Genomic DNA, 55,967 nt, shown 5'->3' with positions numbered 1-55,967 from the left:
CTCATCACCTGGGGCATTACGCGGCATGAGCCGGCCACGCTGCTCAAGCTCGTCGGCGCCATTCTGGGACTAGCCGGCACGGCCGCGATCATCGGCCTCGATGCGCTCTCGACGCTCGACAGCAACATCCTGGCCGAGATCGTCATCCTGCTCGCCACCATCTCGTTTGCTTTTGCCACGATCTACGGGCTGCGGCTGACCGAATACGATCCGATGGTGGTCGCTGCCGGCTCGCTCTTGTTCGGCGGGCTGGTCCTGCTGCCGCTGGCGATGGTCGTCGACCATCCCTGGACCTTGCGGCCGACGGCCGAGGCGCTGGTCGCCACAGTCGCGATGGGCATCTTCTCCAGCGCCTTCGGCTTGATGTTGTTCTACATGTGCCTGACCCGGCTCGGCACGCTCACCACCAACGCGCAAGGCTATCTGCGCATCCCGATCGGCGTCGGCCTCTCGGTGCTGTTGCTCGGCGAGTCCGTACCCGCAAACCTCGCGCTTGGCCTCGTGCTCGTGATGGCCGGCGTCGCTGCGATGACGATACCGGGCGATAGGTTTCGAAGCTGGCTTCGCCGGTTGCGCGGAAAGCCAAAGGATGGATGAGCGCCGCGGCGACGGTTCACGCCGTCAATTGCTTTTCAGCGATCGCCAGCCACTCGGCCTGCGCATCGCGCAGATATTTCGGCGCCCGTCGCATCTGCAGCAGCAATTCGTTCAAGACCACCCGCGCCTCGGCGGTGCGTCCCACCATGTGCAGCAGCATGCCGTAGCGAACCTTCGCCTCGGCGCCAGGAAAATAGGCTGATAGCGCGTGGTATTCCTCGAGCGCCTCGTCGACGCGTCCGACCTCCGCCAGGCACCGGGCATAGAGTAGATGGCCTTCGGCTGATTCAAAATCCGGCCAGTGCTTCTTCAGATCATCCAGTGTCGCGAGCGCATCCGCCGGACGCGTGAGACCGAATTGGGCCTGCGCTTTGCCCAGCGCGTAGGCCGGCTCCTTACCCATCGGTAGCTGCAGGACGTGATCGTAGTGCCGCTCGGCTTCGTCGAACCGCCCGATCTTCAGGCATTCGGCCGCCAGCGTCGCGCGGTTGGCGATAGAATCGCTGCCGGCGAGCCGATCGCACAGCGCACGACAGTGCTTCTCCGGGTCGAGCCTCTTGGCCATCCGCTTGCGCGCCTGCTGCGCGCTCGGACTACCAAACCATTCCGGGATCAATTCCACGACGATGTAGGCGAGCGCGCCAACCAGCGGGATCATCAGGATGATGAAGGCCCAGGGCTGCAGGCGTCCGGTCCTCGACGCATGCCAGATCAGGGTTATGTCGAGCAGCAAAACGACGAGAGCAACGGGCATGGTGCATTCCAAGGTAAACCGGGTGGACGGTTCTTAGTGGCGTTGATAGCGCGGCAAGTTCAATCGGACAATCTTCAGTTGCGTCATAAATGTGAAACGTATCGGATGGCGATGGCCGTTTTCCGCCCTTTCCACGGCTTGCAGCGCCTGGTTTCGAGCGTGGAATTCTTCCAGGGAACAGCAACGATCTGTGATTGATCGACAGGAACGCATGCAAGCCGCTCGTGTTGCGCCGTTACGCGAACCATAACAGGAGCAATCATGAAACTCGCAACATTCGGACTGGCGACGGCGCTGGTGTTCACCAGCACTTTCGCCCTGGCGCAGGCCGGTGGCAGCGGCGCGGGCGGAAGTTCGGGTACGGGCGGCGCAGGTGGTACGGCTGCAGGTGGGGCAACCGGACCCTCCACCAGCGGAACGACCGCCGGAAGTGGAGCGGGCACCACCGGCATGAGCAACGATGCCGGAAGCGCCGCAGCCGGCCGAAACAGTGCAGCAAATCCATCGGGGAACACTCACATCAACCCCTCGCCCAGCGGTTCAACGCTCGGGCCGACGGGTCCCGGCTCTTCCCCGACCGGCAGATGACAAAAAGCCCCGCAGTGCGGGGCTTTTTCGTTCATATGGCTGCGCAGCGTTACTTCTTCTCTTCCAGGAGCTTCCTGTATTTCTCGACGTCGCGCGTCACGAGTTGCCCGAGCACCTCGCTGGCGTGCTCGCTGGCATCAGGCCCAACCGTGGAGAGATCGTGAAAACGCTTCTTCACCGCCTCGCTCTCGACGGCCGCCTTGGCGGCCGCGTTCAATTTCGCGATGACCGCGGGCGGCGTGCCCTTTGGTGCGAACAGGCCGTTCCAGCCCTGCGCCTCGAAATCGGGAAGACCGGCCTCTGCCGAGGTCGGCAGATTGGGCAAGGTTGAAAGCCGCACGGTCGAGCCGACGACTAGGCCTTTCACCAATTTGTCGTCGATCGCCTGTGAGACCGAGGCGGCGGAGTCGCAGACCCCGTCGATCTGGCCGCCGATCGCATCCGTCAGCGCCGGAGCCGCGCCGCGATAGCCGACGAGCTGAACGTCGATGCCGGCAGCCTGCACGAAGCTTTTACAGATCAGGTAGTTCGAGGAGCCGACGCCGGCATGGCCGAGATTGACCTTGCCGGGATTCTTCTTCGCATAGGCGATGAAGTCCTGCAGGTCCTTGGCCGGAAAATCCTTGCGCAACGCGATGATGCCGAAAGTTTTTGCGACGATCGCGATCGGCACGAAGGATTGCGGCGTGAACGGCAGTTTTGGATAGATCGTGTAGGTCGCGGCGTTGGTACCGGCATTGCCGATCGCGATGGTGTAGCCGTCAGCGTCGGCGCGCGCAGCGCGTGTCAGCGCGGTCGAGCCGCCGGCACCCGCGACATTCTCGATCACGATCGGCTGCCCGAGCGACTTGCTCATCTCCTCGGCAACCACGCGCGCGATCACGTCAGAGGTGCCGCCGGCCGCGAACGGCACGATCATGGTGACGGGGCGCTTGGGATAGTCCTGCGCATGGGCGGCGCCGGCGAACAATGCCGCAATAGCGACCGCCAGCCACGCCTTAAGAAATTTCACGCCGCTTTGTCCAGATGCGCGGCAAGGCCTGCAAACAGGCCGCGACCATCGGTGCAGCCCATGATGTCTTCGACGTGGTTCTCGGGGTGCGGCATCATGCCGAGCACATTGCCGCGCTCGTTGACGATGCCGGCGATCGACTGCGCCGCGCCGTTGATGTTGGATTCCTCGTCGACGATACCCTCGGCCGAACAGTAGCGGTAGAGCACGCGCCCCTCTCCTTCCAGCCGCTTCACCGTCTCTTCATCGGCCTCGTAATTGCCCTCGCCATGCGCGACCGGCACGCGGATGACCTGGCCGGCATTATAGCCGCGCGTGAACGGGCTATCGGAGCGCTCCACCCGCAGATGGACATCCTTGCAGATGAACTTCAGCTTCGAATTACGCATCAAGACGCCGGGCAACAGGCCGGCTTCGCACAGGATCTGAAACCCGTTGCAGACGCCGAGCACGAGCCCGCCACCGTCGGCATATTTGCGCACCGCGTCCATGATAGGCGCCCGCGCCGCAATGGCGCCGCAGCGCAGGTAATCGCCGTACGAAAACCCGCCCGGCACGACGACGAGATCGGTCCCCTTGGGCAGCTCGGTCTCGGCATGCCAGACCATCGCCGCCTCCTGGCCGGAGACGAGTTTGAGCGCCCGCGCCATGTCATGTTCGCGGTTGATTCCGGGAAAGACGAGAACGGCTGATTTCATTCCGATACGGCCTTCAATTGTCGCGCCATCTCGCAAAACCGTTCGGTCTCCGAAGCTACGCGATTAGTTGCGCGCATTTCGAGCAGGAGTTCATCGACGGAATTTGCAAGTCGATCAACAGAATGCAAGACATCCAAAGCAAGCGCGCGAACCTGCTGAATGGATATCTCGCTCATCCCCTAGCCCAGCAGTTCGACCCTGTAATTCTCAATCACCGTATTAGCCAACAGCTTGTCGGCGGCATCCTTCAGTACCGCTTCTGCTTTGGCCTTATCCGAGCCTGCCAGTTCGATGTCGAACACCTTGCCCTGGCGCACGCTGGCGACGCCATCGACGCCGAGCGATTTCAGCGCGCCTTCGATGGCCTTGCCCTGCGGGTCGAGAATGCCCGATTTCAACGTAACGGTTACGCGTGCCTTCACGAGACTTGCCCCAGTTCTTCTTTAGCTCTTCACCAGCACCGGACCGGAACCGGCCGGACGCTCGTTCTCCATCAGAATGCCCAGACGCTTCGCCACCTCGGTATAGGCTTCAAGCAAGCCGCCGAGGTCACGGCGGAAACGGTCCTTGTCGAGCTTCTCGTTCGACTTGATGTCCCACAGCCGGCACGAGTCGGGCGAGATCTCGTCGGCGACGATGATCCGCATCATCTCGTTCTCGAACAGCCGTCCGCATTCCATCTTGAAATCGACCAGGCGGATGCCGATGCCCAGGAACAGCCCGGTGAGGAAGTCGTTGACGCGGATGGCAAGCGCCATGATGTCGTCGATTTCCTGCGGCGTCGCCCAGCCGAACGCGGTGATGTGCTCTTCCGACACCATGGGGTCGTTGAGCTGGTCGTTCTTGTAATAAAACTCGATGATCGAGCGCGGCAGCTGCGTGCCCTCCTCGATGCCGAGGCGCTGCGACAGCGAGCCGGCCGCGACGTTTCGCACCACGACTTCCAGCGGAACGATCTCGACCTCGCGAATCAACTGTTCGCGCATGTTGAGGCGACGGATAAAATGGGTCGGCACCCCGATGTCGTTGAGGTGCTGGAACAGGTATTCCGAAATCCGGTTGTTGAGGACGCCCTTGCCCTCGATCACCTGGTGTTTCTTGGCATTAAACGCGGTCGCATCATCCTTGAAGTGCTGAATCAGGGTTCCCGGCTCTGGGCCTTCATACAGGACCTTGGCCTTGCCTTCATAGATACGGCGTCGACGGCTCATTGGGATGTACCGTGTTTTGTTGAAATCCATGAAATTGGTGTGCTCCGGATGACAAGGGGTTTGAGACCACGACGGAGCTGCCGTGAAGGCAAGATCCCGAACTTAAGCGACCGGAAACAGAACAAGAACCTAGCCTCCAGGCAACCTATCCGATTGGCCCATCCAGCACAATCGACCCGGCCCGATTGAGGCCAACTTATCCCGGTTACCTGCGGCTTAACGGACCGTTGTTTTACCGATTCGCCCCCTCTATCTAGGTAGTCCATCGGGCCGCGACAACGCGGCCTTATTTACCGTTTACGGGGATTGGAACCGAAGAATGACCACTTTCGACAAGCGCGAGGAAGGTTTTGAGAAGAAATTCGCCCTCGACGAAGAGCAGAAGTTCAAGGCTGAGGTTCGCCGCAACAAGCTGCTCGGTCTTTGGGCAGCGGAGAAGCTCGGGCTGTCGGGCGATGCCGCCACCGCCTATTCCAAGGAAGTGGTCGCGGCCGATTTCGAGCAAGCCGGCGACAAGGACGTCCAGGACAAAGTGGTGAAGGATCTTACCGCCAAGGGCGTCGCCATCACCGCGCAAGAAGTTCGCGTCAAGATGGACGAACTGATGATTCAGGCCGCCGCCCAGGTGAAGGCGGGCTCGTAGGGCCATACTCTATCCTCCGTCATTGCGAGGAGCGAAGCGACGAAGCAATCCATTCCTCCGCTTGCGGCGGCATGGATTGCTTCGCTCCGCTCGCAATGACGGCGGGAATGCCCATCCGTATCTCTACGACTGCGTCTCCCGATATTCCTTTCGAACGATCTCCAATAGCCGCCTGGCCGCCGCGCTCAAAAATCCGCCGTGGCGCGTGACCGCGACGACGTCATGGCTCGCCTTGAGATCGCTGACGCTGATGGTCGCGATCGTCTTGTGTCGCAGCTCTTCGGCCGCATTGCTTTCCGAGAGCAGCGCGACGCCGAGGCCGGCTTCAACGAGGCGCTTCTGCGCGGTCAGGCTATCGACCGGCGTCCAGTCGATTTCGCCGAGGCCGTGGGTCTGGAACAGCGCAAACACGTGTGACGCCGTGATCTCACGCCTGCCCGGCACCACGGGAAATGCGATCCAGCGCTCGCTGCGCAACTCGGCGAGCTTGGCGACGCGGCGGCCGGCGCGCGGATGGTCCAGCGCACACACCACCTGCAGCCGTTCGGCAAACAGCAATTCGCAGTCGAGATCGCGCGAGCGATCGCGCTCGTAGCGCAACCCGATGGTCGCTTCCCCGCGGCGGATCATGTCACTGACCTCAGCGCTGGTCGCGGTGCGCAGGCTCAATTCGACCTCGGGATGCTCGGCCGCAAAGCGCTTCAGGATCGCCGACAGCCGCCCGCCGGCAAGCGTGCCGACCACGGCGAGCGCAATCGGACCCGAATTCGGCCGCGCCAGCGCGCGTACCGCATTCTCCGCATCCTGCGTCGCCGCCACCGCACGCTCGGCATAAGGCACCAGCACCCGCCCTGCATCACTCAGCATGGTGCGGCCGGTGATCCGTTCGAATAGCGGCACGCCGAGCTCCTGCTCAAGCAGAGCAATGCGCCGAGAAATCGCTGGCTGCGAACGGTGCAGCGTCTTCGCCGCATTCGAAATGCCGCCGCGGCGATGAATGGTCAGGAAGGTGAGAAGCGCATCGCTGTCCATGTTCAGGCTCATGCAAAAAGCTGATGATATGCAGAGAAATAACAAATTTGGCTGATGGGTGATAGCTCCGCTAGTTTCGCCGCCAGCAAATCAAACCAGCGGAGCACAAGATGCGAAGTCAGACGGAAAAAGCCGAAGCATTCCGCGCGCTGCATGCGCGGCATGGTGCGTTCATCATCCCCAACCCCTGGGACGCCGGCACCGCCAAGCTTCTCGCCGCGATGGGCTTTGAGGCGCTCGCGACCACAAGTCTTGGCCTTGCCAACACGCTCGGCAGCGTCACCGTCAGCCTGGACGCCATCATCGAGAACTGCCGGGCGATTTCGGAAGCCACTGATCTCCCCGTCAGCGCCGATCTGGAGAATTGCGGTGCCGACGATCCGAAGACTGCGGCCAAAGCGATCACGCGCGCGGCCGAAGCGGGCGCCGTAGGCGGCTCGATCGAGGATTTCACCGGCGATCGGGACAAGCCGATCTACGACTTCTATCTCGCCGTCGAGCGCGTGCAGGCAGCGGTCGAGGCGGCACGCGCATTGCCATTCCCGTTCACGCTGACTGCGCGCGCGGAGAACTTTCTGCATGGCCGCAAGGATCTCGACGACACCATCAAGCGGCTGCAGGCGTTCGAGGCCGCCGGTGCCGACGTCCTGTATTCGCCCGGTCTCTATGACATCGACACGATCCGCACCGTGGTGTCCTCGGTCGGCAAACCGTTCAACCACGTGATGGGCTTTGCCGATCCAACGCTGACCGTCGATCAACTCTCGGAAGCCGGCGTCAAACGCATCAGCGTCGGCGGCGCAATGGAACGCTACGCGCTGGCGGCGTTCCTGAAATGCGCTCGGGAGATGAAGGAGCGTGGTGCGTTCACTTATGTCCGCGACATGGCGCCGATCGCGGAAGTTCGGAAGGCGTTCGGGTGACAGGTCCCTCCCCGTCATTGCGAGCGCAGCGAAGCAATCCATTCCTCAGCACGGGGAAAGATGGATTGCTTCGTCGCTTCCGCCTTCGCTCTTCGAGCTACGGCGGACAAGTCGCTCCTCGCAATGACGGCGGATGGACAGTCACTCTTCCTTGAACCCATACTCCGGCACGTTGCCGCTGGCGCCGTAATATTTGTACGGAAGGAATTTGCCGGACATCGTGATCTTCACCCGGTCGCCCTTCGGATTGGCGACGCGGTCGATCGCCATGTCGAAATCGATCGCCGACATGATGCCGTCGCCGAATTCCTCTTCTATCAGCGCCTTCCACGCCGGACCATTGACCATCACCATTTCGTAGAAGCGGTAGATCAGGGGATCGGTCGGCGGCATCGGCGTGCCGGTGCCGCGCATCGGCACCTCGTTCAGCATCGCGATTTCCGCTTTCGACAGCCCGAATAATTCGCCCGCATTGGCAGCTTGCGGTTTTGTCAATTTCATCTGGCCGAGAATGGCGCCGACGATCAGCACTTCCGAATAGCCGCCGATCTTTTCGCAGATGTATTTCCAGCTCCAGCCCTTCTCGCGCTTGATGTCGAGCAGCTTTTCGGTGAGGTCGGATCGCTTCATGATGGTGTCTCCTTGAGAATAGAATCTAACAGGCGATCGTCTGGGCCGGACCAGTATCGACGGCCTTGGGAGGTGGAACGACGGTCGGCTCACCTAAACCCGGCCGCACGACCGGCACGTTGCGCGGATCGTGGTCAGTGACGGTGGCGGCGAACGTCTTGCTGCGGCTGACCAGGAAATCGACGATGTGATTGCGCAGCGCGTAGTAGAGCGGATGACGGTGCAGATCGATGCGGCCGCGATCCTTCGGCAGCGGGTTTTCGACGATCTCGGCGAGCACGGCGCCGGGGCCATTGGTCATCAGAAAGATCTTGTCGGCGAGATAGATCGCTTCATCGACGTCATGCGTGATCATGAACGCGGTCTGCCCGGTCTCCAGGCAAATGCGGCGCACCTCGTCCTGCAGCGTGCCGCGGGTCAACGCATCCAGCGCCGAGAACGGCTCGTCCATCAGCATGATCTTCGGCGTGATCGAAAGCGCGCGTGCAATGCCGACGCGCTGCTTCATGCCGCCGGACAATTCCGACGGGCGCTTGTGCTCGGAGCCGGTCAGCCCGACGAGATCGATGAATTTCTGCGCATGGGCTTTCACCCTGGCGCGATCCCAGTCGCGCCATTTCGATGTCACGGCATAGGCGACGTTGCCGAGCACCGTGCGCCACGGCAGCAGCGCATGGCTCTGGAAGATCACGGCGCGGTCGAGGCTCGTGCCCTCAATCGCCTGCCCGTCGACGATCACGGCGCCTTCGCTCGGCTCGTCGAGACCAGCCAGAATGTTCAGCACCGTCGTCTTGCCGCAGCCGGAATGGCCGATCACGCAGCCGAACTCGCCGCGATTCATCGCGAGCCACAGGCCCTCGAACACCGTGGTCTCTTTGCCATCAGCGCCGGGATAACGGCGGGCGATGCCTTCGATGGAAATGAACTTGTCGGTCATCGCCTTACTCCGGGAAGGTGACCATGCGCGTGAACCGCGCCAGGATCTGGTCGAGCAGCATGCCGACGATGCCGATCATCAGGATGGCGATGATGACGTTGGTGATCGAAAGGTTGTTCCACTCGTTCCAGACGAAGTAGCCGATGCCGGTGCCACCGACGAGCATCTCGGCCGCGACGATCACGAGCCAGGCAATGCCGATCGAAATCCGCATGCCCGTCAGGATCGTCGGTGCCGCGGCCGGCAGGATCACGGTGAAGGCGCGCCTGACCGTGCCGACCTCCAGCGTACGCGCGACATTGATCCATTCCTTGCGCACCGATGCGACGCCGAACGCGGTGTTGAGCAGCATCGGCCACACCGAGCAGATGAAGATGACGAAGATCGCCGAGATTGAGGAATCCTTGATCGTGTAGAGCGCAAGCGGCATCCAGGCGAGCGGCGAGATCGGCTTCAGCACCTGGATGAACGGATCAAGCGCCTTGCTGATCAGAGGCGACATCCCGATCAGAAAGCCGAGCGGGATCGCGACGAGGACAGCGAGCAGATAGCCGAGGCCGACGCGCGCGATGGAATAGCCAAGCTGGATGCCGAGGCCCTTGTCGTTCGGACCGTTGTCATAGAACGGCTGCTTGAGGTGCTCCCACAATTTGGCGCCGACATCTGCTGGCCCCGGCATCGCCGATTTGCCTTGCGTTGCCGTCAGCCCCATCAGCTTGGCGTATTCCGGCGACATGTTGGTGGCCGCCGCCGTCGGCCGCGTGGCGAGATGCCAGATGCCGAGAAAGGCTGCAAACAGCGCGATCGAGACGACCGCCGCGCGAAAGCGAAGGGAGGCGTTCATAGTTGCGATATCCGTGTCCCGGGCGCGGCGCAGCACGAAGCGAAGCGAAGCGATGCTCCGCAGAACCGGGACCCACCGCGCGTGAGGCGGTCCCGGCTCTGCAATGCACCGCTACGCACGTTGTGCTGCGCGCTGCATTGCGTCCGGGACACGAGAGCATCGTTCATCACGACGCCTTCCTGATCTTGAAGCTGGTGAGATATTCCTCCGGCCTAGCCGGATCGAACGTCTTCCCCATCACCGAAAAGCTCTTCGTCGTCGCCGTCGGCGGCGTCAGCCCGGCTTCCTTCATCAGCCGCGTCGCGTCGGTCGCGAGATAGACCTGCGCGGCAATGCCGGCATAGTCGATGTCGCCCTTGATCTGCCCCCAGCGCTTCATCTGGGTCATGATCCACACCGCGAAGGACTGCCAGGGGAATGGATCGAAATCGACTCGGTTCGGCTGGTTGACTATGTTGCCGAGACCGTCGGCGAAGGTGCCGGTCAAGATCTGCTCCAGCACGATCGGTGGCTGGTTCAGATAGTTGGCCGGCGCGATCGCGTTCGCGATTTCCTTGCGGTTCTCCGCCTTGTGCGCGTAGGCGGTCGCCTGAATGATCGACTTAAGCAACGCGCCATAGGTATTCGGCATCGTGGTGACGAATTCCTTCGACGCGGCGAAGGCGCAGCACGGATGGCCTTCCCAGATATCTTTGGTCAGGATGTGGATGAAGCCGGCGCCGTCGAACACCGCGCGCTGGTTCATCGGATCGGGCCCGAGGAAACCGTCGATATTGTCGGCACGCAGATTGGCGACCATTTCCGGCGGCGGCACCGCGCGGATCTGCACGTCGGTATCGGGATCGAGGCCGTGCTCGGCGAGATAGTAGCGGAGCAGATAATTGTGCATCGAATAGTCGAAGGGCACGGCGAACTTAAAACCCTTCCAGCTCTTCGGATCGCGCTTATCCTTGTGCTTGATCGACAGCGTGATCGCCTGCCCGTTGATGTTCTCGACCGCCGGCATGGTGTAGGGGATCGGGTTGGAGCCGGCGCCCATGGTGATGGCGAGCGGCATCGGCGACAGCATATGCGCCGCGTCGTATTCCTTGTTGAGGGTCTTGTCGCGAATGACCGCCCAGCCCGCGGTCTTGATGACTTCGACGTTTAGCCCGTTCTTGGCATAGAATCCCATCGGCGCCGCCATGATGATCGGCGTGGCGCAGGTGATCGGGATGAAGCCGACCTTGAGGTCTTTCTTCTCGAGCGGTCCGCCTTGCGCGAAGGCTTCGGTCGCGGTCTTGAGCGGGAAGAATTGCGATAGCACCGCCGTGGCCGTCGCCGCGCCGACCGATTTCAGGAATGCGCGCCGCGCTACATCCTGCGGAAACATCGCCCGCATCACGGCGGAGGCGACCACGCCTTCGTAGCGTTTCTGCTCGCTCTCGATGGCGGCCTGAATCTGCAACTGGGCGGCCTGATGCTCGGCCTCGCTGACATGCTGGCCGCAAGAACAGCCACCGGAATGAAGGCGGCGGTTAGGATCAAATGGGTTGTCGAAGGTAGACATCAGCCCTCCTGCACAGCGTTGCACCCTAATTAAGCAAGGCACATGCCAGCGCTGTTCGACGGCGAGAGCGTTGAGATCGCAGGGATTCTGCTGACGTTGGCGATTACGAAAATTCGTGATACACGAAAACTCGTAGCACAATTACGAAATTTCGGAGTAGCGTTCGGATGGATCTCGCCCTCGGTTCAACGGCGCCTGCGCAAGACGCCGAACTGCGCGCTGCCGCCTTCGAGTTCGCGATCGAGCCCACACTGTTGCTCGATCCGCATGCCGATCAGATCCTCGATGCCAATCCGGCCGCCTGCGCCCTGCTCGGCTACGACCGCGCGCTGCTGCGGCAGACCAAGGTCTCTACGCTGCACTCAGGACAATTGCCGGCGCTGATCGTGTTCACGCAGGCGGTGCTCGACAAGGGCGCGTACTGGACCAACGCGCTGACCCCGCGCCACGCGACGGGACAAAGCCTTCGGCTCGAATATGCCGGCTCGCTACTGCCGAGCGACGGCCGCTCGCTGGTGCTGCTCACCATGAGCGACCTCGACGCGCGTCGCCGGCGCTATGTCGATGCCGCGGCCGAAGACCATATGCGCGGCGGGATCGCGACCTGGCAGCGCGTCGAACGCGTGTTTCAGGATATCGAGCGCGAAAACCAATTGATTCTGCGCGCCGCCGGCGAAGGCATTTACGGCGTCAACGCCGAAGGCAAAACCACTTTCGTCAATCCCGCTGCCGAGCGGATGCTGGGCTGGGCTGCGGAAGAACTGGTGGGCAAGGAAATCCATCCGATCGTCCATCACACCCATCATGACGGTCGGCACTATCCAGATCATGACTGCCCGATCTACGCGGCGTTTCGCGACGGCGCCGTGCACCAGGTCGATGGTGAAGTGTTTTGGCGCAAGGACGGCACGCCGGTCTGGGTCGAATATACCTCGACGCCGATCCGCGACCGCGGCGTCGTGGTCGGCGCTGTCATCGTGTTCCGTGACGTCAGCCAGCGCCGCGAGGCCGACGAGAAGCTGCACGCCGCGCTGGCCGAGGTCGATCGCCTGCGCGAACGGCTGGAGCTCGAAAACGCTTACCTGCAGGAGGAAATCCGCATCGAGACCAACCCGCGCGGCATCATCGGCCAGAGCGAGGCGATCCAGAAGACGCTGCGGCAGGTCAAGCTGGTGGCGCCGACCACTGCCGCGGTGATGATCACCGGCGAATCCGGCACCGGCAAGGAGCTGATCGCGCGCGCGATTCATGAAGCCAGCAGCCGGCGCGACCGGCCGCTGATCCGCGTCAACTGCGCGGCGATCCCGCGCGAATTGTTCGAGAGCGAATTCTTCGGCCATATCAGAGGCGCCTTCACCGGCGCGATGCGCGATCGCATCGGGCGGTTCGAGCTCGCCGACGGCGGCACGCTGTTTCTCGACGAGGTCGGAGAAATCCCGCTTGAGCTGCAGGGCAAGCTCTTGCGCGTGCTGCAGGAGGGCAATTTCGAACGCGTCGGCGAGGAGCGCACCCGCGCGGTCGACGTGCGCGTGATCGCCGCCACCAACCGCGACCTCAAGCAGGAAGTGCAGCGCGGCCGGTTTCGCGAGGACCTCTATTTCCGCCTCAACGTGTTTCCGGTCGAGTCAGTCCCGCTGCGCGAGCGTCGCGAGGACATTCCGCTCTTGGCGCAGCATTTCTTGACGCGCGAAAGCAAGGCGCTGAAATCCGAGCTGCGATTGTCGGAAGGCGACGCACGCAAGCTTTCACGCTACGACTGGCCGGGCAACGTCCGCGAACTGCAGAACGTGATCGAGCGCGCCGCGATCCTCGCCCAGAACGGCCGCCTGCGCATCGACCTGCCCGACGTATCGGGCGTGGAGCCCTCCCCCGCCGCGGCGCGTGCGAAAGCAGATAGCCGCCCCGTGGTCATGACCGCAGCAGAAATGCGCGCGCACGAGCGCGCCAACATTCTCGCCGCGCTGCAGGCCTGCTCCGGCAAGGTGTTCGGCCCCGGCGGCGCCGCCGAGCTGCTCGACATCAAGCCGACCACACTGGCCTCACGCATCAAGGCCCTGGGGATTGCGAATGCGCGCGGCTTAGTACAGCCCGCCGCCACGTAGATGACCCTCCGCGGTGCTGGACCTGTCCTCTATCGAGAATAGTGCGGCTGGGAAGCATTGCATTCCAAGGCAGAGATCGACGCAGAATACGCTGTACGACTGCGAGCACATGGTGTTCAATCCCTGGAACTGTCTGCCCGAGCACAGGCCGCTCGGCAGCGTGAGCCGAATCCGACTCGGGTCTTCTTGCTTCGCAGCTGGCACGGCGGAGAGTGAACTTGGTGGGTCATGAGCAGCGAGCCGAAGCCTGATCGTTCGGGCGGACTTCAGCGGACGCAGGCGCCGCCGAATGTCGAGAATGAAGCTCCGCATGCCGAACGCCGACAGCTCACGGTGGTGTTTATTGACATTGTCGGCTCAACACCCCTGAGCGAGCGGATCGATCCCGAAGAGTTCTTCGCAGTTATCCGAACCTTCCGTGATATCTGCGATGAGCAGATTCGCCGCTACGGTGGTCACATCGCCAGAATGATTGGCGACGGATTGCTGGCATATTTCGGCGTCCCCCAAGCCCACGAAAATGATCCCGAGCGCGCGGTCCGCGCCTCTCTGGCGATTGCCGCGGCGATCAAGGAACACAAGTTTCTGCTGTCGGACGGTAGCTTCGTTCGTCTGGGCGTGCGCATCGGGGTTAACACCGGGGTGGTCGTCGTCGGCAGCGTGCCCGGCGAGCCCCCCGATCGACGGGAAGTGTTCGGCAGCTCGGCACATGTCGCTGCCCGCCTGCAAGGACTCGCCAGTGAGAACGGTGTCGTGGTGGGCTCGAGCACTCACGCGCTGACCCGCGGAACATTCAGCTATGCGCCGCTTGGCCGGCGATCTCTCAAAGGCGTGGAGGAGCCGGTCGAGGCCTGGCGTGCAGACGCGCTTGCGTCTAGCGAAAGCAGGTTCGACCGCGCGCGCAGGTCGCCTCTTGCTCCAATGATAAACCGAACCGGCGAAAGTGCGTTGCTTGCCGAGATGTGGCAGCAGACTCTCGCCGGCTCTGGGCAGGTTGCCGTTATTTCCGGCGAGCCGGGCATCGGCAAGTCACGCTTGATCCGGCAGTTCCGCAGTTCCCTTGACGCGTCTCCCCGCGAAGTTCTGTCGCTGCAATGTTCGCCGTTCCACGTCAACACGCCGCTTGCCCCGGAAATCGAGCGGCTCACGCGGGCGACCGGCATCCAGGAGACTGACGAGCCGGATCTCGCATTGGCAAAATTGCGTTCGCTCTTGGCAAGAGCCGTCACCGACCTCGAGCCGGCGCTTCGTTACTACGGAGCGGTGCTGTCGATACCCGCATGCTCGGGATACGAGCCCACGGATTTCGGATCTCCTTCGGAGCGTGAGCGTGGCTTTCAGGTGTTAGTCGATGCTCTTCTCGCCGCCTCTCGCCAGCGGCCGGTCCTCGTAATCGTCGAGGACATCCAGTGGATGGACCCGACCACCATCGAACTGCTGGTACGCGTGGTAGCTCACTGTACTGGCGAGCGGATCATGGTCCTGATCACGCATCGCGATGATTACAGAGCCGACTGGTTGTCCGGCCCGGCAATTCGACGAATTGCTCTGCAAAAATTGGCACTGCATGAGGTCGAGCAAATGGTCGCAGCCGTCGCGGGCAGCGATTTGGTACCGCGCCGGATTACCAGCCAGATCGTGGAAAGAACTGACGGCGTGCCACTCTTTGTCGAGGAGTTTACGCGGGCCGTCGTCGATTCCGGTGCGGTTCCACAGGCCGCTGAAAGCCCCGTGCCGAACGGGAAGTTGCCAGAACCTCTGGTACCGGCAAGTATTCACGATTCACTGATGGAGCGCCTTGATCGTCTCGGTCCTGCCAAACGCGTCGCCCAGATCGCCTCTGTTTTCGGAAGGCGCTTCAACTATGAAGGTATATTCAGCGTCCTTCCGGGTAAAGGCCAAGCGCTGAAAGACTCGTTGCGGGCGCTCGAGAGAGCCGGGATTGTGTATCGTAGTGAGGAGTCTCAAGGCGCGGTCTTCACGTTCAAGCACTCGATGATACAGGAAGTCGCCTACTTCTCGTTACTCAAGGAGGAAAGGCGCGAGCTCCATGCACGTGTCGCATCGTGGCTGCTTCAGGAGGCCGCCATCGGAGAGAGCAGTCAGCCTGCCGTGCTCGGCTATCATTATGCGCGCGCAGGCAACATTCCGGAAGCGATCGAGGCCTGGCTTCAGGCGGGCAAATCCGCGCTCCGGCGGTCAGCCACCAAGGAGGCCGTGGCCCATCTTCGCGAGGGCCTCTCCCTGATACCCAAGATGCCGGCGTCACCACGGCGCTTCGAAGCTGAAATCGCGCTGCAGTCCAACTTGGCGATGGCGTACACCGCCAACGCGGGGTGGTCCGACCCGAATGTCTATGGCCCCTACAGTCGCGCCCTCAAACTTTGTGCGAACCACGGCACCATTCGCGAGAAGTCGACGGTGCTGTGGGGAAGTACCATCGCGAAGCTTGTCAACTGCGAGCTCACCAAGGGCCTCGAACACGCGCGGGATTTCGTCCGCCGGTCAGAAGAGTGGCGCGACGACGAGGCTGCCCTCATGGCCTACACCGCTGCTGTAATCGCCAATTTCTTTCTCGGTCGTTTGGAGGAGGCAAGTGAGCTCGCGGCTCTGGTCAGCGCTCGCTACAATCCACGTGAGCACGGCAAGCTGGTCCAGATTTATCAGCATGATCCATTGATCGTATCGCTCGTCTACTCCGGACACATCGAATGGTTGTTGGGCCGGCCAGGCCGGGCCAGAGAGTGCTGCGTGACGGCGCGGCAACTCGCGGACGAGATTGGACATCCGTTCATGCTGGCTTTTGCCTCCATTCTTGGCGTCTCCGATCACTGGTATGAGGGCGATCTTGCGGCTAACCTTGCCAGCGTAAAGCGCGGCCTGAAGGTCGCTGATGAGTATGGCTATCCGATGTACCGGGTCATCGGCCCATTATGGGCAACCGCTGCGCTGGCGGCACGAGGCCCCGCTCCGGAGGTGCTCGAACAATTATGCGGCTTGCTCGATAAACTACCGGCCGAGAATCGGTGCATTCAGATGCCGCTCTATCGAATTCTGCTCGCCACAGAATTCGGACGGATTGGGCAGATAGAAAGGGCTCGAAGCTTCGCTGCTTCGGCTGAGTCTCTGGTGAAGCAAACCGGCGAGCGCTGGGCTGCTCCCGAAATCTATCGGATCCACGGCACGCTGCTGTGTCGCGAACCATCGCGAGACGACCGGGAAGCGATGCGCCTGTTCAAACGCTCGCTTGCCTCGGCCAGGAAGCTCGGGGCGGTCGGTTGGGAATTGCGGACGGCGATCAGCATCGCGCGCCTGGTCAGCGCAGCCGAGAGCGCATCCGGACGCGCCGAAGCGCGAGACCTGCTGATATCGACGCGGGCGAAATTTGCGTCGGCGGAAACTTCCCGCGACCTGCGCGAGGCTGATGACCTGTTGAGAGTGTTGAACTAGTAAACCACGCCTTACAAGGGCCGCCCAATGACCCTCGGCCTATTTGGTCAACTCACATCATAGCGATCCCAAGAAGCGGATCGCTGAGAGGCTCGGCAGGAACGTATAGGCGCCGCCCCGCGTCAAGACAAAACGCGGCAGCCCCCGCAATCGGATCGTGCCGCCGGATTTAAGCGGCAGGTCGAACCAGCTCGTGACGGGATCGTTGGCGCCTGAGATCGGATCGTTGGAGCCAGTGATGCGCGGATCCTGGAGGCCAAGATTCAGCCAATCGCAGGACATGGCCTCGAACTGGGCGCCGAGGCTCGCTCCTATGAAGTTGCCGAGTAGGCCCCGCTCCGGCTCGGGCTCGTCCCGATCACGCTTCGCCGGATCGTAGGGTGGTCCATATGGTACGCCACGCCGAACAAGGCGCCGACTGTTGTTCGCTATCCGTTGCACGATCTGCCCGCCTCGCGGGTTACACCGGCGGATATGGGCTCCATGGGGGCAGCGGGAGTCGCCAACGCCAACGTAGTCAAAATCCGTCAGATCCGCTTTGGGATCAGGTGCATCCGCAGACAGTGCCAGTGGTGTGCCATCGCGCCACCGGCCACACAGGTTGGCGGCGACGATCTCGCGCAAGGCCGCACGACGTGACAGGCCTTTGCCGATCTTCTCTTCGTCGCCGGGCTGCAACAACTCGTCGACTTGCGGGTGCTTGAGCAGATCGGATGCTGCGCGATCGAGATACTCCTCGAAGCCTGCCACATCCTGCTTCAGCACGCGAAAAGCGTTGAAGGTGCCATTGTGTCCCAACTCTGCAGGCAGGGGGACCCGCCACGTCAGGCCTTCCAGGTTGGTCGGATGTCCCAGCAACACGGTGCCGAGCGGCGCCCTGGGTTGTCTGTCGGGATAGCGATCTGGGTCGTGAATCTCCTCGAACCTCGGTTGCGTGATGTTGTCGCGATATCCGAAGTGAACAAAGTCGCCCGGGAAATTATACCCCTCGCGTGTACCGAGCAGTGTCAGGGCCTCTCGGTCGTAGAGGGCGCGTTCCTGGACTTCGTTTAGCTGCTCGACCTTCTCGGCATAGATCGTCGCGATGAGATGTATCCGCTTCGGCTCGTTGAAGGGAGCTGGCCAGTTTTCCGGCGCGCTCGGCCCGACATCCCCGAGCTTCAAGGCCCGGGCGGTCATCCCTTCGACGAATTCGTTTGGGAACATTTCAAGCGAAGCGCTCGGCGTGCCGAGGGCGCGCAGTCCCTCATAGGTCAGGCCAATGTTGAAACAGGTGTCCGGCTTGTTTGGCCCCCAATCTCCGGTCGTGATCTGCGGAACACCGTCGCCGCGGCCTGATACGGAGCTGGCGAGCCAGCGCCGGGCTGCGCTGCGATCGGCGACTTCCAGGATGAGGTAGCGCACGTGCGGCTTCTTGGTGTAGCCGCGCAAGATGTTGCCCTGCAGTTCAGCGAGATCGAACATAGCACTCACCAGCCTACTCCCAGATGTTTGCGGACCTGAGCCACCGAAAACCCGGGATAGGCCCGGTAGCCGCTGCCGAGCGAAACGTTCGGGTTGGCGCGAAGCTGCAGCACCAGTTTGCGCGGAAGCAGGGTCAGATCGTCATTGACAGGTGATACGGCCCTGTCTCCATTCAAGGCTTCCTGGTCTCTCAGAAAATCGGTGGCGGTATCCGGCACCTGGTACAGGTCGCGCTCGTGCACCCACTGGATGAAGGCCTCGACATTGTCCTCGCAAGGGATCACTTCTTCTCCGCCTTCGACGAGCTCGACCACGGCGTTGAACACGCTGCCGATCGTCGCGATGAAATCACGAATGTAATTGGTGAAATCCCCGTCATAGACCGAGAACATGCAAATATTGTCGCCAACGATGACGAAGCGAGCGAAGTGCACCGTGCCGACATTATTCAATCCGGCAAAGATCGCCTCCTTGTTTTGCGCGATCGCCAGCGCGGCCAGCGCTCGTCCGACGGGTGACTTGTCCTTGAGCGGCATGATCAGATTCATCATGCACTGGACATTGTCACCGTGCTGGAACGAGGGGTGGGGACCACCGGGCAGAGGCTTCACCGGCGTCAATCGCGCCCACAACGGCACCAGGATCCATGACGCCACGAGCTTGAACAGGCGAGTCTCGGGCAACCGGTCCACAAAGCGATCGATCCAACCTTCGTCACTTGGAATTGGCATTGTCCGGCCTCCACCTGAAGGGACATCCATCGCGCAATTCACGCGAGACTTCGTAGGCACACCGGCGGGCCTCGAGGATGGGATCGTTGGAGGCTTCGATGCCGGGCGCGAGACGGCAGGGATTGAAACTGATGCGCTCGCCAGCCGCTTCCTGATCCTTGGGGACCTCGGTGAGGGTGAGGGTACCCATGACGACCCGGACCCGGGTCGCTGGCCAGGGCTTCGTGGGATCGTCGAGCGCATCGCCCGCTTCGCCGATGATCATCATCAGCATGAATCGGGCCGGCCACCGCTTCAGGCGGTCCTCGAGTTCCTTAAACAGATATTTGTCGCGCGACACATCGGCGGGATCGATATTGCGAACGCCGGCGACCGGCTGCCAGGAAAAGCGAACCGGGCGGCGAACGCCATCAGGCGCCGTTACCCAGAAGGTATGGACGGCGTGATAGCTCGCGCGGGCATAGCTCTCCGGTGCGCCGATCGAACCGACCTGGAATATGCCCAATTGGGAGAACCGGTGCCGGTTGGCATAACGAAGTGCTCCCGCATCGACGTTCTCGGTTTCGTTCGGGTACGGGTTGCGGGGAGGTACCTTGAGCCGCAGAAAATCTGCAATCTTCAGTAGCCAGTGCCTTCTTTGATATGGCTCGCGCTTCGCGACCTTGGCGAACTCGAAAAAGTCCGCGACATTGCGGACGAAGAATTCGCCGAGCGTCGTGGCGATCAGATCGCTTCCCGTCCCGTCCGGCAGGTGGAAGCGTATCGCCATTCCCCGAACATCGGACCATCCATCATGCTGCTCCAGCCCACCTAATCCGTTGGAGAATCTCACCGACACGGGGACGGGCTGTCCGTTGAAGTGCTCTGCGATGCAATAGGTGCGCGCCACGTCCGACGCCACGAACTCGCCCTTCACGCCGATGCCGATGGTGTGAACCGGCCTCCTCCCGGGGACCGGCTCCGGCAGATTGTCGATGATGGCTTGGACGAGCCGCTTTGCTACCGATGCATCGACCATGCCCCCCTCCATTATGGACGGACCGCCGAGGCGCGTTGGTGCGCCCGGTGCGTTAGCGTTTGTCGATCGAATTCAGCCCGTGCCCTGCGCCAACACGTTACATTCGATCGGCGGTCGGATATGTGACGTCGTTCACAAAGTTGGCCGAATGAAGCAGTGATCGGCTGAGTTGCGGGTCTTGTTGCGGTGCAAGAGTCCGGATGCGGGCCTCAAATCAGTATTGGCTTGATACTCGCCTTCCGGGCGCAAAGCGGACCTGACTTAATTACGAGTACATACGCTAATAGCGGCGGCCGCCGACCGAGAACGACGAAGCGCCAGGCAGCGAATTGATCTCGCTGTCGAGGCGGCCCGACTGCTGGACGTAGCCGACCCCGAGCGACAGGCTGAGATTCGAGGTTGCCTGGAATTCGACGCCGGCATTCACGCTGGAGATCGGCAGCGTGCCGGACTTGGAGTCGAACGGCGCGAACGGGCCGCCGATGCCGGTATTGTACTTCAGCGTGTCGAAACCGGCATAGAAGGTGACGGGCAAGCCGCTATTCTTCAGGCTGTAGCCGAACTGCACGCCTTCGCTGTAGAGCGAGCCGAAACTGCCGAACGCACTCTGGCTGAGGCTGCTGAAGCCCAGATTGCTGCGCTGGCTGCCGACGAAAAAACCATTCGAAAAATTGTAGCGCGCATAGGAAGAGCCGTTTCCGACGTCGCGGAAATCGAAGCTCGGAAAATCGCCGTAAGCGTTCGGGCTCTCGCCCGCTTCCCCGCTGAAACCCATCGGCCAGCCCGGAATCCAGTAATTCACCGGCGAGGCCTGGGCATGGGCCGCTCGCGCGCCGAGGCAAAGCATCGCCACGACCAACGTAAGACCTAATCTGCCTGAGAACATCGAATATTCGCCCGACCACCAACTGCGCCGCGATTATACGCAGCGGATATCGGGAACGCCAGAGCGGCGCGATGGCGCGGTTCCACCCGGTGGCGATATTGCGTCGATGTTGCAGGCCGCGTGGTTGCAGCCTGATCGGTTGAATCAGACTGCAACCATCAGACGCGTCCTTACGCCGCCTTGGTGGTGAGCTTTGCCTCCATCGGCAGCCCCTCCTCGATCGGCAGCGCGGGATCGCGCGACCATTCGTTCCAGGAGCCGAAATACATCCGCACGTCCTTCACGCCGGCGTTCTTCAAGGCAAGGAAGGTGTTGGAGGCGCGCGCGCCCTTGAAGCAGTAGAGATAGACCGGTGTATTCTGCGTGATGCCGACGGTCGCGCATTCCGCCAGAATTTCATTCTTGGACTTGAAGCGCGGCCCTTCCGCGGTCGGCTTCATCATGCGGTACCACTCGAGCCAGACGGCGCCGGGGATACGTCCCTTGCGCGGGCAGAAATCCTTCCCATAAGGAGAAGAGCTTTCGCCGATCCACTCGTCGATGTCACGCACGTCGAGAATCGCAATGCCCGGCTTGCCGACCGCGGCAAGCATGGTCTTGGCATCGATCAAGATATCTCCCGCCTCGGGTACGATCGTGAACGACGCCTTCACCGGCGACGGCACTTCCGTCGTCACCGGCAGGCCCGCCGCCATCCAGGCATCGAAGCCGCCATGCAGCACCTTGACCTTGGGATAGCCGAGCATGGTGAGAAGGTAATAGCCGCGGCAGGACTGGCCGAAGCCGGAATTCATCGACTGCTCGTAGATGATAGCCGTCTCCTTGCCGGAAAGCCCGGCGGCGCCGAACGCGTCGGCGAATTTCGTCTTCAGCTCGTGAATGCCCTCCGGCGTCGAGGTCGCAAGATACGTGAAGATTTCGTGGACATTGACGGCATTGGGGAGATGCCCCGCGGCGTAGCTTTCCGGATTGCGGGTGTCGATGATGACACACGGCTCATTCTTGAGGAATTCCGCGAGTTCGCCGGCAGTAATCAGAACGTCCGTCATGGCAGGCCTCTCCTGTTTTTAGGTTGCGGTTCGGGGTCGGTCGGAAAATCAGTGCTCGTCGCCGGCCAGCATCTTGCGAAGCTGCTTGGTGGCGGGCGTGACGATGGCGACAAAATAGGCTTCGCGAAGTCTCCGCTGTGCGCGGTGACTCTTTAAATAGCCACGCGCGCCGCAATGGAGCATCGCCGCATGCGCCGCTGCGACGCTGGCATCGCCGGCGCGCAGCCGCAGCGCCACCACGCGCCGCCAATAGCTGTCGTCGGAATTGTAGGGATCGCGCGCCAGCGCCATGGTCTCCTTCTCGAACTCGGCATGGAGCTCGCGGAACTGAATAGGCTGTTGCGGCAAATAGCGATTGATATGGCTCAAAGGCGCATCGACCTCGTCCATGATATCGATGCAGTCCTTGATCAGGCCGAGCGCCATGCCGACCTGCAGCAGGATGAAGCCGGCGCGGATCTTCTTGACGAACGGCCCTGCCGGTTCGGCGAGGATCAGCTCATCCGGCACGAACACATCGCGGAACTGCACGGCATAGGTGCCGGTGCCGTCCATTGCGAGAAACGGTTTGCACGGCAGCAGCGTGACCGCGGGATTGGCGCAATCGGCGAGAAACATCACGATGCCGCCGCCCTCGTCCTCGCGTTCGAAGATCGTGCCGAAGAAATGATCGGCTCCGAGGTTCGAGACCCAGGGCAGCGCGCCGCGCACCACATAGCCGCCCTCGACCTTGCGCCCCTTCAATTTGAGTTTCTCGATGCCGAAAAAACTCTTCATCGGGTTGGAGAGCCCGGTGCCGCCGAGGATTTCGCCGCTCGCGAACTTGCCGGCGAATCTGGCGACGAGCTTGGGATTGGCTGAATTGGCGGCGTACCAGACCAGCGTGTTCTGGCACCACGCCATGAAGGCGGTCGCGCCGCAGACTTCGCCAAGCACTGCGATCGACTGAATGGCGCAGCGCAGATCGGCCGCGCCATTCAGCGGTTGGTGGCTGCCCCACGCGCCGGCCTCGCCCAGACGTCGGAGCAGCGCGTCGGGATAGACGGCGCCCTCATCGATCGCGAGGGCCAGCGGCGCGAGCTCCTTGCGCGCCATCGCCGCAACCCGATCCGGAATCGACGCCGAACCAAGATCGTCGGCCGCCTGCCGTACCGCCAGTGAACCCATGAGACCCTCCACACCCCGATGCTTGTTCGGCCGTTACGCGCTGACTTCGAGATTGACCGGGCGGGTGAACGTGTTGGCGACCGGCGACCACTTCTTGACGTGGACGACCAACGCATCGATCTCGCTCTTCGGAATGCCCTCACATTCCATGTCGACCTTGACGCGGACATCGGTGAAGCCGACCGGCTTCTCGCTGACGTCGCCGGTGCCCCACACCGCGGTGATGTTGAGGTCGCCTTCCAATTCGAGCTCCAGCTTGTTGACGATCCAGCCGCGGTGAACGGCATTGGCGTGCAGGCCGACGGCAAGGCATGAGCCGAGCGCGGCGAGCGACGCTTCCGACGGATTCGGCGCGGTGTCATCGCCCAAGAGGCCCGGCGGCTCATCGACGATGTAGGGTGCGAGGTTACGGATGTAGTTGGCGTGGCGGAACTTGCCCTCTGCCACCGTCTTGCACTTCAAGGTCTTGATGACCTTCGGATTGGCCTTGCCGTTGGCAATGAGCTGCTCGAGCCCGTTTTTATCGATCGGCGCAAGGCAGCCGGTGAGCACTGTTTTCTGGGCGACCGCGGTCATCATTTCTCTCCCTGAGGTAGGATACTGAACGTTCTGTTTCCTGCATTAAGCGTGCCAGAACTGGCCGAAATCAAAAGCCGAACGTCTCTCGTTGCTTAGCGATGGCTGCCCGCAAATTGATCAGCGCGGCACTGCTCACGCGCGGTGCAGTTGCTGCACGCCTGCGATTATTTTCGACGCAAAGATGCGGCTTGATGATTGCGCCGCGGTTCGATTAACTGGCGCGCATGGCCAAACCGGTTTCGAAGAAGAAGCACCTCCCCGCGGGCGATGAGGAATCCGCGCGGGGCCGCCTGCTTAATGCGGCGACGCATCTGTTCTGCAAGAACGGCATCAACGCCACCGGCATCGACGCCATCATCGACGAGGCCGGCACGGCCAAGACCACGCTTTACAAATTGTTCGGCTCCAAGACCAACCTCGTCAACGCCGTGCTGGAAAGCGAAGGCAAGGCCTGGCGCGAATGGTTCATTGGCGCGATGGAGGACGGCGGCGGCGACGCACAGGCAAAACTGACGCGAATCTTTCCGGCGCTGAAGCGCTGGTTCGCCGAGGAGCGCTTCTACGGCTGCCCCTTCATCAATGCGGTCGCCGAACACGACAAGCACGCGAAGCAATTCCGCGCCATCGCGATGCGCCACAAGAAGGTGGTGCTGGCGCATATCGAAAAGCTCGCCGGCGAGATGGGCGCCGCCGAGCCACAGGTCCTCGCCCATCAGCTCGCGCTATTGATCGACGGCGCCATCGTCGCCGCCATGGTCTCGCGCGATCCATCCGTGGCCGACACCGCGGGGCTCGCCGCGAGCAACCTGTTCGGGCCGGCAAGGGCAAAGAAGCCAAAGCGTAGCCCTGCAGAGCTTGTCGCCGTCTAGGCGCCCGCGTCGACCAGTTCTTCTTCGGTCAAATGACCTGCCCGCCGGAGACTTCGATCCGCTGGGCGTTGATCCAGCGGTTGTCGTCACTCAAGAGGCTCGCGATCATCGGGCCGATGTCATCAGGCACACCGACACGACCAAGGGCAGTCATGCCCGCGAAGGTGTTGTTGAGATCCGGCGTGTCGCGGACGGCGCCGCCGAGGAAGTCTGTCTCGATTGCGCCCGGCGCCACGGTATTGACGGCAATGCCGCGGCTGCCGAATTCCTTCGCCATGTAAATGCTGAGCACCTCGACTGCTCCCTTCACCGCCGAATAGGCGGAGAAGCCGGGGAAGGAGATGCGCGTGAGGCCGGAGGACAGGTTTACGATCCGGCCGCCATCCGCGATCAGCGGCAACAGCGCTTGCGTAAGGAAGAACACGCCCTTGAAATGGACATTGACCAGCTTGTCGAACTGCGCCTCTGTCGTCTCCGCGATCGGAGCCATGTCGCCATGGCCCGCGTTGTTGACGAGGTGATCGAACGTATCGCGCTGCCAGGTCTCCCGCAGCGCCATCCGCAGATGCTCGGCGAATGGCTTGAAAGTGGAGACATCGCCAACGTCGAGCTTGAGTGCGATCGCTTGGCAGCCCATCGCCACGATCTCGGCGACGACGGCTCGAGCGTCTTCCTCGCGGCTCTGATAAGTGATGACGTCGCCACCGTTGCGGGCGATGTTGAGCGCAGTGTTCCGGCCAAGCCCGCGGCTTGCTCCGGTGATGAGAGCGATCTTGGTCATGCTTAGGCTCCTTTGCTTGAGTGGCCACGCTGATATGCAGCGCCGGAGCTGGCCCTGGTTGCCGGAATCTCGACACTCTTTGCCTATTCCTACGGATCGAATTTACGCATCGGTTTGGGCGCGTTAGGATCGCCGCATGACCGACACTCTTCTCAAGGCTGTTCGCCGCTATGCGGAGGCCTTTGCCGATCCGACCGGGATCGCTCGGACTCCAATTGCTGGCCTGACGACCGTTCGTGCGACCGCACCTAGCGGCCTGGACTACGCAATTTCCCGACCCCTCGTCTGCCTCGTGCTACAGGGAACCAAGCACGTGACGATGGGCAATCGGGCTTTCACGTTCGCCGCCGGCGACTCTCTGCTGATCACGGCTGATGTGCCAACGGTGAGCCAGATCACGCGGGCCAGCATCGCCGCGCCCTATTACTCGCTTGTATTGGACCTGGACCCAGCCGTGATCGCAGACCTCGGCGTGGAGATGAAGGCAGTACCGATCGCCGACGGCGCGCCGGTGCGCCACGAGCCGACCGATGCCGAAGTCATCGACGTCGCCCTTCGGCTGATGCGCCTGATTGAGCGCCCGGCATCGGTGCCAGTTTTGCGGACGCAGTTGGTGCGTGAAATGCACTACTGGCTCCTGACCGGACGGCACGGGGCGGCGATCCGACGTCTTGGCTGGCCGGACGGCAATGTGCAGCGCGTGGCGCGCGCGGTCGCGGTGCTTCGAGCCGAGTTCGCTCAGCCATTGCGGGTCGAGCGCCTGGCGGCTGTGGCCGGGATGAGTCCATCGTCTTTCCACCAGCACTTTCGCAGCGTGACGTCGCTTTCTCCGCTCCAGTTCCAGAAACAATTGCGTCTGATCGAGGCGAGACGGCTGATGCTGTCGGATGGAGTGAGCTCGAGCAGCGCGGCATTTGCGGTTGGCTACCAAAGCGTCTCTCAGTTCACCTGGGAATACGGGCGCATGTTCGGCTCGCCGCCCGTTCGGGAGACCAAGGCGGCCAGGGGCACTGTCCAGGCTGCCTGATCCGGCGACTCTGCCAGACGGAAATATCGGATAGTCGGGAGGCTCACCGCGCCGCGCGCCGCGACGTCCGGGCTACAGTGACGCCGCAGCCGTTACGAAGAAGCGGCCCGCGAGGACAACCCCACCAGCCACAATCAAGCATGCTCCCGCCGCGCGGCTGAGCCATTGGCTGCGCGGCAGCAGCTTTTCGAAGGCGACATAGATTGCGACCGCAGCGACCCAGGCGAGATTCATGACGCCGACCACGAAGAGCAGCACCATCAGGAACCAGCAGCAGCCGACGCAGTAGCCGCCGTGCCGCAAACCCATACGCAACGCGCCCAGCGCATGCGGCTGCCAATATGTGGAGAGAAACAGCAGCGGGCTCTGGCAGTAGCGAAGGCAGGCGCGCTTGATCGGCGTGAACTGATAAATCCCGGCGGCGAGCAGGATGATCCCGGCGAGCAGGCTGCTGGTGCTCGCCATCATGCCGGAGAGCAGTCCGGCCTGATCAAGTGCCCACTGCAGCGAGACTGCGATGAGGCTGAAGCCTGCCCAGATCACGAGATAGCCGGCGAGAAACAGCCAGCTTGCGATGACGGGGTTTTCTGTCGCCGCCTGCCGGCGCTTGATGGCGGCGAACAGCAGGATCGTGGGCGCGGCGCTCGGCACCATCATCGCGATCATCATCACCCACCACATCGCAAACATGAGCAATCCTTGCGCCGGCGACCACGGCTCAGGGTCCATCGGCATATCGGCCATGCTCATGTCGATGCCGGCGCCGGCAAGCAGATAGCCCCACGAGAACGCCACCACCGTGGCTATTCCGATCGCCACGATCAGGCGATCGTGCCGCAGGGTCTGCTCGAGTGCCCAGGTACCGGTCATGAATCCGCTCCGCTGCTGGACCGGCACATAGTGTTGGATTCGGGCGCGCCGCTAGGCGGCGACACCTTCCGGCGTCTGCACGACGTTCGCCAGCGAGCTGTGCGTGCCCTGGGTTTCGAATTTGATGGCGCCGGTCGAGCGGATGTTGGCTGAGGCGACCTCGGCGGCGCGGTGTTCGAATCCCTCGGGCACCACGACCTGAATACGGTGGGGCTGTCCTGTCACCGGATTCTTGATCGGCTCGACCTCGGTTTCCAGCACACCCTTGGCTACGACGCGCGCAACGCGTCCATCCTTGTCGAACGAGAACTCGAACGGCACGAACAGCGGATCGTGAATCTTGGTCACGATCATGCTGAGGATCTGGAATAGCGTGCCTTCGGCGGAGAACTTGCCCGACATGATGTTGAACAGCGCCTCGCGCTGCTCCGCCGTCGCGCGCTCATCGATGATCGGTTGTATCTGACCGTTGCCCTCGTGCAGCGCGCCGGGAAAATCAACGGTGACGGCGAACATCAAGCCGTCGAGCTTGGTATCTTGGAAATGCCCTTTGGTGATCCGCATGCCGACCATGCCCTTGCAGTACCCTTCCGTCGGCAGGGCATTAAAATCGCACGGACAACCGAATGCGCAGTTACAGTTCTTGATCCATTCGCCTTCGAGACGCCAGTCAGATGTCGCCATCGCACACCTCCTTTTGCGTTTTCGATCGGACTGCAGCCGCTTGAAATGCTCCTTGAGGCTTCAAATGCTCGACGATGCGAGCGGGATTAGATCGCGGTGTCTTGCGACGTGCTGTCCCAGTAGGCCAAGCTTACTCCGTTTGTGCGGCGACGGACAGGGAGCGGCAAGCTAGCCGCGTTCACGTAGATGCGCCTCGAGCCGCGCCAGTTCCGTTGCCAGATCACGCTCGACATCAGCGACTCGCATCTCGATCACGCGGTAATCGCGCGCTTCCAGCCATGCCTTCCGGGTGGCGCGGTCGGCAGCGATGGCCTCCGACTCGTTCGGATTGACCAGTTCGATCGCGAGACGATGCACGAACGAGACGAAATCGGGGATGTGACGCCCGACCGGGGTCTGCCGCTTGAACTGGCCGGCGAAGCGACGATCGCGGGTTAGCGCCTGCCACAGGATCCGTTCCGCATCCGTCGGGTTGCGGCGGAGCAGCCGGGCGAGCCCGCGCACGGTGGAACTGTCGCCGGGCGCCGCCGGCCCCTGCCCGTGTTCGGCGAGCAGTGCGCGCAGCCGTGTCGCCTGCTCGCCGTCGAGCACGCCGCCCTTGGCCGGTCCCTTGCGTCCTTCCGCAATCGCCATCACCACGCCGTGCAACGTGTGCATGTCCTGCTTGCTCGGATTCATCCGGGTGAAGATATTGCGCAGGTTGACCAGCATGGTGTCCCGCTTCTCCCGCGGGCGGAGGAATTCGACCTTGTCGAGTTCCCGTACCAGATTGTCGAAGAAGGCCTGCATCTGGTGCTGCGAGGCCGGCTCGGAGCGTTCCGGCATCGCAAACGGCAGCTCGCCGCCGGTCGCATGCTTGAACCACTCATAGCCCACCAGCAGCACTGCCTGCGCCAGGTTGAGCGAGGCAAAGCCCGGATTGACCGGAAAGGTGATGATCCGGTTGGCGAGCGCGACCTCCTCGTTCTGCAGTCCCCAGCGTTCCCGACCGAACAGGATACCGGCCCCGCCACCCCCGCCAGCATGCGCGACGATCTCGCTCGCCGCCTGTTCCGGACCGACCACCGGCTTGGCCTGGTCGTGGGCGCGGGCTGTGGTGGCAAACAGCAGCGTGAGATCAGCGACCGCCTGCTCGACGGTATCGAACAGTTCAGCGCGCTCCAGAATGTGGTCGGCGCCAGCCGCCGCCCGCTGCGCCGCGATGTTTGGCCAGCCATCGCGCGGATTGACGATGCGCAGGCGCGACAGCGCGAAATTGCCCATGGCGCGCGCGGCCATGCCGATATTCTCGCCGAGCTGCGGCTCGACGAGGATCACAACAGGTCCAGCTAAGTCCAAACCAGTTTTGGATTTATCGGTGCCGGACATTTCTTAGTTTCACTTTCTGATTTAGCTTGCCGCGTTGATCTAGCGTCTGAAGATTCCGAACGCACCGCGCTCAGCCGCGCGCCATCCAAACCGGGAGCCGGCCGGAATTCTCCAGTCCGAGTGCCGGCTTAGTAGCGTTTCCGCTTGCTCGCTCAAAGCGTCAATGGAGCGCTGCGCGAACATTGCTTGCGCGCATTAGACTTTCGAATAGGCTAACAATCACAAACAAAGCGAAGCTGCAAACCAGCCCGAAAGCCGAGTTCAACGGTGAGGGAATTTTGGGGAGGCGTCCATGCGCGGCAGGTGGTCGTTGGCGATTGTGGGCGTACTCCTGATCCTGGCGGGCGGCCTGCTCGCCCACTTCACCCAGACGGCCGGCGGCATCCGGATCGAGGACGTCCGCTTCAAGGGCGCCAAGGGCAACACGATGAGCGGGCTGCTCTACGTCCCGCGGAACGCGACGCCCCAGATCCCCGCCCCCGGCATTCTCGCCGTTCATGGTTACATCAATTCGCGCGAGACCCAGGACGGCTTCGCCATTGAATTCGCCCGTCGCGGCTATGTGGTGCTGGCGCTCGACCAGACCGGCCACGGCTATAGCGACCCGCCCGCCTTCGCGAACGGTTTTGGCGGCCCCGATGGGCTCGCCTATCTGCGCACCCTCGAAATCGTCGACAAGAGCAATATTGGGCTCGAGGGCCACTCGATGGGCGGCTGGACCGTGCTGGCGGCCGCGACCGCCATGCCGAACGATTACAAATCGATCGTGCTGGAGGGCTCCTCCACCGGCAAGCCGTTCGCCGCCGAGGGCACACCGAACTGGCCCCGCAACTTGGCGCTGGTGTTCGCGCAGTACGAGGAGTTCTCGACCCTGATGTGGGACGTCGACAAGGCGCGTGACGTCACGCAGAGCCCGAAACTGTGGGCCCTGTTCGGAACGCAAGGCCCGGTGGTGCCTGGCAAGGTCTATGGCGACATCGCCCAAGGCACGGCCCGGGTGCTCCACACCCCCGCCATCACCCATCCGGCCGAGCACATTTCGCATCAGGCGATCGGCTACAGCCTCGACTGGTTCGCCAAGACCCTGCAGGGCGGCACGCCCCGCCCGGTCGACGACCAGATCTGGTTCCGCAAGGAGCTCGGCACGCTGATCGCGCTGATCGGCTTTGTGGTGCTCTTGATCGGCGCGTTCGACGCGCTGCTGGAGGCGCCGATGTATTCCCACCTGCGGCTGCCCAAGATCGCCGACGGCACCATGCCCGAGCATATCGCAGCCAGCGGCCGCCGCTGGACCGCGGCCTTCATCCTGTCGGCCTTCATCCCAGCGCTGACTTATTATCCGGCATTCGCGCTGGGCGGCACGTTCCTAAAGCCCTCGGCTGTCCTGCCGCAGGGCATCACCAACCAGATCCTGGTCTGGGCCGTCATCAACGGCCTGATCGCGCTTGTTTTGATGCGGTTCGCGCCGAAGCGAGCCAGCCGCACCGGCATCGTCCTGCCGTCGGTTGTGATCGCGATTGCTACCATCGCGATCGGCTATGCCGCGCTCTGGCTTTCCGACCTCGCCTTCAAGATCGACTTCCGGTTCTGGATCGTCGCCGTCAAGCTGATGAGCGCGAAGCAGTTTTTGATCTTCCTGATCTATCTCGTGCCATTCACGGCGTTTTTCGTGATCGCGCAGCATGTCCTGCACCGCAATTTCTCGACCATGGCCGCTCCCCGGGCCGCGCTCTATCTGACCAATATCCTGGCGCTAACGCTCGGCTTCATCGTGCTGGTGGGCGGGCAGTACCTCATCCTCTGGCTGACTGGAAAGCTGTTCAACCCGCTGCCCGATCCCGGTTTCGTGCCGCTCTCGACCATCGTCGCCATCCAGTTCATACCCCTGCTCGCCATCTGCGCAGTGATCGCGACCTTCACCTGGCGGCGGACCGGCTCCAGCCTGCCGGGCGCCCTGATCTGCGGCCTGTTCGTGACCTGGTACGTGGTGGCGGGGACGGCCACCCAGGCGGCGTTCTAACCGCGATAATGGGCTGAAAGTGCATAACGGCTTGGCTTCCGCCGGCCGGGCTGCGGTGCTATAGGCCCGCCTATAATCATCCACCCCGCCCGTATCAGCGGTTTTTCCGAAAAGGCCCCTTCCGTCATGGCAAAAATCAAGGTGACCAACCCCGTCGTCGAACTCGATGGCGACGAGATGACCCGGATCATCTGGCAGTACATCAAGGACAAGCTGATCAACCCGTTCCTGGATGTCGAACTGCTCTATTTTGACCTCGGAATGGAGTACCGCGACCAGACCAACGACCAGGTCACGATCGATGCCGCCAACGCGATCAAGAAGGTCGGCGTCGGCGTCAAATGCGCCACCATCACCCCTGATGAGGCCCGGGTGAAGGAGTTCGGCCTGAAGGAGATGTGGAAGTCGCCGAACGGCACCATCCGCAACATCCTCGGCGGCGTGATCTTCCGCGAGCCGATCATCTGCAAGAACGTGCCGCGCCTGGTTCCCGGCTGGACCAAGCCGATCATCATCGGCCGCCACGCCTATGGCGACCAGTACCGCGCCACCGACATCAAGTTCCCCGGCAAGGGCACGCTGACCCTGAAATTCGTCGGCGAGGACGGCACCGTCATCGAGAAGGAAGTGTTCAAGACCCCGGGTCCCGGCGTCGCGATGGAAATGTACAACCTCGATGACTCCATCATCGACTTCGCCCGCGCCTCCTTCAACTACGGCCTGATGCGGAACTATCCGGTCTATCTCTCGACCAAGAACACCATCCTCAAGGTCTACGACGGCCGCTTCAAGGACATCTTCCAGGATGTCTACGACCGCGAGTTCAAGAAGGAGTTCGAGGCCAAGCGGCTCACTTACGAACACCGCCTGATCGACGACATGGTGGCTTCCGCGCTGAAGTGGTCAGGCGGCTATGTCTGGGCCTGCAAGAATTACGACGGCGACGTGCAGTCGGACACGGTGGCGCAGGGATACGGCTCGCTCGGCCTGATGACCTCGGTGCTGCTGACGCCCGACGGCAAGACCGTCGAAGCCGAAGCCGCGCACGGCACGGTGACTCGCCACTACCGCGAGCACCAGAAGGGCAAGGAGACCTCGACCAACTCGATCGCGTCGATCTTCGCCTGGACGAGGGGCCTCGCCCACCGCGCCAAGCTCGACAACAACCCGCAGCTCGCAAAATTCGCCGAGACGCTGGAAAAGGTCTGCGTGCAGACCGTCGAGGAAGGCTACATGACCAAGGACCTCGCGCTCCTGGTCGGCGCTGATCAGCGCTGGCTGTCCACGACCGGCTTCCTCGACAAGGTCGCGGCCAATCTGGAGAAGGCGATGGCGGCATAAGCCGCCTTCGCGATTTCGCGAAGTTCTATCCGCGTCATTGCGGGCGCAGCGAAGCAATCCATAGGTCCCCGAGCGGAAAATGGATTGCTTCGTCGCTTCGCTTCTCGCAATGACGACAATGCCAACGACGGAGACCCACCATGTCGTTGCTTAAGAAGATCGCGCTCCCGGTTTTCTGTCTAGCCGCCTCGCCCGCCTCCGCGCAAACCCCTCTCCCCGAGGCCATTGCCGCATCAGGCGAAACCGTCGTCCTCACCCTGCACGCGGAGGGCGCGCAGATCTATGAATGCAAGGCGAGCTCCGAGGGCAAGCTCGCCTGGGCATTCCGCGAGCCGATCGCAACGCTCTTGCTCGACGGCAAGACGGTCGGCCGGCACTATGCGGGGCCGAGCTGGGAGCACATCGATTCCAGCGCCGTGGTCGGCAAGGCCGTAGGCAACGCGCCCGGCGCGAGCGCGAACGACATTCCCTTGCTGAAGCTGACCGTGACGGCAGGGCGCGGCACCGGCATTCTCTCCGGCGTCACCACGGTGCAGCGGATCAATACGGTCGGCGGCAAGCTCGAAGGCGCCTGCGACAACGCGGGCAGCTTTCGCAACGTGCCTTACTCGGCCGACTACGTGTTCCTGCGCAGGCGCTGAACCCTTTCTTCGTCATGGCCGGAACGCCTAGCGCGAAGGCCGCCAACCGAGGCGGCCTTCGGGGATGACAGCTGTCCGGGCGATGCCGGACCACTCCAACGCTGCAAAATTAGCGACCTTTAGAAGATACCTCTACAAGTCTCGCGATACCGACGGCAGTTTCCTTGGCCGCGTTCGCCCAGCTCGTCCTTGTAAAGGCAGGCTTGTCTCAATTCGGCGCACACATCCCTGCGAACCGGTCGTCCGCAGGCCTCCCGGTATCTGCGGCAATTTCCTTCGCCGCGCTCCCCTAGCGCGTCCTTGTTTTCACAAGCACGCCGCAATTGCTCGCATTGCCCTCCTCGACCGCCGTACACCCGGACGCCTCCCGGTCCAAACTCAATGGATTGGGAGAAGGCCGAGATGGGAAATACGAAAAGCGCAGCTGCCGCTGCAGCGCCGAATACATATTTGCGCATTGCTTTCGACATCGTCTGGTCCCCTTGTTGCTATGTGCCGGTGAATGGAGAGGCCGCTTCGGCGACCTCTCAGTTTTCGATGGGGGCGGACGGAGCAGGCGTCATCGCTTCTCGCCGCCGTCAGCCTTAGTTGGCGCAGACCTTCATGGTCTTCATTTCCGTTTCAGCTGCGGTGCGCGACTTGAACACCTTGCCGTCGCCAACAACCACAGTGGTGGTGGTCGTCGGTTTCTTGTCCACGATGGTGCATTTCTTCGTGGAGGTATCTTGCACGACATAAAACTCCGTCTGAGCGTAGGCGGCGCTGGTCATGATTGCTGCGGCTGCAGCCGAAATAAGAAACTTCTTCATGATGTCTCCTCCATTTTGAGTGTGTCCCCTGTGTAGATTACTCAGCCGCGCAGAAGTCGGTTGCGCGGTTGAGAACTACGTTCATGGGCTCACAACCTAGGTGGAGACATTAAACGGGTTGATATGAACGCGGCCGAAACGCGCGGTTCAGAGACTGTTTAATTCGAGCGTACCGCATTTCCGATGCGCTCGTTCGTGGTGGCGCGAGAGGGCCTGTCACCCAACAAACGATGGCGATGCACCTAGTACCGTGCACAAGGACGTTTTGATCGCGTTGGTGCGGCTGCGACAGGCGATTGCTGCGCGCTGCGGTTCCGTACCAAGTCCCTATACGCCGTTGCTCGTGCCGCTTGAGCCCACCCTGCTCCAAGCTGCTATCGCTAGCCCATCGCCACCTTGTCGCCGCCGTGCTCGCGTTGGTCGAGCCACATCGTGCCGAGCGCGAACGCCAGCCAGCCGAAATTGTAGGCAAAGCCGATCATCAGAACGATCCAGCCGGGGATCGGCCCGACCGCGGCGCGATCGACAAATTCCGCCAGGGTTGATACAGGCGTCGGGTGGATCGCTATCTTGCCGTAATAGGCAATCACCTGGACGGCGAGAATCCAGACGTAGTTACGACGCAGCCGCCGTCCCGCCGCGCGGGCAAACGAAATGTGATGGCGGGGCGCGGTGTAGTCGCGCCCGAGTATCACCTGCCAGCTATCGTCGCGGGCCTCACGGGTGAATATCGGCGCGTAGAAATTCGTCTCCATCCATCGGGCTCGGGCGCGCCACACATTGAAGTAGCGATAGCGCCGCGCCTCCATGCCGAGAAACACGGCGATGAGTAGGCCTACGAGCAGGAGTGGCAGCGGCGAGGCCTCCGGACTCGAAAAGGTCGTCGACAGCGCGATGCCCATTGTGACGATCGCCCAGTTGGTCGTGTTGTCGAGCCGCGTTCTCCAGATTGTCGAACGGTAGACTTCGCCCCGGTAGAGATGAGCGATGGCGCCCATTTCGGCAGAATTGAAGGTGTGCTGGCCGTGTGTTTCGCTGGAAGCCGTGACAGACATGGCGGGACTCCGGTTGTCCGAACCGCAGATCACCGGCGCTGACCGCGAGAATGCACGTCATCAACGCCGATGAACCTATCCGGAATTGTGACGCTGCAACTATGCTCGCCCTGACGCCGAATTGCCAGCGACAGGTCAAGAACGGTGCACCGCACTATCACAACGTAGCGTCCGCATTGGGTCGCGCGTCGTTCGCTCCAAACGACGACGATCAAAGCACGACGCAGCTTCGCACTCGGACTGATCTATCTCAGCGAAGAGAGACCTTGGTAACCCCGGCGAAGCCGAGTACACGCGCGGCCCCACTTGACAGGTCTATGCACCGTCCCTTCACGAACGGGCCACGATCATTTATCCGGACGGTGACGCTTCGCCCGTTGGAATGTGAGATGACCGTGACGTGGGAGCCGAATGGTCTAGCGCGATGCGCTGCAGTCATCTCATTTGGATTCATCCGCTCCCCCGATGCGGTTCGGCCACCATTGTAGCCATAGCGAGAAGCAATACAGGATTCGGCAAATGCCGGCGCAGATAGACAGGTGAGCGCCAGGGCGGCGCATACCGGGCGGATCATCGTCACCTTCCAGGACTGAGGTTCAATTGGCGAGCTGCCAACCTTTCCCGGCCCTCTAAGTTCCAGCGGCGCTAGAACGAAGAAGCGGCACAGCGTCGCGCGGTAACATGATCGTCTGAGCGCAGGAGAGTGGCGGTATCCGGCGCAGGACTATGGTTCGACCGTTTGGCAGATGTCCTGCCTGAGGCCCGACGTCGAGACGCCTCAATTTCTTCGGGCCGTTCTGTTGGCGCGATGCATGGCGCCGACGATCACATCTGCTCGGCGGCTGGCCAATCAGCCATTGCATTGCCACTACGGTGCTGGCGATCGCTAGGCTTGCCTACGCCTAAGCCCCAGCCATCGCCTGCTCGATCGCTGACAACGCCGCGCTCGCCTTGGCCCCGTCGGGGCCGCCGGCCTGTGCCATGTCGGGCCGGCCGCCGCCGCCCTTGCCGCCGAGCACTTCGGAGCCCTTGCGCACCAGTTCGACCGCGTTGAATCGCGCCGTGAGATCGGCGGTGACGCCGACCACGATGCCGGCCTTCCCGTCTCCTGTGACGCCGACGATCGCGACGACGCCGGAGCCGATCTGCTTCTTGCCGTCATCGACCAGGCTCTTCAGATCCTTGGTCTCGACGCCTTCGACCGCGCGGGCCAGCAGCTTCACGTTGCCGACCTCGCGAACGCCGCCTGCGCCGTTGCCGGCGGAGGCGCCGCCGCCCATTGCGAGCTTCTTGCGGACGTCAGAGAGATCACGCTCCAGCTTCTTGCGCTCTTCCATCAGCGCCGCGATGCGCGCCGGCACATCTTCAATCGAGGTGCGCAGTTCAGATGCCGCCGTCTTCGCCAGCGCAATGGTGTCGTTAGCATGCTTGCGGGCGTGACGGCCGGTCAACGCCTCGATGCGGCGCACGCCGGAGGCGACGGCGCCTTCGCTGATCACCGAGATCAGGCCGATGTCGCCGGTGCGGCGAACATGGGTGCCGCCGCACAGCTCGACCGACCAGCCGAGCGCGTTCGTGCCGTGCTCGCGCGGGCCCTTGCCCATCGAGACCACGCGGACCTCGTCGCCATATTTTTCGCCGAACAGCGCGCGGGCGCCGGCCTCGCGGGCGTCATCCACCGCCATGATACGGGTGGTGACCTCGTCATTTTCAAGCACGACGTCGTTGGCGATGTCCTCGACGCGGGCGAGCTCTTCCGGCGTGATCGGCTTCGGGTGCACGAAGTCGAAGCGCAGGCGATCCGGCGCGACCAGCGAGCCGCGCTGGGCGATGTGATCGCCGAGCACCTGCCGCAGCGCCTCGTGCAACAGATGCGTTGCCGAATGATGGGCGCGGATCGACGAACGGCGCGCGTGATCTACTTCGAGCTGCAACGCGGTGCCGGCCTTCAGGGTACCCTGCTCCACCGTGCCGGTATGGACGAAGAGATCGCCGGCCTTCTTCTGCGTCTCGGTCACACGGAATTTGATACCGCCCTCGCCGGTCAGCACGCCGGTGTCGCCGACCTGGCCACCGGACTCCGCATAGAACGGGGTCTGGTTCAGCACGATCGAGCCGGCCTCGCCGGCTTTGAGGCTGTCGATCTCCTTGCCGTCCTTGACCAGCGCCGTCACCACGCCCTCGGCGCTCTCGGTGTCGTAGCCAAGGAATTCGGTCGCGCCGAGTTTTTCGCGCAAGGGGAACCAGACCGATTCATCCGCTGATTCACCCGAGCCTGCCCATGAGGCGCGCGCCTTCTCGCGCTGCCGCTCCATCGCGTCCGTGAACGCGGCCTGGTCTACGCTGATGCCGCGCGACTTCAGCGCGTCCTGCGTCAGGTCGAGCGGGAAGCCATAGGTGTCGTACAGCGTAAACGCCGTATCGCCGTCGAACATGTCGCCCTTTTTCAGGCCGGCGCTCTTCTCGTCGAGAATGGCAAGACCGCGCGCCAGCGTTTTCCGGAAGCGGGTCTCTTCCAGCCGCAGCGTCTCCTCGATCAGCTTTTCGGCGCGGACGAGGTCGGGATAGGCCTGGCCCATCTCGCGCACCAGCGCCCAGACCAGGCGGTGCATCAAGGGCTCGCGCGCACCGAGCAGCTGTGCGTGGCGCATCGCGCGGCGCATGATCCGGCGCAGCACATAGCCGCGGCCTTCGTTCGAGGGCAGCACGCCGTCGGCGATCAGGAAGGCCGAGGAGCGTAAGTGGTCCGCGATGACCCGGAACGAGGCGGCGGTCTTCTCCTCCGGTCCGGTGCCGAGCGCCGACGCGGTCGCCTCGATCAGGTTACGGAACAGGTCGGTCTCGAACACGCTGTCGACGCCCTGCAGGATGCAGGCCATGCGCTCCAGCCCCATCCCGGTGTCGATCGAGGGGCGCGGCAGCGGCACACGCTGCTCGGGCGTCACCTGCTCGAACTGCATGAAGACGAGGTTCCAGAATTCGAGGAAGCGGTCACCATCCTCCTCGGGGCTACCGGGAGGGCCGCCCCAGATGTGCTCGCCGCGATCGATGAAGATTTCCGAACAGGGACCGCAAGGTCCCGTGTCGCCCATGGCCCAGAAATTGTCCGAGGTCGGGATGCGGATGATGCGATCGTCGGAGAAGCCGGCGACCTTCTTCCAGAAGCCGGCCGCCTCGTCGTCGGTGTGGTAGACCGTGACGAGCAGCTTGTCCTTCTTCAGCCCGAATTCCTTCGTGATCAGGTTCCAGGCGAGCTCGATCGCGCGCTCCTTGAAATAATCGCCGAACGAGAAGTTGCCGAGCATCTCGAAGAAGGTGAGATGGCGCGCGGTATAGCCGACATTGTCGAGGTCGTTGTGCTTGCCGCCGGCGCGCACGCATTTCTGCGAGGTGGTGGCGCGCTGATACGCCCGCTTCTCGACGCCGGTGAAGACGTTCTTGAACTGCACCATGCCGGCGTTGGTGAACATCAAGGTCGGATCGTTGCGCGGCACCAGCGGCGACGAGGCCACGGCCTCGTGACCGTTCTCCGCAAAGAAATCCAGGAATTTCGACCTGATCTCGTTGACGCCGCTCATGTTCGTCTTAACGCCGCTCATGTTCATTCCAATCGGAAAAAGGGCCGGGTCAGGTCGGAAATAACCTTAAGTCTTCCGGCGGAACGCTTTTAGACATTGCAGCCAGCGCTGTCCAGAAACTGTGCAGGCGGATCATAGGCTTGCCGCAGCACACAAGATGGGCACGCAAGTCCCGTTGATAATGCCGCGGCCGCGTTGACAGGCTTGGCAAGCCTGTGTTTCCCTCATATCTATTCAGACGTCACGTCGGGAGAGATCGGCTTCAGCGCCGGCGCCGAAGGAGCAACCGCCCCGGAAACTCTCAGGCAAACGGACCGAGTGACGAAATAGCATCTGGAAAGAGACGCCGGGCGGCATGCGCCCAGGGTGTCCGCCGACGGGATAATACTCTCAGGCACAGCGACAGATGGGGCTTTCTTTGGGTTCTTGGAGGCTGGTCTCCGGAACCCATGAGGGCCTTGACGATGCTGGCACGCGAATCTCCCCTAAAACGCACCCCACTGCACGGGCTCCATGTCGCGCGTGGCGGCAAGATGGTTCCCTTCGCGGGCTACGAGATGCCGGTGCAATTCCCGGCCGGCGTGCTGAAGGAGCATCTGCATACCCGCAGCGCCGCCGGGCTCTTCGACGTCTCGCACATGGGCCAACTTGCGCTGCGCCCGAAATCCGGCCGGGTCGAAGATGCCGTGCTGGCGCTGGAGCGGCTGGTGCCGCAGGACATTGTGGCGGTTGCGCCGGGGCGGCAGCGTTACGCCCAGTTCACCAATGAAGACGGCGGCATTCTCGACGATCTGATGGTGGCGAATTTCGGCGATCATCTGTTCCTGGTCGTCAACGCCGCCTGCAAGGCCGAGGACGAGGCGCACTTGCGCGCGCATCTCTCCGATGACTGCATCATCGATTCGCTTGGCGATCGCGCGCTGATCGCGCTGCAGGGGCCGAAGGCGGAAACGGCGCTGGCAAGACTTGGCGCCGACGTCACCGCAACGAAGTTCATGGATAGCGGCCCGCGCAAGGTCGCCGGTTTCGACTGCTTCGTCTCGCGCTCCGGCTATACTGGCGAGGACGGGTTTGAGATTTCGGTGCCGGCCGCACAGGCCGAGGCGCTGGTGACGATGCTTCTGCAAAACCCTGACGTGCTGCCGATCGGGCTCGGCGCGCGCGACAGCCTGCGGCTGGAGGCCGGCCTCTGCCTCTATGGCCATGACATCGACACCACGACGACGCCGGTCGAGGGCGCGCTGGAATGGTCGGTGCAGAAGAGCCGCCGCAGCGGCGGCGCCCGCGCCGGCGGATTTCCGGGCGCGGAGAAAATTCTCACACAGTTCGAGAAAGGCGCAGCGCGCCGCCGTGTCGGCCTGCTCGCCCTGGGCCGCGCGCCGGTGCGCGAGGGCGCGCTGCTATTTGCGGATGCGGCTTCCAGCGAGGCCGTCGGCCGCGTCACTTCCGGCGGCTTCGGCCCGAGCCTCAATGCGCCTGTTGCGATGGGCTATCTGCCGACATCTCTCTGCGCCATCGGCACGCAGGTTTTCGCCGAAGTGCGCGGCCAGCGCCTGCCGCTGCAGGTCGCTGCCATGCCCTTCGTTCCCAACACTTACAAACGCTAATTCTGCAAACGCTAATTCAGAGGACGTCTCATGACGACGCTATTCACATCCGACCACGAATGGATCCGCATCGAGGGCGATGTCGCCACCATCGGGGTCACGGATTATGCGCAATCGCAGCTCGGCGACGTCGTGTTCGTCGAATTGCCCAAGGTCGGCCGCACGCTGAAGAAGGCCGAAGCCGCTGCCGTGGTGGAATCGGTGAAGGCCGCGTCCGACGTCTACGCGCCGATCTCCGGCGAAGTGGTCGAAGTCAACGAGGCGCTCGCCGCCGAACCCGCGCTGGTCAATTCCGACGCCTGCGGCAAGGCCTGGTTCTTCAAGCTGAAGATCGCAGACAAGAGCGAACTCGGCGGCCTGATGGATGAAGCCGCCTACAAGGCCCATACGGCGTGAAGTGATGAAGCACTCCGCCACCACATATTCACTGTCGTCGCCCGGCTTGACCGGGCGACCCAGTACGCCGCGGCCTTTCGGCTCAATCGCTGAATTCCCGGCGTACTGGATGCCCCGCCTTCGCGGGGCATGACGAGGAGTGCGGGAATGACGAGCAATATTGAGGAAACACTTATGAACGCGCCGCTGAAAACCACCGCTGAGGCCGCCACCGATTTCGTGCGCCGCCATATCGGCCCCTCGCCCCGCGACATCAGTGCGATGCTGGATGTTGTCGGCGCGAACAGCCTTGGCGAATTGATGAGCCAGACGCTGCCGTCCTCGATCCGGCAGAAAGCGCCGCTCGATCTCGGCCCGGCGCTGAGCGAAACCGAGGCGCTTTCGCATATGCGCGAGCTTGCCGCGCAGAATGAGGTATTCACCTCGCTGATCGGCCAAGGCTATTCCGGCACCATCCTGCCTGCGGTGATCCAGCGCAACATCCTGGAGAACCCGGCCTGGTACACGGCCTATACGCCGTATCAGCCGGAGATCAGCCAGGGCCGGCTGGAAGCGCTGTTCAACTTCCAGACCATGATCTGCGACCTCACCGGTCTCGATGTCGCCAACGCCTCGCTGCTCGACGAAGGCACCGCCGCGGCGGAAGCCATGGCGCTCGCCGAGCGCGCCTCGCAGGTCAAGACAAAGTCGTTCTTCGTCGATGTCGAAGTGCATCCGCAGACCCTGGCGGTGCTGCGCACCCGCGCCGAGCCGCTCGGCTGGAAGGTGATCGTCGGCGATCCCCTCACCGATCTCGAAGGCGCCGACGTGTTCGGCGGCCTCTTGCAGTATCCGGGAACGTCAGGCGCGGTGCGCGACCTCCGGCCGGCGATCGCGGCGCTACGCGCCAAGGGCGCGCTCGCGATCATGGCGGCCGATCTGCTGGCACTCACGCTGATCGCTTCTCCCGGCGAGCTCGGCGCCGATATCGCTGTTGGATCGGCGCAGCGCTTTGGCGTGCCGATGGGCTATGGCGGCCCGCACGCGGCCTATATATCGGTGCGCGACGCCCTGAAGCGCTCGCTGCCCGGCCGCATTGTAGGCCTGTCGGTGGATTCGCGAGGCGCGCCGGCCTATCGGCTGGCGCTGCAGACTCGCGAGCAGCACATCCGCCGCGAAAAGGCCACCTCCAACATCTGCACCGCGCAGGTGCTGCTCGCGGTGATCGCCTCGATGTACGCGGTCTATCACGGCCCCGAAGGGCTGACGCATATTGCGCGCACCGTGCACCGCCGCGCAGTCGTACTGGCCGCGGGGCTTGCAAAGCTCGGTTTTGCGCCGGCCTCGCCGGCATTCTTCGATACGATCACCGTTGCCACGGCCGGCAAGCAGAGCGAAATCGTTGCCCGCGCGCTCGCGGAAAAGATCAACCTGCGGATCGGCGACGGTACGCTCGGTATCGCCGTCGACGAGACCACGACGCCTGCGACCATTGAGGCGGTGTGGCGCGCCTTCGGCGGCAAGCTGTCCTATGCGGACGTCGAGGTCACGGCGCGCGAGACGCTGCCGATCGAGCTGAAGCGCGACAGCGCCTTCCTTACCCATCCCGTATTCCACACGCACCGCTCCGAGACCGAGTTGCTCCGCTACATGCGCAAGCTCAGTGATCGCGACCTCGCGCTCGACCGCGCGATGATCCCGCTCGGCTCCTGCACCATGAAGCTGAACGCGACCACGGAGATGATCCCGCTGACGTGGCCGGAATTCGGCTCGCTGCATCCGTTCGCGCCGCGCGAACAGGCGGCCGGCTATCACGCGCTGTTCAAGCGGCTCGAAAAATGGCTGTGCGATATCACCGGTTATGACGCGATCTCGCTGCAGCCGAATTCCGGCGCGCAAGGAGAATATGCCGGGCTGCTCGCGATCCGCGCCTATCATGCGGCGCGCGGCGAGCCGCAGCGCAAGGTGTGCCTGATCCCCTCCTCCGCGCATGGCACCAACCCAGCCTCCGCCCATATGGCCGGCATGGAAGTGGTGGTAACTGCCTGTGACGCGCGCGGCGATGTCGATGTCGACGACCTCCGCGCCAAGGCGGAGAAGCATTCGAAGAATCTCGCCGCGGTAATGATCACCTATCCCTCGACGCATGGCGTGTTCGAGGAGCACATCACCGAGATCTGCGACATCGTTCACGAGCATGGCGGCCAGGTCTATCTCGATGGCGCCAACATGAATGCGCAGGTCGGCCTCGCCCGGCCCGGCGATTACGGCGCCGACGTCTCGCACCTCAACCTGCACAAGACGTTCTGCATTCCGCATGGCGGCGGCGGCCCGGGCATGGGCCCGATCGGCGTGAAGGCGCATCTCGCCCCTTACCTGCCGGGTCATCCCGCAATCGACGGCGCGGCGGCGCATGCCGTAGGGCCAGTGTCGGCGGCGCCGTTCGGCTCGGCGTCGATCCTGACGATCTCCTACATCTACATCCTGATGATGTCCGGCGAAGGCCTCGCGCGCGCCACCGAGGTCGCGATCCTGAACGCCAACTACATTGCGAACCGCCTCGATCCGCATTTCCCGGTGTTGTACCGGAACGCCAAAGGCCGCGTCGCGCATGAATGCATCGTCGATCCGCGCCCGTTGAAGGCGACCAGCGGCGTTACCGTCGATGACATTGCAAAGCGCCTGATCGACTACGGCTTCCACGCGCCGACCATGAGTTTCCCGGTCGCGGGCACGCTGATGATCGAGCCGACAGAGTCGGAATCGAAGGCGGAGCTGGACCGCTTCTGCGATGCCATGATCGCGATCCGAAGCGAGATCACGGAGATCGAGATCGGCCGCTGGAAAGTCGAAGCCTCGCCGCTCCGCCGCGCCCCGCACACCGTGCACGACATTGTCGATGATGCGTGGAATCGTCCCTACAGCCGCGCCACGGGTTGTTTCCCCGACGGCGTCTCGCGCACCGACAAATATTGGAGCCCGGTCGGGCGGGTCGACAACGTCTATGGCGACCGCAATCTCGTGTGCTCGTGCCCGCCGGTCGCGGACTACGCGCAAGCCGCGGAGTGACGCCCTCCTAGGATGGGTGGAGCGAAGCGATACCCGTCATTGCCTCAGCTCAGCGAGCGAAGGCGGAAGCGATACCCATCTCGGTTTGCACCGCCGGCGCGGCACGATGATGGGTTTCGCTTCGCTCTACCCATCCTACAGTTTTGCGGCCGCTACGGCACGAGCAGGACGGGGTCCCAGCGCCACAGCCGGTCATTGGTCAAGTGCGTGCCGCCCCACCAGCGATCGACCGGGTTATGCCGGCTGAAATCTTCCGCGCCCGCCAGGATGGCCTTGCCGAGCGGGGTGAGCGACAGCCGGCTTTCTTTGTACCGCGCGAGGCGCTCATGCTCGTCGTGCATCTCAAGCGAGAACGGCCACTCCGCGAGGCCCGAAACAGCAGGCACCGGGGCAAGCGCGAGCCCTTCCAGGAGAGCACCGGCTTCCCAATAGCCGAACACGCGCCGCTGAAAGCGTTCCCGATAGTGAGGAAATACGTCGAACGGCTGCACATAACCGGCCGAGATCAACTCCAGAATGCGCATTTCCGAAGCGCCCAGGCCGGTTGTCGCCTCCGGCAGCTCTTCGAGCATTTCCAGAACGCAGCGCCGAAGCTGCGGCAGGACGCTGAGATCCTTCGCCAGCAGGTCGAACCATGCGTGCGGCGTTGGCGCCCGAAAAGCCTGCCACGCTATGCTTGCGACCTCGAGATGATGGTCATTGATCGCAACGCCCAAAAATTTCATTTCGGCAAGGCGCGCCGGTTCTGTCTGGCCGACAGAGGCATCGATGTGTCGCAGGTTGATGCCAAGGCGTTTAGCCAGCGGGCCGAGATGATCGAGCAGCCAGATCAGGACCAGCTGGGCGTTCGGCTCCGTGCCCATCCAGAGCTCGACGGTTTCACAACGTTCGCAAGCCTCGATCAATCCCAGATCGTTCATCCCGAGTTTTTGTAGGCGGTGCGGCGGCATCGAGTCGAGCCAGTGTGAGTCCCGCTCCTGGCTCGTTCGTGGCGCGAGAAATGCTGCAAGCTCCGCGTCGGAACGCGGCGGTCCCCAGACCATGCGAAGCTCGATGGGAACAGCCAGATCGGCGTGACCAGCCGACATAACGCCGCCCGCGCTTGAGGAATCCGCCGTCAGAATCAGACGCGTCATGGCACGCTTCGTTCGGACGGTCTGCGGGAGGGCTTGATCAGCGCCGGATTCCAGCGCCAAAGGTTATCGTTGGTCAGGTGCGTGCCGCCCCACCAGCGGTCGATTGGATTATGTCGCGAAAAATCTTCCTCGTGGGCAACGATCGCCTTGCCGAATTCGGTCAGCGAAAGCCGACTTCGCTTGTAAGCCTCATCCCGGGCCTTGTAATTATCTCGTCTGGTCGTGCGCAAAATATCGTCGAGGCCTGTCGCGGCCGGCATCGGAGCGTGCGCAAGTCCTTCAAGCAAATTGCCGAGTGCGAATTCGCCAAATACATCTGTGTGGCGAAGTTCCCGGAAATAGAAAAGCGAGCTGGTACGTGAATATCCCCTCGCAATCATCTGCAGCATCCGCATTTCGCTGGCGCCGAGCCCGGTCGATGCCGATGGTAGCTCTTCGAGCAGATCGACCAAGACCCCTTCGAGCAATGGCAACGCGGTCAAGTCGGTTCTCAGCAAATCGAAGCAGGCAACCGGCGTGGGCGATCGCCAGGCCTGCCAGGCTGCGCTTGCCGTCGCCAATTCTTTTTCCGTGACGTCAACGGCCGGCGGGTCCCACCGGCCTAGTTTCTCAAGCCCAATCATCTCCAGATCGACAAGACGCAGCTTCAGCCTGTCAACGGTTTCCGGACAAGAGCGGAAATAATCAAGCAGCCAGATCAGTTGCAGCTGCGCGCTTGGCCTCATGTCGAACCATAGTTCGACCGCATCGTATTGCTGGCAGAATTCGGCCAGGCTGAGATCGCGGTGCTTCCTATTTGCGCTCTGCTTCCACTGTCTGCCGCCCCAGTCTGACCAGTGTGGGACTTGATCGAGGCTCGCGGTGCGGGGACCAAGATAGGCTGCGAGTTCATCCGGTGACGGCTGCGGTCCCTCGACGAAGTCGAAAAGAGCCAAATCCAACGCAAGGTCGGCCAAACCATTCATTGTAAAGTCTGGCATCCACCGGCCGGTCAGGATCAGAGGCTTCATCACACCCACCCACACTGCCAAACAAAACGGGCGCTGAAGACGTCGGCAACTCAACGTCCGCAGCGCCCGTGCACGTTTCAGGCCTTAACCCCTGAAGCGTTTGTAAAACTTATTCGTCGTCCGCCGGCTCCTCGCCGTCGGCCTCACGCTCGGCGGGACCGGCCAGAATCTGCTCGGCGATCAGGCCGGAGTTCTGGCGGATCGCGGTCTCGATCTTGGCGGTCATATCAGGATTGGCCTTGAGGAAGGCTTTTGCGTTTTCGCGTCCCTGCCCAAGCCGCTGGCTGTCATAGGAGAACCAGGCGCCGGATTTCTCGACGATGCCGGCCTTGACGCCGAGGTCGAGGATCTCGCCCATCTTGGAGACGCCCTCGCCATACATGATGTCGAACTCGACCTGCTTGAAGGGCGGCGCCAGCTTGTTCTTCACCACCTTGACGCGGGTGGTATTGCCGACCACCTCGTCGCGCTCCTTGATCGCGCCGATGCGGCGGATGTCGAGGCGGACCGAGGCGTAAAATTTCAGCGCATTGCCGCCGGTGGTGGTTTCTGGCGAACCATACATCACGCCGATCTTCATACGGATCTGATTGATGAAGATCACCATGGTGTTGGATTTGTTGATCGAGGCGGTGAGCTTGCGCAGCGCCTGGCTCATCAGCCGCGCCTGCAATCCCGGCAACGCATCGCCCATCTCGCCTTCGAGTTCGGCCTTCGGCACCAGCGCCGCCACCGAATCGACCACCAGCACATCGATCGCACCGGAGCGCACCAAGGTGTCGCAGATTTCAAGCGCCTGCTCGCCGGTGTCGGGCTGCGAGATCAGGAGCTCGTCGATATTGACGCCGAGCTTGCGCGCATAGACCGGATCGAGTGCGTGTTCGGCGTCGATGAAAGCGCAGATGCCGCCCTTCCGCTGCCCCTCCGCCACGCAATGCAACGCCAACGTGGTCTTGCCCGATGATTCCGGCCCGTATATTTCGACCACCCGCCCCTTCGGCAAGCCACCGACGCCGAGCGCGATGTCGAGCCCGAGCGAGCCCGTCGACACCGTCTCGACATCCATCGAGCGGTCGTTCTTGCCCAGCTTCATCACCGAGCCCTTGCCGAACTGGCGCTCGATCTGGGAGAGCGCGGCAGACAGAGCCTTGGTCTTATCCATAGAGGATCCTTCAACAATACGCAGGGCAGTGGCGGACATAATACGTGCTCCTTATGGCGGGGATTCGCGAGCGGGACAAACGGCGGAGAGAGGCTTTTTTGGTTCGATTTCGTCTAGGAACCTTCGTACCACGTTTGTTCTATGTTCGCAATATGTTCTTTTGCCGGAAGGGGTGCTAATCCGTCTTTCGAGGGGCCATCCTGGTCTGAAATCAACAGAGCCCAATTTTACCTGAACGTGTACGCATATATTTTCAATAGTGGAGGTTGAGACATGCGATTTCTGCTTTCAGTCGCGCTAGTGCTTGTTGCCACCGCTGCTCAGGCCGATAGCTGTCAGCAAACCGGCAACTTCGTCAGTTGCGACAATGGTCTCTCAGCGCAGAGGATTGGAGACTTCACCTATTGGAGTGATGGGACCTCGTCCCAGCGCATCGGAAATTTCACTTACAACAGTGACGGATCAAGCTCTCAGCGAATTGGGAATTTCAATCACTACAGTGATGGCAGCAGTTCCCAAACAATTGGGAACTTCACCTACTTCAGCGATGGCCGCACCTGTCAGCGGATAGGGAATCAAACTTACTGCAACTAGGTACCAGGCCGCAGTCTGCGGCCTCTTTCCCCAGCAAACGTTTCTCCTCTCCCGCGCCGATCAGCCGATTTCATAATTCCGTAATTTTACGGCCGGCGGACCTTCCGGCGGTCTCCGTGCTTAGGTATGGTGGAAGCGCTGGGCGAGCTTGGGGTGCGTAAATGACGGGACATACTCAATTGGCAATAACACCACGCGACCGCTTTCTTGAGGCGGCGCAAAAGGAACTGGCTGCCTTCGAGCGACGCGAGCGCGAGTTTTTGAAAAAGGAACGAGAAGAGCGGGCAAGAGAGCTGCAAATTCCTGTCCACAAGGGCGAACTTCATAGCTAGGCGGGACCTAGCAACGGATTCAAGAGGCCGCTCCCCCGTGGGCGGCCTTTCCCTCATCGGGGGCTCGGCTGCCACGGAGATTGCCCCGGGCCCAGCTACGCAATCATACGGAAGTGACCCGGCCCGGAAGCTCTGCTTATTCAAGCGTATGGGCCGCCATATCATCTTCAAATGCCCGCAGCTGGGCACGAATGTGCAGCATTGGCTTCCGGAGGCCTCGCCGGAGGACGAGCCCAATTCTTACATATCGGTCGTCTGTCTCGCCTGCACCCGGCTGCATTTCATCCACAAGGAAACCGGCAAGCTTCTGGGCAAGGACTAAAGGCCGCTCTCGCGGTTCCCGCCTCAACCTGCCTCTCCGCGGCCCCGTGCCGATTCGGCCACAGAGTTCACTTTTGTACGTTCCCGTCGGAACGGATTTCGCCGCAGCGCGTAATCGGACCATCGCGTGTGCGACCTAGTAAGGGGAACCAGATTGTGCCGGGAAAAAAATATCTTACCGAACAAGCGGCAACCTTTCTCAAATTTGCAATGGCCACCACAGATCCGGATGTCGCCGCGGGCTTTCTCGACAAGGCCGCCGACCTTTCCGCCAGGAGTGAAGAGGCGCCGGACGCCAGCCCCCGGCCGCCTGATGTAGAGCAGCCGGACGGCTAGCTCTCGCGATGAGGCCGCTGACGAGCGGCCTCATCGTTTTCCGGGCTTCATCTTCAAGTTGAGGTGCAGGTCGGTCACCTACAATTTTAGGCGTGCTTGCAGATCCACCTGAACGGTCCGTCAAGCCGGCCCGCGGTATTGGTCGCAGCATGCACATACAGGTCGTCTCTCCCCACGAAACCGCCCTGCCCACGCTTCAACAGCTTGGCGCCCCTTTCCTCACACGGCTCCTGAGCCTCAGCCGCACCCCCGAACCCTCGCGGGTGCCGCAACCCGTCCGCCCGGACGCTCCGTCGCGAACGCATAATCCGTCGCGTCAGCCTTATCCGTCGCGCCGGGATTAGTCCGGGATAGCCACCGATAAGGGGCCGGCGTCCGCCAACGCGGCGCCTCCGGGCGGACGGCTGTTTTCCGGCGCTCGGTGCCCCTAGCCAAATGACCCCGCAGCATAGGGCAATGCAGCGAGGTCGCTGACGACGGAAAGTCCTTAAAGAAACTATCCCGCCCTCAGCGAACCGATACGCCTGCGGCAAGTCCCCGTTTCAGCGCGCAAATCGCCGGGCAAATCCGTCGCAAAAATTCACGGCGACCCGGCATTGAACCTTTTTCCGGCAGTTCAGACCAAATGCTTGCCTGGGACATTGCATCACTCGGGGAATAGGCCTGCGCCGCCAAGCGATCATACTCCGCTTGTGCGGCGCAGTGCTTTTGCGCAAGTGGACTTTCCGAGGCCAGCAAGAAGGGGAAATTTCGCCGCGCGCGGGGAGGAATTGCCAACAAACGGCATTGGAACTTTGCGGTTTCCACGCCCGTTATCGCACGGAGGATGCGGCGCGCGAACTCACGTCCTGATTGGGAGCCTCGCGGGAATCGGCCCCTGGCCTGCCCTTCGCCGGTATTCAACCGGCCGATGATCAAAGTGTCATTTAGTTGTATTGATCGGTACTTGCAATTTTAAGCAAGAGGTCTGGATTTGAAGCGGCTGGAGCCGCAGCGGGATTTTGTAATGATTCACAAGGGCGTTGAATACACCGTGACGCCGGTCGCTCCGGGCATCTGGAAATGGCAATTCCGCATTGGCGACAAGGTCGTCGCGGGCAAGACCGAAGCCAAGCTCAATCTGCTTGCCATCCGCCGGGTCCAGCTCCGGATTGACCGGGAGCTAAAAAAAGCCGAGCAGAAATGATCCGCCGGTCGGGCATTGGCCGACGGCCGCTCGACGCTTTCTCAGTAGCTTCAATGGTTTAACATCAACACCGGATCCGGATTATATGCACGGCAATGTGCTTGGCCCCGTAAAAACCCGGAGTTGATCTTTCCAGATGGCAGGAATCCACTCCGCCGTTCCCTGCGGGTCCGGGCCGGCGACGGCCCTTCATTTGGTCAGCTTGCCATGCCGATGTTCTTCTTCCGCGTCCGACATGGCGAGGACGCGTGCATCAGCAATGACGGCGCGGAGTTCGCCGACCATAATGCCGCCTGGAAGGAAATGACCGGGGTCTGCGGCGACATGATCGCCGACATTTCCCGAACGCTTCCCGAAAACGCCGAGTGGCAGATGGAACTGCTGGATGAATCCAAAAAGCCGGTGTTCCGGATTCGTCTAGTCGCGGAGACGCTGCATGGTCCCGATCAAAAGCCGCGCTGATCAGGCGTGCTCCTTTCGGGAAGCCTTGTCCGGCTCGCCGGGCGGCGCAGTCCCTTGCCGCAGCTCCCGGGCGGAAACGAAGCGGACGCCGACTAGTTCGCCCCGGCGCCAGATCAGGGTGCAGACACGCCGCACCTCACCGCCCGCAGTGAGCGAAAGTCCGAACATCTTTGGCACGGCAAGGTCGCCGACATCCAGACAGGCTCCATTATCGGAAATGTCGAGAATGTAGCACTCGATCCACGGCGCACCGGGGGCCGGAATCAGGAATCCCGGCTTGTGCAGGTCGACCCGGATGAATTTGCGGGCACCGAGGTCTTTGCGGTCTCTCGCCATGATTTCTCCTGTCCGTAGAAATACTAGGCGGAATACCTGAATACCGGGTTATCGGTATCAGGCAAAAATCGGGGTATCGGTGTGAGTTGCAGGGCGAGGGAAACGCGGCTGCCTAATCGGCGCTGGCGAGCCGGCGCATCGTGAATTCGATCTCGCCATCAGGCAGCTCGCGCCAGCTTTCGACTGAGCTCATATAGGCCGCCTTGGGATAGCGGTTGAGGAAGTCGCGCGCCTTCGCTCTGGCCTCCTCGCGCGGCAGCGTGAAAGTCTCGCGCAGGTAGCCGTCGCCCGGCTTGCGCCGGCCGGCCATCCGGCTCGCGAGATCACGCGGGCGAAAGACCATGTCGTAACTCCAGACAATAACGACAGGCCTAATATAAGGGCACTGGCGGACGAATCCTACTCGCCCGCTTGTCCCAGGTCCGTTACTGGCTGCTGCTTCCGGTCTTGCCCTTCTTGGCGGGCGCTGCGGCCTTCGGCGCCTCGCTGCTGCGGACGTTGCCCCAGGGATCGGAGGAGGCCTTGGCATCGGGTATCTTCCTCAACGAGTCCTTGTAGGCCTTCTCCTTGATCGCATCCTGCTCCTTTTCCTCCGGCGTCTTGGACTGAAACTCCGGCATCAGGTTGATGTTAGGGGTCGACATCTGCGCGTAGCCCGGCATCGTCAACAATACGACCACAGCGGCCGCGCTCAGCATTCTCATGACGCTCTCCTTAAGGACGCTTTCGGCGTTTTCTTGAGGATACCATTGGCCCAGCGGCCCCGCCAAGCGCCAGTGCCCTCGCCTTTGCGGGTGCCGCCGCTGTTCCTTTCGCCGCCATGACCGCTACAATGCGGCGACAACAAGGAAACGGACGTTCATGCAACAAGAGTCACAAGCGGCGGAATTCGGCATCGCGGACGCAAGGCGCGTGCTCGGCGAGGTATTTGCGCCATGGGTGATGGATCTCAATTTGTCGATCGAGCGCTTTGAGTCTGCCCCTTCTGGCGATGCCGCCGACTGGCAGCCGGGCGCGATCCTGCGCCTGCCGTTCTCGGAGCGGCTGTGCCGCAATGGCGGCACGGTCTCTGGCCAGGCGCTGATGGCGTTTGCCGACACCGCGATGGTGATCGCCAACCTCGCCGCCAACCGCGGCTATCGCGCGATGACGACGGTCGACCAGACCATGCATTTCATGCGCGCGGTCTCGTCCTCTGACGTGCTGGCCGACGCGCGCGTGGTCCGCCTCGGGCGCACCATGAGCTTCGGCCGCGTCACGCTGCTGTCCGCCACCGACAACAAGCCGGTCGCAATGGTCTCGAGCGCGTTCGCGATGCTGTAAGGGCGGCTAAGGCCAATCGGTTTATTCCCGAGAATGTTTCGGCCGCGAAAAGCTCGGCCGATGCAGGGGCCCGCATCGGACATGAACGATCTGTCCCGCATCGTTGAATCTCAAGATCGCCTGCACGATGCCGTCCCGCACTGCATACGACACAACGACACCATCGCTTGCCATCTGCAAGCCCTCAAGGTCTCCCGCTGGCTTCTCAGAAAAGCGCCGCTGCCAATACTCGGTAATGGCAGCTCGGCCGACTACTTTTTGCGGGCCGTTGCAGCCACACTCCACCGCAGCATCAGGCGCATACATGTCAACGATCGAAAGAGCCGCAGCGCGGTAGGCGTCAAGCCAATCGACTGCGGCGGCCATCGGGTCAAAGGAACTCATTGATCCTACCTACATGCCAAAAGGGAGGCGGATTAGAGCACGTCTGATGAACGTCGTCTGAACGCGATAAGCTGCCGACGTCGTCGTTAGCGGACTCTGGAGCGTGGCCAGGTCAGTGTCTCAACGGACAATGAATTGCCGCCTCTGTTAAGGCTACTTTAAACCGTGAGGAGGCTGTGACTGCTTCAGGAGTTGCTCGACTTCATCAGCAAGCCGGTTGAGACATTGGTGCAATCGATCGAACATCTATTGCTTTGCCCTGTTCTCGCCAGGTCGCGGACTACCGCTTCGAACTGATTTGCTTCCGTACGCCAGCGCAATTTGATTGGCGACCTGCGGCAAACTGGCACGACGGGCAAATCACTTCTGATTTTCAGAAATCGTGTCAAGCGCAAGAAGCAAAAATATTCCGCTTCCGTTTTCACCCAAATCAGTCGCATAACACCACTCGTCTCGCCGCAGATGAGGGGCGCTCGCGATCGTCACGAACGTGCGGTGAGATGCGATGGACGCAGATGGCGCGCTAGACGTACGCGCCGGATGCGTACGGTGAAGTCGTGTGGTTCGGGCGCCGCGGTGCTGGCGTTAAGTTGGCAGAAGCAACTTCTGCCGGCGATGGTGGCAATAAAGCCGTTCACCAGGAAGAGCACGAAGTAAGCCGTAAAGCCATTGCGCAGGGAAGGCCGGAGTGTTTCCGCTGTACCTGTATGCTCGTGTGCGTGCTTTTTTGCGCATAATTGCACACGAGACCTCGGGTGCAGCCAGCACCCGGTCTTCCCTGCGCCCTCTGATCTTCAGACGGGCAAACGAACATGCAAACCTCGGGCGCTGAGCGTCGCGAGAATGCGAACCTATGTCCCCGTCATTGCGAGCGCAGCGAAGCAATCCATCTATCCCCGAGTCGAAACATGGATTGCTTCGCTTCGCTCGCAATGACGGAGTTACGCCCTCCCCGCCCTGCGCCTACGCCAGCGCCAGACCAGCACCACCATCAGCACAATCGCAGACACCACCGCGATCGCCCCGCTCATGAAACGCCCGCCGGGCCTGTCGATCGTGCGCGAACGCGGCGAGGGCGTCTCCTCCGGCCGCGCCAGGCGGAAGGCAACGACGCTGTCGCCGATCGTGGTGCCGGACTCGGAATGACCGCCGGCGCCGATCGCGACATACTGCTCGCCCTTCCACATGTAGGTCATGGGATTGGCGACACCGGGCACCGGCAGCCGGCCCTGCCACAACTCGCGACCCGATCGCGCATCGAAGGCGCGCAAATAGGCATCCATCGCACCGGTGAAGACGAGACCGCCGGCGGTGATCGCAACTCCGCTGACGAGCGGCGTGCCGAACGGCAAGGCAATGCCGAGCGGCGCGCGATCCTCGGTGGTGCCGACGCGGGAGCGCCAGAGAATCCTGCCGCCCTTCAGATCGACCGCGACCATTTCGCCCCAGGGCGGCTTGTTGCAGAGCAGCCCCAGAGGCGACAGCGCAACCGCGCGGGTCATCGCGAATGGCGCGCCATGCTGCCGTCCGAAATCGTGTCCGGGCGGCGGCTCGAACCCCTGCGCCTGATCGCGCGGAATCAGCTTGACGATATGGATCGCGCGCGTCGTGTTGGCGATAAGGATCTGGTTGACGGGATCGAAGGCGGCGCCGCCCCAGTTCACGCCGCCGCCGGTCATCGGAAATATCACGCTGCCCTGCGTCGATGGCGGCGTGTAGATGCCATCATTGCGGGCGGAGGCGACCTTCGCGCGGCAGGCCTCGCGCTCCCAGAACGGAATGAGGCCGAACACGTCGTCGGCCGAAATCTGCTGCGACAGCAGCGGCGGCACGTGGGTCGGAAACGGCTGCGTCGGCGAGAGCTGCTCGCCTTCAGCGCCGCCCTGCGGCACCGCGCGCTCCTCCACCGGCCACACCGGCTTGCCGGTATCGCGGTCGAGCACGAAGACAAATCCCTGCTTGGTCGGCTGGATCACGACGTCGCGCTGGCCTCCGCCGGTCTCGATACGCGCCAGCGTCGGCTGCGCCGACAGGTCGTAATCCCAGACATCGTGATGCACGGTCTGATACGACCAGACCCGCTCACCGGTCTCGACACGCAGCGCCACCACCGAGTTGGCGTGATCGTTGTTGCCAGGCCGCTTGCCGCCCCAGAAATCCGGGCTCGGCGAGGACGTCGGCAGGAACACCAGCCCCCTCTCCTCATCCACCGACATCGGCGCCCAGACATTGGCGTGGCCGGCAGTGATGCCGCTACGATCGAGCGGATCGAAGCTCCAACGCGGACGCCCGGTTCGCGCATCAAAGGCACGCACGGTACCGGCCGGGCCCTCGACACGGCGGTTATCCGCGATCGCAGAGCCGACGATCACGGTGTCGCGGGCAATGACCGGCGCCGACGTGATCTGGAATTCGCCCGGCCATTCCAGCGGCATGCCGACGTCGATCCTGATCTCGCCAGCTGCGCCGAAATCGCCGCAAGGCGCACCCGACCGCGCATCGAGCGCGATGAGGCGCGCGTCGTTGGTGCCCATGAAGATCCGCGCGCGGCAGGCGGCGTTTTCGGGCGCCTCGCCATCGACCCAATAAGCGACGCCGCGGCAAGTGTAGCGGTTGGCGGGACGTTGATTGGTCGAGATTTTCGGATCGAACCGCCACTTCTGCGCCCCGCTGCCCGGATCGAGCGCGATGACCTCGTTGAAGGGCGAGCAGAAGATCAGGCTGTCTTCGACCAGCAATGGGGTCGCCTGAAACTTGGTCCGCCGCATCACATCGCCCGCGCGGCTGTCGAGATCGCCGGTGCGAAACTCCCAGGCGCGGACGAGACGATCAACATTGTCAGGCGTGATCTGCTTGAGCGGCGAAAAGCGCGATCCACCGCGATCGCCGCCCCAGTGCTCCCAGGCGGCAGCGGGCAGCAACTGACCCGCGCATAAGATGGCACCGATGAAAGTGAACAGACGAACCGGATTTCGCATCCTGCCCCCGCAAGCGCAGCGCAACGCTTGCGGGATCGATTACCCTATCGCCACCTCAGTATCTACCCCGACCGCCGTGGTCGCCATAGTTGCCACCGCGGCCGCCACCGAACCCGCCGAGGCCAATGCCGATGCCGATGCTGACCGGCGGCGGTGGCGGCGGCTCGTACACCACGCGCGGCGGCGGGCGGCGAACGACCACGACGTCGTCATCATCCTGCTCACGCACGCGCCGCGGCGGCTTGCGATCGACGCGCTTCGGTGTATCAGGCTCGACGCGCCGGACCGGCGCATTCACCTTGATCGGCTGCTGCTGCGGCGGCTGCACGTTGCACGGGCACATCGGCGCGGCGAGCGCAACGTTTTGCGGCAGGGCTGCGTTGGCAGCCGTTACAGCCGGCGTGAAGTCGGGACGGTTACGCAGCCGCTCCTCCAGCTTGCGCGCGGTC

55 protein-coding genes, 1 pseudogene and 1 riboswitch (1 of these 57 running past the window's edge) are annotated in these 55,967 nt (G+C 62.5%); of the genes and pseudogenes, 22 read left to right on the top strand and 34 right to left on the bottom strand.

Annotation, left to right across the window (positions count from 1 at the left end; translation table 11 throughout):
* Positions 1–597, top strand: partial view of a DMT family transporter gene (locus tag J6524_RS29880; RefSeq protein ID WP_225677360.1) — the 3' portion only. The gene continues 348 nt to the left of window position 1, outside the view; only the last 597 of its 945 coding nucleotides appear in the window; the start codon falls outside the window, past its left edge; it ends in the stop codon at positions 595–597.
* Between the two features lie 16 nt (positions 598–613).
* On the opposite strand, the gene J6524_RS29875 is transcribed toward J6524_RS29880, so the two are convergent.
* Positions 614–1,351 carry a tetratricopeptide repeat protein gene (locus J6524_RS29875; RefSeq protein WP_225677358.1) on the bottom strand — a complete coding sequence of 246 codons (738 nt, stop codon included), beginning with the start codon at positions 1,349–1,351 and terminating at the stop codon, positions 614–616.
* A gap of 261 nt (positions 1,352–1,612) precedes the next feature.
* On the opposite strand from J6524_RS29875, the gene J6524_RS29870 reads away from it, so the two are divergent.
* Positions 1,613–1,939: a hypothetical protein gene (locus J6524_RS29870; protein ID WP_225677356.1), complete on the top strand. Its 327-nt coding sequence runs from the start codon at positions 1,613–1,615 to the stop codon at positions 1,937–1,939.
* Positions 1,940–1,988: 49 nt separating this feature from the next.
* On the opposite strand, the gene J6524_RS29865 is transcribed toward J6524_RS29870, so the two are convergent.
* Genes J6524_RS29865 through purC form a run of 5 tightly spaced genes read right to left on the bottom strand, consistent with a single transcriptional unit; the run spans position 1,989 to position 4,860 of the window.
* Positions 1,989–2,951, bottom strand: a complete 963-nt coding sequence (locus tag J6524_RS29865; RefSeq protein WP_225677354.1) for a tripartite tricarboxylate transporter substrate-binding protein — start codon at positions 2,949–2,951, stop codon at positions 1,989–1,991.
* Positions 2,948–3,649, bottom strand: a complete 702-nt coding sequence (gene purQ / locus J6524_RS29860) for a phosphoribosylformylglycinamidine synthase subunit PurQ (protein ID WP_225677351.1) — start codon at positions 3,647–3,649, stop codon at positions 2,948–2,950. Before purQ ends, J6524_RS29865 begins: the two co-directional genes overlap by 4 nt.
* Entirely contained in the window at positions 3,646–3,825 is a 180-nt protein-coding gene (locus J6524_RS29855) for a hypothetical protein (protein WP_225677349.1), read from the bottom strand. The genes purQ and J6524_RS29855 overlap by 4 nt, the downstream gene beginning before the upstream one ends.
* Before the next feature lie 3 nt (positions 3,826–3,828).
* Complete coding sequence (gene purS / locus J6524_RS29850; RefSeq protein ID WP_225677347.1) at positions 3,829–4,071, bottom strand: phosphoribosylformylglycinamidine synthase subunit PurS; 243 nt, start codon at positions 4,069–4,071, stop codon at positions 3,829–3,831.
* A gap of 21 nt (positions 4,072–4,092) precedes the next feature.
* Positions 4,093–4,860: a phosphoribosylaminoimidazolesuccinocarboxamide synthase gene (purC, locus tag J6524_RS29845; protein ID WP_008974302.1), complete on the bottom strand. Its 768-nt coding sequence runs from the start codon at positions 4,858–4,860 to the stop codon at positions 4,093–4,095.
* Between the two features lie 319 nt (positions 4,861–5,179).
* Between purC and J6524_RS29840 the strand changes: the two genes are divergently transcribed.
* Positions 5,180–5,503: a DUF1476 domain-containing protein gene (locus J6524_RS29840; RefSeq protein ID WP_225677345.1), complete on the top strand. Its 324-nt coding sequence runs from the start codon at positions 5,180–5,182 to the stop codon at positions 5,501–5,503.
* A 123-nt stretch (positions 5,504–5,626) separates the two neighbouring features.
* Here the strand turns inward: J6524_RS29840 and J6524_RS29835 are convergent, their stop codons facing one another.
* A complete protein-coding gene (locus J6524_RS29835; RefSeq protein ID WP_225677342.1) occupies positions 5,627–6,535 on the bottom strand; it encodes a LysR family transcriptional regulator in 909 nt (302 codons plus the stop codon).
* A 110-nt stretch (positions 6,536–6,645) separates the two neighbouring features.
* Between J6524_RS29835 and J6524_RS29830 the strand changes: the two genes are divergently transcribed.
* Entirely contained in the window at positions 6,646–7,458 is an 813-nt protein-coding gene (locus tag J6524_RS29830) for an isocitrate lyase/PEP mutase family protein (RefSeq protein ID WP_225677340.1), read from the top strand.
* Between the two features lie 141 nt (positions 7,459–7,599).
* Here the strand turns inward: J6524_RS29830 and cynS are convergent, their stop codons facing one another.
* The 4 genes from cynS to J6524_RS29810 all read right to left on the bottom strand — a co-directional run bounded on the left by cynS (position 7,600) and on the right by J6524_RS29810 (position 11,418).
* Complete coding sequence (gene cynS / locus J6524_RS29825; RefSeq protein ID WP_225677339.1) at positions 7,600–8,088, bottom strand: cyanase; 489 nt, start codon at positions 8,086–8,088, stop codon at positions 7,600–7,602.
* Positions 8,089–8,113: 25 nt separating this feature from the next.
* A complete protein-coding gene (locus J6524_RS29820; RefSeq protein WP_225677337.1) occupies positions 8,114–9,025 on the bottom strand; it encodes an ABC transporter ATP-binding protein in 912 nt (303 codons plus the stop codon).
* A gap of 4 nt (positions 9,026–9,029) precedes the next feature.
* On the bottom strand, positions 9,030–9,869 hold the full coding sequence (gene ntrB, locus J6524_RS29815) for a nitrate ABC transporter permease (RefSeq protein ID WP_225677334.1): 840 nt from the start codon (positions 9,867–9,869) through the stop codon (positions 9,030–9,032).
* Between the two features lie 166 nt (positions 9,870–10,035).
* Positions 10,036–11,418: a CmpA/NrtA family ABC transporter substrate-binding protein gene (locus J6524_RS29810; RefSeq protein ID WP_225677331.1), complete on the bottom strand. Its 1,383-nt coding sequence runs from the start codon at positions 11,416–11,418 to the stop codon at positions 10,036–10,038.
* 167 nt (positions 11,419–11,585) lie between these two features.
* On the opposite strand from J6524_RS29810, the gene J6524_RS29805 reads away from it, so the two are divergent.
* Positions 11,586–13,520: a sigma 54-interacting transcriptional regulator gene (locus tag J6524_RS29805; RefSeq protein ID WP_225677329.1), complete on the top strand. Its 1,935-nt coding sequence runs from the start codon at positions 11,586–11,588 to the stop codon at positions 13,518–13,520.
* Between the two features lie 228 nt (positions 13,521–13,748).
* Positions 13,749–16,970 (top strand): AAA family ATPase, encoded by a 3,222-nt coding sequence (locus J6524_RS29800; RefSeq protein WP_225677327.1) that lies wholly within the window; start codon positions 13,749–13,751, stop codon positions 16,968–16,970.
* A 57-nt stretch (positions 16,971–17,027) separates the two neighbouring features.
* Here the strand turns inward: J6524_RS29800 and J6524_RS29795 are convergent, their stop codons facing one another.
* The 7 genes from J6524_RS29795 to J6524_RS29765 form a co-directional block, all read right to left on the bottom strand.
* A complete protein-coding gene (locus tag J6524_RS29795) occupies positions 17,028–18,443 on the bottom strand; it encodes a Dyp-type peroxidase (RefSeq protein WP_225677325.1) in 1,416 nt (471 codons plus the stop codon).
* A complete protein-coding gene (locus tag J6524_RS29790) occupies positions 18,440–18,970 on the bottom strand; it encodes a hypothetical protein (protein WP_225677323.1) in 531 nt (176 codons plus the stop codon). The genes J6524_RS29795 and J6524_RS29790 overlap by 4 nt, the downstream gene beginning before the upstream one ends.
* A 178-nt stretch (positions 18,971–19,148) precedes the next feature.
* Positions 19,149–20,183 carry a catalase gene (locus tag J6524_RS29785; RefSeq protein WP_225677322.1) on the bottom strand — a complete coding sequence of 345 codons (1,035 nt, stop codon included), beginning with the start codon at positions 20,181–20,183 and terminating at the stop codon, positions 19,149–19,151.
* Positions 20,184–20,463: 280 nt separating this feature from the next.
* Complete coding sequence (locus J6524_RS29780) at positions 20,464–21,069, bottom strand: hypothetical protein (RefSeq protein ID WP_225677320.1); 606 nt, start codon at positions 21,067–21,069, stop codon at positions 20,464–20,466.
* Positions 21,070–21,239: 170 nt separating this feature from the next.
* Entirely contained in the window at positions 21,240–22,118 is an 879-nt protein-coding gene (locus J6524_RS29775) for a sulfurtransferase (protein WP_225677318.1), read from the bottom strand.
* A 48-nt stretch (positions 22,119–22,166) separates the two neighbouring features.
* A complete protein-coding gene (locus tag J6524_RS29770) occupies positions 22,167–23,285 on the bottom strand; it encodes an acyl-CoA dehydrogenase family protein (RefSeq protein WP_225677316.1) in 1,119 nt (372 codons plus the stop codon).
* Between the two features lie 33 nt (positions 23,286–23,318).
* Positions 23,319–23,861, bottom strand: a complete 543-nt coding sequence (locus J6524_RS29765) for an OsmC family protein (protein WP_225677315.1) — start codon at positions 23,859–23,861, stop codon at positions 23,319–23,321.
* A gap of 227 nt (positions 23,862–24,088) precedes the next feature.
* Here J6524_RS29765 and J6524_RS29760 point away from each other — a divergent pair, with 227 nt between their 5' ends.
* Positions 24,089–24,733 carry a TetR/AcrR family transcriptional regulator gene (locus J6524_RS29760; RefSeq protein ID WP_225677313.1) on the top strand — a complete coding sequence of 215 codons (645 nt, stop codon included), beginning with the start codon at positions 24,089–24,091 and terminating at the stop codon, positions 24,731–24,733.
* A 28-nt stretch (positions 24,734–24,761) separates the two neighbouring features.
* On the opposite strand, the gene J6524_RS29755 is transcribed toward J6524_RS29760, so the two are convergent.
* Positions 24,762–25,514: an SDR family NAD(P)-dependent oxidoreductase gene (locus J6524_RS29755; RefSeq protein ID WP_225677311.1), complete on the bottom strand. Its 753-nt coding sequence runs from the start codon at positions 25,512–25,514 to the stop codon at positions 24,762–24,764.
* A gap of 136 nt (positions 25,515–25,650) precedes the next feature.
* On the opposite strand from J6524_RS29755, the gene J6524_RS29750 reads away from it, so the two are divergent.
* Positions 25,651–26,541, top strand: a complete 891-nt coding sequence (locus J6524_RS29750) for an AraC family transcriptional regulator (RefSeq protein WP_225677309.1) — start codon at positions 25,651–25,653, stop codon at positions 26,539–26,541.
* 72 nt (positions 26,542–26,613) lie between these two features.
* Here the strand turns inward: J6524_RS29750 and J6524_RS29745 are convergent, their stop codons facing one another.
* The 3 genes from J6524_RS29745 to J6524_RS29735 all read right to left on the bottom strand — a co-directional run bounded on the left by J6524_RS29745 (position 26,614) and on the right by J6524_RS29735 (position 29,463).
* The gene (locus J6524_RS29745; protein ID WP_225677307.1) at positions 26,614–27,411 is read right to left on the bottom strand and encodes a DUF2182 domain-containing protein; all 798 of its coding nucleotides are present in this window, start codon (positions 27,409–27,411) and stop codon (positions 26,614–26,616) included.
* Positions 27,412–27,462: 51 nt separating this feature from the next.
* Positions 27,463–28,095: a DUF1326 domain-containing protein gene (locus tag J6524_RS29740; protein WP_225677306.1), complete on the bottom strand. Its 633-nt coding sequence runs from the start codon at positions 28,093–28,095 to the stop codon at positions 27,463–27,465.
* Between the two features lie 168 nt (positions 28,096–28,263).
* Positions 28,264–29,463, bottom strand: coding sequence for a TrmJ/YjtD family RNA methyltransferase (locus tag J6524_RS29735; protein WP_225677304.1), 1,200 nt, complete (start codon positions 29,461–29,463; stop codon positions 28,264–28,266).
* Between the two features lie 292 nt (positions 29,464–29,755).
* Here J6524_RS29735 and J6524_RS29730 point away from each other — a divergent pair, with 292 nt between their 5' ends.
* From J6524_RS29730 to J6524_RS29720, 3 genes are all read left to right on the top strand, one after another.
* Complete coding sequence (locus J6524_RS29730) at positions 29,756–31,483, top strand: alpha/beta hydrolase family protein (protein ID WP_225677302.1); 1,728 nt, start codon at positions 29,756–29,758, stop codon at positions 31,481–31,483.
* A 126-nt stretch (positions 31,484–31,609) separates the two neighbouring features.
* Positions 31,610–32,824: an NADP-dependent isocitrate dehydrogenase gene (locus tag J6524_RS29725; protein WP_225677300.1), complete on the top strand. Its 1,215-nt coding sequence runs from the start codon at positions 31,610–31,612 to the stop codon at positions 32,822–32,824.
* A 140-nt stretch (positions 32,825–32,964) separates the two neighbouring features.
* The gene (locus J6524_RS29720; protein ID WP_225677299.1) at positions 32,965–33,465 is read left to right on the top strand and encodes a DUF3455 domain-containing protein; all 501 of its coding nucleotides are present in this window, start codon (positions 32,965–32,967) and stop codon (positions 33,463–33,465) included.
* Positions 33,466–34,049: 584 nt separating this feature from the next.
* On the opposite strand, the gene J6524_RS29715 is transcribed toward J6524_RS29720, so the two are convergent.
* From J6524_RS29715 to alaS, 4 genes are all read right to left on the bottom strand, one after another.
* The gene (locus J6524_RS29715; RefSeq protein WP_225677297.1) at positions 34,050–34,274 is read right to left on the bottom strand and encodes a hypothetical protein; all 225 of its coding nucleotides are present in this window, start codon (positions 34,272–34,274) and stop codon (positions 34,050–34,052) included.
* Between the two features lie 380 nt (positions 34,275–34,654).
* Positions 34,655–35,329 carry a DUF2270 domain-containing protein gene (locus J6524_RS29710; RefSeq protein ID WP_225677295.1) on the bottom strand — a complete coding sequence of 225 codons (675 nt, stop codon included), beginning with the start codon at positions 35,327–35,329 and terminating at the stop codon, positions 34,655–34,657.
* Between the two features lie 250 nt (positions 35,330–35,579).
* Positions 35,580–35,903 (bottom strand): septal ring lytic transglycosylase RlpA family protein, encoded by a 324-nt coding sequence (locus J6524_RS29705; protein ID WP_225677293.1) that lies wholly within the window; start codon positions 35,901–35,903, stop codon positions 35,580–35,582.
* Positions 35,904–36,231: 328 nt separating this feature from the next.
* Positions 36,232–38,907 carry an alanine--tRNA ligase gene (gene alaS, locus J6524_RS29700; RefSeq protein ID WP_225677495.1) on the bottom strand — a complete coding sequence of 892 codons (2,676 nt, stop codon included), beginning with the start codon at positions 38,905–38,907 and terminating at the stop codon, positions 36,232–36,234.
* A 236-nt stretch (positions 38,908–39,143) separates the two neighbouring features.
* Positions 39,144–39,234: riboswitch (glycine riboswitch) on the top strand.
* Positions 39,235–39,371: 137 nt separating this feature from the next.
* On the opposite strand from alaS, the gene gcvT reads away from it, so the two are divergent.
* The 3 genes from gcvT (at position 39,372) to gcvP (ending at position 43,958) form a co-directional block, all read left to right on the top strand.
* Positions 39,372–40,514 carry a glycine cleavage system aminomethyltransferase GcvT gene (gcvT, locus tag J6524_RS29695; protein WP_225677291.1) on the top strand — a complete coding sequence of 381 codons (1,143 nt, stop codon included), beginning with the start codon at positions 39,372–39,374 and terminating at the stop codon, positions 40,512–40,514.
* A gap of 30 nt (positions 40,515–40,544) precedes the next feature.
* Positions 40,545–40,910, top strand: a complete 366-nt coding sequence (gene gcvH, locus J6524_RS29690) for a glycine cleavage system protein GcvH (protein WP_225677289.1) — start codon at positions 40,545–40,547, stop codon at positions 40,908–40,910.
* 174 nt (positions 40,911–41,084) lie between these two features.
* Positions 41,085–43,958 (top strand): aminomethyl-transferring glycine dehydrogenase, encoded by a 2,874-nt coding sequence (gene gcvP / locus J6524_RS29685; protein ID WP_225677493.1) that lies wholly within the window; start codon positions 41,085–41,087, stop codon positions 43,956–43,958.
* Between the two features lie 152 nt (positions 43,959–44,110).
* Here gcvP and J6524_RS29680 read toward each other — a convergent pair whose 3' ends face one another.
* From J6524_RS29680 to recA, 3 genes are all read right to left on the bottom strand, one after another.
* The gene (locus J6524_RS29680) at positions 44,111–45,094 is read right to left on the bottom strand and encodes a hypothetical protein (protein ID WP_225677287.1); all 984 of its coding nucleotides are present in this window, start codon (positions 45,092–45,094) and stop codon (positions 44,111–44,113) included.
* Positions 45,091–46,104: a hypothetical protein gene (locus J6524_RS29675; RefSeq protein WP_225677285.1), complete on the bottom strand. Its 1,014-nt coding sequence runs from the start codon at positions 46,102–46,104 to the stop codon at positions 45,091–45,093. The genes J6524_RS29680 and J6524_RS29675 overlap by 4 nt, the downstream gene beginning before the upstream one ends.
* Before the next feature lie 109 nt (positions 46,105–46,213).
* A complete protein-coding gene (gene recA / locus J6524_RS29670; RefSeq protein ID WP_225677283.1) occupies positions 46,214–47,305 on the bottom strand; it encodes a recombinase RecA in 1,092 nt (363 codons plus the stop codon).
* Between the two features lie 234 nt (positions 47,306–47,539).
* Here recA and J6524_RS29665 point away from each other — a divergent pair, with 234 nt between their 5' ends.
* The 6 genes from J6524_RS29665 (at position 47,540) to J6524_RS29650 (ending at position 50,497) form a co-directional block, all read left to right on the top strand.
* Positions 47,540–47,860 carry a hypothetical protein gene (locus J6524_RS29665; RefSeq protein WP_225677280.1) on the top strand — a complete coding sequence of 107 codons (321 nt, stop codon included), beginning with the start codon at positions 47,540–47,542 and terminating at the stop codon, positions 47,858–47,860.
* A gap of 161 nt (positions 47,861–48,021) precedes the next feature.
* Entirely contained in the window at positions 48,022–48,192 is a 171-nt protein-coding gene (locus tag J6524_RS29660) for a hypothetical protein (protein WP_225677278.1), read from the top strand.
* Between the two features lie 193 nt (positions 48,193–48,385).
* Positions 48,386–48,514 (top strand): hypothetical protein, encoded by a 129-nt coding sequence (locus J6524_RS37480; protein WP_283843361.1) that lies wholly within the window; start codon positions 48,386–48,388, stop codon positions 48,512–48,514.
* A gap of 209 nt (positions 48,515–48,723) precedes the next feature.
* Positions 48,724–48,849, top strand: coding sequence for a hypothetical protein (locus J6524_RS37475; RefSeq protein ID WP_283843360.1), 126 nt, complete (start codon positions 48,724–48,726; stop codon positions 48,847–48,849).
* Between the two features lie 1,006 nt (positions 48,850–49,855).
* A complete protein-coding gene (locus J6524_RS29655) occupies positions 49,856–50,035 on the top strand; it encodes a hypothetical protein (RefSeq protein WP_225677491.1) in 180 nt (59 codons plus the stop codon).
* A gap of 207 nt (positions 50,036–50,242) precedes the next feature.
* Entirely contained in the window at positions 50,243–50,497 is a 255-nt protein-coding gene (locus J6524_RS29650) for a DUF6894 family protein (RefSeq protein ID WP_225677275.1), read from the top strand.
* Here J6524_RS29650 and J6524_RS29645 read toward each other — a convergent pair whose 3' ends face one another.
* From J6524_RS29645 to J6524_RS29635, 3 genes are all read right to left on the bottom strand, one after another.
* On the bottom strand, positions 50,498–50,833 hold the full coding sequence (locus J6524_RS29645; protein WP_225677273.1) for a PilZ domain-containing protein: 336 nt from the start codon (positions 50,831–50,833) through the stop codon (positions 50,498–50,500).
* 112 nt (positions 50,834–50,945) lie between these two features.
* Positions 50,946–51,176 carry a hypothetical protein gene (locus J6524_RS29640; RefSeq protein ID WP_225677271.1) on the bottom strand — a complete coding sequence of 77 codons (231 nt, stop codon included), beginning with the start codon at positions 51,174–51,176 and terminating at the stop codon, positions 50,946–50,948.
* Between the two features lie 82 nt (positions 51,177–51,258).
* A complete protein-coding gene (locus J6524_RS29635) occupies positions 51,259–51,537 on the bottom strand; it encodes a hypothetical protein (RefSeq protein ID WP_225677269.1) in 279 nt (92 codons plus the stop codon).
* 157 nt (positions 51,538–51,694) lie between these two features.
* On the opposite strand from J6524_RS29635, the gene J6524_RS29630 reads away from it, so the two are divergent.
* Both J6524_RS29630 and J6524_RS29625 read left to right on the top strand, forming a co-directional pair.
* Entirely contained in the window at positions 51,695–52,156 is a 462-nt protein-coding gene (locus J6524_RS29630; protein WP_225677267.1) for a PaaI family thioesterase, read from the top strand.
* A gap of 81 nt (positions 52,157–52,237) precedes the next feature.
* Positions 52,238–52,543: a hypothetical protein gene (locus tag J6524_RS29625; RefSeq protein WP_225677265.1), complete on the top strand. Its 306-nt coding sequence runs from the start codon at positions 52,238–52,240 to the stop codon at positions 52,541–52,543.
* A 938-nt stretch (positions 52,544–53,481) separates the two neighbouring features.
* Here J6524_RS29625 and J6524_RS29620 read toward each other — a convergent pair.
* Together J6524_RS29620 and J6524_RS29615 are read right to left on the bottom strand one after the other, a co-directional pair.
* Complete coding sequence (locus J6524_RS29620; protein WP_225677263.1) at positions 53,482–55,518, bottom strand: pyrroloquinoline quinone-dependent dehydrogenase; 2,037 nt, start codon at positions 55,516–55,518, stop codon at positions 53,482–53,484.
* 55 nt (positions 55,519–55,573) lie between these two features.
* A pseudogene (locus J6524_RS29615) lies at positions 55,574–55,967 on the bottom strand (caspase family protein); the annotation flags it as partial.

The organism is Bradyrhizobium hereditatis, assembly GCF_020329435.1.
Classification (GTDB): Bacteria; Pseudomonadota; Alphaproteobacteria; order Rhizobiales; family Xanthobacteraceae; genus Bradyrhizobium; species Bradyrhizobium hereditatis.
This window is presented reverse-complemented; position numbering and strand designations above follow the sequence as displayed.

Excerpts from the sequence above, each read along its gene's own strand:
- gcvP (WP_225677493.1), top strand. The coding sequence starts at position 41,085 with ATGAACGCGCCGCTGAAAACCACCGCTGAGGCCGCCACCGATTTCGTG.
- J6524_RS29675 (WP_225677285.1), bottom strand. The coding sequence starts at position 46,104 with ATGAAGCCTCTGATCCTGACCGGCCGGTGGATGCCAGACTTTACAATG.
- J6524_RS29745 (WP_225677307.1), bottom strand. The coding sequence starts at position 27,411 with ATGACCGGTACCTGGGCACTCGAGCAGACCCTGCGGCACGATCGCCTG.
- J6524_RS29635 (WP_225677269.1), bottom strand. The coding sequence starts at position 51,537 with ATGAGAATGCTGAGCGCGGCCGCTGTGGTCGTATTGTTGACGATGCCG.
- J6524_RS29730 (WP_225677302.1), top strand. The coding sequence starts at position 29,756 with ATGCGCGGCAGGTGGTCGTTGGCGATTGTGGGCGTACTCCTGATCCTG.
- J6524_RS29620 (WP_225677263.1), bottom strand. The coding sequence starts at position 55,518 with ATGCGAAATCCGGTTCGTCTGTTCACTTTCATCGGTGCCATCTTATGC.
- J6524_RS29855 (WP_225677349.1), bottom strand. The coding sequence starts at position 3,825 with ATGAGCGAGATATCCATTCAGCAGGTTCGCGCGCTTGCTTTGGATGTC.
- J6524_RS29830 (WP_225677340.1), top strand. The coding sequence starts at position 6,646 with ATGCGAAGTCAGACGGAAAAAGCCGAAGCATTCCGCGCGCTGCATGCG.
- J6524_RS29820 (WP_225677337.1), bottom strand. The coding sequence starts at position 9,025 with ATGACCGACAAGTTCATTTCCATCGAAGGCATCGCCCGCCGTTATCCC.
- J6524_RS29755 (WP_225677311.1), bottom strand. The coding sequence starts at position 25,514 with ATGACCAAGATCGCTCTCATCACCGGAGCAAGCCGCGGGCTTGGCCGG.
- J6524_RS29775 (WP_225677318.1), bottom strand. The coding sequence starts at position 22,118 with ATGACGGACGTTCTGATTACTGCCGGCGAACTCGCGGAATTCCTCAAG.
- J6524_RS29720 (WP_225677299.1), top strand. The coding sequence starts at position 32,965 with ATGTCGTTGCTTAAGAAGATCGCGCTCCCGGTTTTCTGTCTAGCCGCC.
- gcvT (WP_225677291.1), top strand. The coding sequence starts at position 39,372 with ATGCTGGCACGCGAATCTCCCCTAAAACGCACCCCACTGCACGGGCTC.
- J6524_RS29680 (WP_225677287.1), bottom strand. The coding sequence starts at position 45,094 with ATGACGCGTCTGATTCTGACGGCGGATTCCTCAAGCGCGGGCGGCGTT.
- J6524_RS29640 (WP_225677271.1), bottom strand. The coding sequence starts at position 51,176 with ATGGTCTTTCGCCCGCGTGATCTCGCGAGCCGGATGGCCGGCCGGCGC.
- ntrB (WP_225677334.1), bottom strand. The coding sequence starts at position 9,869 with ATGAACGCCTCCCTTCGCTTTCGCGCGGCGGTCGTCTCGATCGCGCTG.
- J6524_RS29835 (WP_225677342.1), bottom strand. The coding sequence starts at position 6,535 with ATGGACAGCGATGCGCTTCTCACCTTCCTGACCATTCATCGCCGCGGC.
- J6524_RS29710 (WP_225677295.1), bottom strand. The coding sequence starts at position 35,329 with ATGTCTGTCACGGCTTCCAGCGAAACACACGGCCAGCACACCTTCAAT.
- recA (WP_225677283.1), bottom strand. The coding sequence starts at position 47,305 with ATGTCCGCCACTGCCCTGCGTATTGTTGAAGGATCCTCTATGGATAAG.
- J6524_RS29655 (WP_225677491.1), top strand. The coding sequence starts at position 49,856 with ATGATTCACAAGGGCGTTGAATACACCGTGACGCCGGTCGCTCCGGGC.
- cynS (WP_225677339.1), bottom strand. The coding sequence starts at position 8,088 with ATGAAGCGATCCGACCTCACCGAAAAGCTGCTCGACATCAAGCGCGAG.
- J6524_RS29665 (WP_225677280.1), top strand. The coding sequence starts at position 47,540 with ATGCGATTTCTGCTTTCAGTCGCGCTAGTGCTTGTTGCCACCGCTGCT.
- J6524_RS29780 (WP_225677320.1), bottom strand. The coding sequence starts at position 21,069 with ATGTTCTCAGGCAGATTAGGTCTTACGTTGGTCGTGGCGATGCTTTGC.
- purQ (WP_225677351.1), bottom strand. The coding sequence starts at position 3,649 with ATGAAATCAGCCGTTCTCGTCTTTCCCGGAATCAACCGCGAACATGAC.
- J6524_RS29725 (WP_225677300.1), top strand. The coding sequence starts at position 31,610 with ATGGCAAAAATCAAGGTGACCAACCCCGTCGTCGAACTCGATGGCGAC.
- J6524_RS37475 (WP_283843360.1), top strand. The coding sequence starts at position 48,724 with ATGGCCACCACAGATCCGGATGTCGCCGCGGGCTTTCTCGACAAGGCC.
- J6524_RS29630 (WP_225677267.1), top strand. The coding sequence starts at position 51,695 with ATGCAACAAGAGTCACAAGCGGCGGAATTCGGCATCGCGGACGCAAGG.
- purC (WP_008974302.1), bottom strand. The coding sequence starts at position 4,860 with ATGAGCCGTCGACGCCGTATCTATGAAGGCAAGGCCAAGGTCCTGTAT.
- J6524_RS29740 (WP_225677306.1), bottom strand. The coding sequence starts at position 28,095 with ATGGCGACATCTGACTGGCGTCTCGAAGGCGAATGGATCAAGAACTGT.
- gcvH (WP_225677289.1), top strand. The coding sequence starts at position 40,545 with ATGACGACGCTATTCACATCCGACCACGAATGGATCCGCATCGAGGGC.
- J6524_RS29735 (WP_225677304.1), bottom strand. The coding sequence starts at position 29,463 with ATGTCCGGCACCGATAAATCCAAAACTGGTTTGGACTTAGCTGGACCT.
- J6524_RS29660 (WP_225677278.1), top strand. The coding sequence starts at position 48,022 with ATGACGGGACATACTCAATTGGCAATAACACCACGCGACCGCTTTCTT.
- J6524_RS29625 (WP_225677265.1), top strand. The coding sequence starts at position 52,238 with ATGAACGATCTGTCCCGCATCGTTGAATCTCAAGATCGCCTGCACGAT.
- J6524_RS29650 (WP_225677275.1), top strand. The coding sequence starts at position 50,243 with ATGCCGATGTTCTTCTTCCGCGTCCGACATGGCGAGGACGCGTGCATC.
- J6524_RS29800 (WP_225677327.1), top strand. The coding sequence starts at position 13,749 with ATGAGCAGCGAGCCGAAGCCTGATCGTTCGGGCGGACTTCAGCGGACG.
- J6524_RS29760 (WP_225677313.1), top strand. The coding sequence starts at position 24,089 with ATGGCCAAACCGGTTTCGAAGAAGAAGCACCTCCCCGCGGGCGATGAG.
- J6524_RS29765 (WP_225677315.1), bottom strand. The coding sequence starts at position 23,861 with ATGACCGCGGTCGCCCAGAAAACAGTGCTCACCGGCTGCCTTGCGCCG.
- J6524_RS29645 (WP_225677273.1), bottom strand. The coding sequence starts at position 50,833 with ATGGCGAGAGACCGCAAAGACCTCGGTGCCCGCAAATTCATCCGGGTC.
- J6524_RS29705 (WP_225677293.1), bottom strand. The coding sequence starts at position 35,903 with ATGATCCGCCCGGTATGCGCCGCCCTGGCGCTCACCTGTCTATCTGCG.
- J6524_RS29715 (WP_225677297.1), bottom strand. The coding sequence starts at position 34,274 with ATGAAGAAGTTTCTTATTTCGGCTGCAGCCGCAGCAATCATGACCAGC.
- J6524_RS29870 (WP_225677356.1), top strand. The coding sequence starts at position 1,613 with ATGAAACTCGCAACATTCGGACTGGCGACGGCGCTGGTGTTCACCAGC.
- alaS (WP_225677495.1), bottom strand. The coding sequence starts at position 38,907 with ATGAGCGGCGTCAACGAGATCAGGTCGAAATTCCTGGATTTCTTTGCG.
- J6524_RS29785 (WP_225677322.1), bottom strand. The coding sequence starts at position 20,183 with ATGGTCGATGCATCGGTAGCAAAGCGGCTCGTCCAAGCCATCATCGAC.
- J6524_RS29790 (WP_225677323.1), bottom strand. The coding sequence starts at position 18,970 with ATGCCGCTCAAGGACAAGTCACCCGTCGGACGAGCGCTGGCCGCGCTG.
- J6524_RS29810 (WP_225677331.1), bottom strand. The coding sequence starts at position 11,418 with ATGTCTACCTTCGACAACCCATTTGATCCTAACCGCCGCCTTCATTCC.
- J6524_RS29875 (WP_225677358.1), bottom strand. The coding sequence starts at position 1,351 with ATGCCCGTTGCTCTCGTCGTTTTGCTGCTCGACATAACCCTGATCTGG.
- J6524_RS29840 (WP_225677345.1), top strand. The coding sequence starts at position 5,180 with ATGACCACTTTCGACAAGCGCGAGGAAGGTTTTGAGAAGAAATTCGCC.
- J6524_RS29805 (WP_225677329.1), top strand. The coding sequence starts at position 11,586 with ATGGATCTCGCCCTCGGTTCAACGGCGCCTGCGCAAGACGCCGAACTG.
- J6524_RS29770 (WP_225677316.1), bottom strand. The coding sequence starts at position 23,285 with ATGGGTTCACTGGCGGTACGGCAGGCGGCCGACGATCTTGGTTCGGCG.
- J6524_RS29750 (WP_225677309.1), top strand. The coding sequence starts at position 25,651 with ATGACCGACACTCTTCTCAAGGCTGTTCGCCGCTATGCGGAGGCCTTT.